We start from the raw sequence: 44,111 nt of genomic DNA, 5'->3' as shown, positions 1-44,111 counted from the left end.
GTAACTAACAATATTACTAAAAGTTTGTCTTTCTTACCTGACATAGCCATACCGTTCCTTCCGTTCCCAAGCTTCAAGCAAGTTCGTCTGGCCTGCTGTAGTGCCACTCGATGTATGTTTCCTCGGCCAAAACCTTCAATACCTCCATGATCCCGCCCCGACTGCAACCGGTTTTCACGCACAGTTCGGAAAGCGACGGCAGCCGTTTTCTCCCGGCCTGAAAGTTGTGGATGATTCGCAAAGTTTTTCGCTCTATATCAGACAGCACGCTGGTTAACCACCGGTTCGATTGGCGAGGATGTTTTCTAATGCGAACACTCGTGGCGCTCTGCGGCGTCATGCAGTATGCTTTCAGATGATGTTTTGTTACTTCTATAGGTCGTAGGATTCGCTTCGATGCATGACCGTTACGATCCATATAAATGATCTTAAATGGAATAAATATACAATAAATCAGGAAAAAAGTCCCTGTACAAATCAAAATCGGTTTCCTATTATTGGTATTTAAAATACCAAATTATGGAGGTATCTACCATGAGAAAAGTTGCAGTCTTGTGCACATCTTTATTTTTGCCATTAAGTTTGACAGCAAGCGTATTTTGCAAAAAGCCCTGATACTGACATTAGCATCAAGAATCTCCGAAATATTGAAATTAGTTCTCTCTCTCTAAAAGATACGAACAAACTTGCAGAGGAAATTCAGTCATTAAGCGATGCCGAATTCAACCAATTTATTGCCGAGTACATCGATAAAACGGCCATCCAATGCTGCTTGATTCAGCAAGCGCCTTAATCAGCCAATCTCGTGCTGAGTCTGAACACTTCGATTATCCATTTGGGATTGGCGGCAGGAGCGGGGGCGGGGGGATTCATGGTGAACACCGCTTCGACGCTCCGCTACCATCCATGGTTGGCCGCCGCCATCCTGACGTTTGGTTTGGCGGCAGGCTTGATCAGTTTTTCGACAGGGAAAAAGCGCTGCAGCAAGGCTGCCAAGCAGGATATATAAGCATTTGACATAAAAAAACGGCATTTCTGCCGCTTTTTTACTTCGCATTATGCCGATGCCGCGTTCATCCCGAACGCTTCCGCGATCAGTTCATAAGAGCGGATGCGCGCTTTTTGGTCGTGTATCGGACTATTGATCAGGATCTCGCTAACGCTGTAGTCCTGCCCCATCTGAAGCAGCTGCTCCTTCACCTGGGCCGGCGCGCCGATGATGCGCCGCTGGCGAAGCTGCTGAATCACGAGCAGGTCCATCTGCGTGTACGGATAATCGATGGCCGTCTGGACGGAAGGCAGGTACGGCATTTCCATGCCGGTCCGGATGCCGAGGAACAACAAGTCGCTGCTCTTCGCCAGCCGGTTCGCTTCTTCTTCCGTCTCCGCACAGATGGCCAGCACGGCAATCATCGAACGCGGATGGTCTTCCAGCAGCTCGTTTCGCTCGAAGTGATCGAGATAGTACCTCGTCGCCTCCTGGCCACCAGGTGTGCCGAAGAACTCTGCGAATGCGTACGAGGTGCCAAGCTGTGCCGCGATTCTCGCGCTCTCGTCGCTGGAGCCGAGCAGCCAGATCTCGGGCGCCGTCGAAATGGCCGGAGCGGCCAGCAGTCTTTCAAACGGGTGGCCTGCCGGCAGCGCGTCGTAAAGGTAGCCGATCAGATCACGCACCTGATCGGGGTACTTGCCCACATCGACGTACTTGTCCTGCTGCAGCGCCCTGGTCGCGAGCGGCATGCCGCCCGGCGCGCGCCCGAGGCCCAGGTCGATGCGTCCGGGGTGGAGCGCTTCAAGCAGGCGAAAATTCTCGGCGACCTTGTACGCGCTGTAATGCGGGAGCATGATGCCGCCCGCACCGACGCGAATGCGGGAAGTGGCTGCTGCCAGGTGCGGAATCAGCACTTCCGGGCTGGAAAAAGCGAGCGCCGGCATGGAATGGTGCTCGGACACCCAGAAACGGGAGTAACCCAGCTCCTCCACCGCTTGGGCGAGACGGGTCGATTCCTGCAGCGCGTCTGTGGCGCTGCGGCCTTCACTGACGTATACCTGATCCAGTACGCCCAGCTTGATACTGGGCCTTTTTTTCTGAACTCAACGCTGTCCCCTCCATCGTTGACCATTTCTCAATTGTAGGTTTGATTAAACTTGCAGAGCAGTTGTCCGAATCTTTGGCATTCCTCGTCAGTCCAGTCCTTCAGCAAATGCTTCATTCGGTTCAAACGCGCCTGCCTGTGCTCCGCCAATTCCTTGGCGCCCAACTCGGTGATTTGAAAAGAAAAAGCCCTGCCATCCTCCGGATCGGGAATTTTAAACACATACCCTTTTTGCTCCAAAGCGGCAGCTTGTCGGCTGACCGTGGAAATATCCAGGCGAAATTCATCCGCCAGCGCTTTTACTCCGGCAGAACCATGGGCGAATAATCGCTGCAGCAGCAAGTATGCCGAACGGTCGAGAGTGCCCACTCTTTTTTCGGACGAGATGGACGTGATATGGCGAATCAGGATCGCCAGTTCAAGCTCGATGTCCTTTAGTGATTGTTCATCCATTACTTTACCACCACACTACTGTCTTTATTTCATTGCAACCATCGTAACATACCGCCGACGCTTTTCAAATCGCCCTGCTCTCGGCAAACTGTCAAATTGACAGCATCCCATATAGTTGTATAATACATGTATATAGTTTCGTCATACAACTTGTTTGCAGAGATGTCAAGACAGAGGTCAGACGTTGCTAGAACAGGCCTATATGCGCCATTATTCCCAAAATACACGCAACACCTCTCTCGGTTGAAACGGGAGTACATAGCACTCCGGAAAATGCCGCCTGCCATCCCCTGCCAAAACAAATTACTTGGAAAAAATTGCAATGAAAAGAGGAGTACACAAGCATGTCATCCATAATGCAAAACCATGCATCACCTGTGTTACAAGCAGATTCATCCCTGGAGGAAAAGGAGAGCTTGCTCAAACAGCCGCGGGGCGTATGGGCTGTCTTCTTTGCCTGCATCATCGCTTTTATGGGGCTGGGGCTCGTCGATCCGATCCTGCCCGCGATCGCCAAGCAGCTGAACGCCTCACAAAGCCAAGTCACCCTGTTGTTCACCAGTTACAATGCCGTCATGGCGGTAGCGATGCTGATCACCGGCGCCATTTCGTCCAGACTCGGGATCAAGCGGACACTGCTCGCCGGGATTGTGATTATTGCCGTCTTTTCCGCTCTTGGCGGGTTTTCCAACGGTATTTGGGAGCTGGTCGGGCTGCGCGGCGGCTGGGGGCTGGGAAACGCGCTGTTCGTCGCCACCGCTCTGACCGCCATCGTAACCCTGTCCACCTCGGGCACGGGCCAGGCCATCATCCTGTATGAAGCGGCGATCGGCCTTGGCATCTCCATCGGGCCGCTGCTCGGCGGCGAACTGGGCGCGATCTCCTGGAGAGGGCCATTCCTGGGGGTTGCGACGCTGATGCTGATCGCTTTCATCTGCCTGATTTGGATGATGCCAAAAGCGAAAACCTCGCACGCAGCCAAAGTAAAAACTTCCCTGCTCGACCCTTTCCGGGCCATGAGATACCGTTCGCTGGTGGTTTTCGGGATGACGGCCTGTCTCTACAATTTCGGCTTCTTCACCCTGCTGGCTTACGCGCCTTTCGTCATGGACCTGGATGAACATGGACTGGGCTACGTCTTTTTGGGCTGGGGCATACTGCTGGCCCTCACCTCTGTCTTCATGGCGCCGAAACTGCAGCAGAAGTTTGGAACCGTCTCATCCATGTGTGCCATGCTGTTCTTGTTTGGCCTCGTCCTGCTGGCCATGGGGATCTGGACTTCGACGCAGTGGGTCGTCATCGCCTCAGTGATTTTTGCCGGAGCCCTGCTGGGGAACAACAACACTTTGATTACCACCGCCGTCATGAACGCCGCCCCCGTCGAGCGCTCGACGGCATCTGCGGCTTACAGCTTCCTGCGTTTTCTCGGCGGGGCGGTCGCTCCGTTTTTTGCGGGGAAATTGGCGGAATGGTTCAACCCGCACGTTCCGTTCATCGTCGGCGCGGGGTTTGTCATCGTGTCGGTGCTGTTCATCTTCCTCAATCGCAAGCACGTGAAGCATGTCGATCACGCCGGAGCCGGCCATTAAACGCAAGACATAAAGAGGGCCTCGCCAACTGATACAGCACGTTGGCGAGGCCTTTTTGTCAGCGCGAACGGATTTCCTGGCGCATGAACAGCACGTAGGACGCGGCAAAGCAGACCATGGTCGCGGCGATCAGGCCCACTACCTGCGGCCAGACGAGCAGCAGACTCTGTCCGAAGGGCAGCGGACTGGGAATGGCGCCGTAGATCTGCTCCATCGTCAGCGGACCGAGGCTGCGAACGGAAGGCGTCAGCATGGTGACCGTCGCCTCGCTGAACAGCTGGCTGGGCGACAGGCGGGACAACGCCTGGACAAACTGCTGGTGGGAGATCACACTCTCTGCCCCCGCCGCTTGCGAGGGAGCCGTTGCCCCGGCGATCAGGTTGACGAGCAGTCCGTAAAACACGCTGAAGAAGATCCAGACGGCGATGCCGGACAGGGCCGATGTAGCAGCTTGCCGGAAGCGGACAGAGCAGAGGATCGACATGTTCAGCCAAAAGGAGATGTACAGCACGCTCAAAATGAGAAAACAGAGCATCCGCCCAAACTCCTCCGGCGTAGGCGGTATGCCGATCGCGATCAGTCCCAGGCCCATTACCAGAAATCCGAGGGCAAACAGCAAGACGCTGATCAACAGCAGCGCAGCGACAAACTTGGCGTTGATCACGTAGTCGCGGTAGATCGGCTGTGCCAGCAGCCGGCTGAGCGTCCCCCGATTCCGCTCCGAGTTGATCGCGTCAAACCCCATGCCGATCCCTACCAGCGGCCCGAGGAAGCTGACAAAGGTGATGAACGGCGGGAGCGGAAGCTTATCGCTGGAGACGGTAAACAGCTTTAAAAACAGAAAGGAATTGACCGAGTCGTCTTTTGGCACCGCTTCGCGAATCGTCATCATCGCCGTGTACAGCGAGCCGATGCAGGTCAGCGCCAGCAGCAGCACCAGGATGATGAACCGCCAGCTGTGGACGTGATCGGCGATCTCCTTTTGCACGATCACCCAGAACGGATGACCCGCCTTCTGGGAGGAGGAGCCTTTAAACCATCTGGTAATCATCTGTATTCCCCCCTGCAAAATAGCGGTGATAAATCTCGTCGAGACCGTACTGCTTCTGCGTCAGGGAGAGCAGAGATTCCCCCTCGGCAACGACGGTTTGCGCGATCGCGGCACTGATGTCTTCGCTGCAGGCAATGTGCAGCCGCGAATCATCCCGGCGGCTGACGCCGATGACCCCGTCCAGTTGGGACAGCTTGTCTACCAAACGGTCGGAGCCGGGTGCGACCACCGCTTCAATCGCGACGGGCTCCTCGCCAAACAACTGCTTGGACAGACTAGGCACGTCGCCTTCCGCCAGCAGCCGGCCGCCGACGAACAAGCCGACGCGATCGCAGATTCTCTGCACCTGATGCAGGTTGTGCGAAGACAGCAGGACGGTGATGTTGTCATCCCTGCTGAGCTCCTGGATGAGCCGCAAAAAATCCCGCACCCCTTCCGGGTCGATGCCCAGAGTGGGTTCGTCGAGGATGATGACCTCCGGCCGCTTGATCAGCACGTCCGCCAGGCCGAGCCTTTGCCGCATGCCGCGCGAGTACGTTCCCGCCTTTTTGGCCGCGGCGTCCGCCAGCCCCACGCGCTCCAGCAGCATCTCTGCACGCCCCTGCGCCGCATCCCGCGGGATCTGGTTGAGCCTTGCCGTATAGAGCAGGTTCTCCAAGCCAGTCAGATCCTCGTAAAAGCCGACGTCGTCGGGAAGGTAGCCGACCCGCCGCTTGACTTCGGTCGACTCGCGGGTCGAATCGAATCCGCAGACGCGCACGCTGCCGGAAGTCGGTTCGGTCAACCCGAGCATCATCAATATCGTCGTCGATTTGCCCGCTCCGTTTGGCCCGAGCAAACCGAATATCTCGCCACTGTGTATCGACAAGGTCAAACCGTCGACAGCGGTATGCTGCCCGTACGATTTGCTCAGTTCCAAAAGTTCGATCACTGGCTGCATCCCTTACCTCCTCCCGTAAGTGCGGAACAGGTAGTAGACGCCGCCGATGACCGCCGCGACGATCAGCACACCCAGCCAGCCCCACAGCAGCGACGTTTTGACCGTGACGCGGAACTGTGCATCGGCCGTCGCCTCCGGAGCTCCGGCGGTCATGCCGACGACGTAGTCACCGGCGATTGCTTTGTCGTCTGCCTTGATCGTGGCCGTCACTTCCTCCGATTGACCCGCGGCCAATTGCGGGATTTTTTTCGGTTCAAACGTCACTTCCCAATTCACCGGCGTATTGGCTGTCAGGTCGAGGTTGCGCAAGTCGGCGGAACCGGTGTTGGTCACCTTGAGCTGCAGCGTCCGTTTGCCGCCGGCCGTGACATCCGTGCTAAGCACGCCCGAGGGAGTGCTGAGTTCAAGCGAGTACGAGCCGGTAATGACCACTTCCAGTCCGGTCTCGGCCGATGACGAATTGGTCGCCGCTTTCAGCGGAATCTTGTATGTGCCTGATTTCACCTTCTCCGGAGGATGCACCTCTACGTCGATGTCCTTGGCAGCACCCGCGTCAACGTTGACGGAGGTGACGCTCTTGCCGTCCGTCTTGAACTGCACATCCCAGCCCTGCGGCGCGCCCGCCGTCAAAGCGTAAAGCTGTTTTTGCGCGGTGCGGTTGCGAAGCGTGACCTGGTAGTTGAAAGTGGAGTTGGCATGTCCTTCCATGTTCGGCTGTTCGCTGGTCAGCTCGGTCTTGTACGTTCCCTGTTCAGAGACATTCACCGTCAGCGGCAGCACTCCTTTTCCCCCGGCGTTCAGTTGAAAATGGTAGGCTCCTTTGTCCACCTGCAGGGGAACGTCCACCTGCAGGGACAAGTTGTAAGAGCTGTTCGGCTTGACGGATACCGAGCTGACGCTCCAGCCGTCTGACGTAAGCTTTGCTTCCCACTTGTCCGGAAGCCCGGTTACCGCGAGTGCGACATTCTGGATTTCACTGGTGTTGTTGATCACGTCAACGGAGTAGTTGATCGATTCGCCTGGCGTCACCGAGATGTTGGTCAGCGGCGTGTACACGGAGATGCCCCCTGCCGCGAAGGCGCCTGTCGCACCGAACGCCGCCAGAATCAAAAGCAAGGTGAGCAGGAAAAATGAAGTTCTTTTGCCCGTACCGGCCATGTGATGATTCCCCCTATCGGTTGTTTGGTGTTTTTTCTATGTACAGTACGAACGAGGCAGCCCGGTTGGATTTACGCCGGGAAAAAAATCTGATAATAGTTAAAGTAACGATATCGATCGGGGGGAAACAGGATGCCGGGTGAACACGACGAGGGCAAACGCCTGCTGCATCAGATGGGCAGCGGTTCCACGGCTGCGTTTGAGCAATTTTACGAGCGGTATATTCCCTTGGTCTTGCAAATTGCGCTGCGGATGCTGGACGATCAGATGGAGGCGGAAGACGTCTGCCACGATGTGTTTCTGGAGGTGTACCGCAAGGCGGAGCAATACGACGGCGGGCGGGGCAGTGTGGAAGCATGGCTGGCCGTGAAGACGAGGTCGCGCTGCCTCGACAGGCTGCGGCGGAAGAAACACGAGTCGGGCAGAGAGCTGGCCGAATCCCGGCTTCAAGCGGCCGCGTCTGTCATCACGGAAGAATCGGTGCTGGCCAAGCTGGAGCGCGAGACCGTCCGGGAAGTGATGAAGAAGATCCCCGAGGCACAGCGGGAAGCGGTCTACGGCATGTACTTTCAATCGTTTTCACACCAGGAATTGGCCAAGCGGATGGAACGCCCGCTGGGAACCGTCAAGTCGCTCATTCGCTACGGGCTGAACAACTTGAAGAAACAGCTCACCCAGATGGGCTGGGCGGAGAGAACAGGCGAGGTGAAAGAACGTGAGTAACAAACACTGCGGTTGGCTGGAAGAGGAAATCGTCGATTTCGTCCTTGGCCGGTTGGCCCCAGGGAAGCAGGAGCACTTGTCCCGGCATCTCCCCGAGTGCGAACGCTGCGGGGCGGTGCATCGCGACTGGACCGGGATGCTGTCCGACCGGAAGGAACAGCCGATGCCCTCGCCTGCGCTGAAACGACGGCTGCGGCGAAGCGTGTACGCGGCAAAGGGAGCGGCCCTGTTTTCACGCTTGCTGCGGATGCGCGTGCTCGTGCCGGCCGCGGGATTGATTGCCCTGACCCTGCTTTCTGCACTCCTGCTGTCGGAAAACGGAAAAGGGCGATACACCCTCCCTGAACTCGACGAAGGCCAGTACGCGCTCCAGGAACGGACGATGATCATGGACCCGCGTACGGTTGTCCACGTCCTGGCTCCCGTGTCGCAGGAAGACGCCAAAGGGTATGTGTGGGTAAACGACAGCTCCAATGAACTCCTCTTTCTCGCCAACGGCTTGGACCGGATGGAAGAGAAAGACTACCAGGTGTGGTTTATCATGGAGAACGGCCGCTCCAATGTCGGGGTGCTGCAGTGGAACGGCGGAATCGCCCGTCTCTACTTTCAGGGCGAAGAGGTTCGACGCGTGCAAAACATCTCTGTCAGCATCGAGCCGAAAGGGGGCAGTTTCGTTCCCACCGGACCGGAGACGATCCATCTCAAGGTAACGCACGCAAAGGAGTGAGCGGCTGAGCGGTGCGGATGTTTCCGCGGCGGCCTTTGACCCAGATGTACTGTACGATATGTTTGCCGGTGTGGACTACAAGATCGACCTGTCCAGGCCGGCAGGCCAGCGAATCGTCGATGTCATGTATAAGTGATCCATCCAAGCAAAATAGGCTCTCTCGAAACGAGAACATCCCGTTTTCACAGGTCTCGTGAGAACGGGATGTTTTTTCCATGGCGGAGTGGCGGGACGAGGCCCTACACCATTAATTTGCAGACGTCATTTGCATACGCCACAGGGTCATTGACAGGCAGCCCTTCGATCAGCAGCGCCTGGTTGTACAGGACGTTCGTATAGACACGCAGTTTTTCCTTGTCGCTTGCAAACGCCGCTTTGAGCGCTTGGAACACCTCGTGATGCGGGTTCATCTCCAACACTTTTTCCGCTTTGATGTTGGGGTTGTTCGGCATGGACTTCAGCACTTTTTCCATTTCGATGGTCACTTCGCCGTCGGTTGAGAGACATACCGGGTGGCTTTTTAGTCTTTTCGACACCCGCACATCCTTTACTTTATCCCCCAATACCTCTTTCATGAAGGCGAACAGATCCTTGTTTTCACTCTCTTGGGACGCGCTGTCCGCCGTCTCTTCCGCTTCGATCCCCAAATCGCCGCTCGATACCGCCTTGAATTCCTTCTCTTTATACGTCATCAGCATTTTGACGGCGAATTCATCGATATCCTCTGTGAAATACAAGATTTCGTACCCCTTGTCTGATACGAGCTCGATCTGCGGCAATTTCTCGATCCGCTCAATCGTCTCCCCGGTGGCGTAGTAGATATACTTTTGCTCCTCCGGCATTCTCGCGACGTATTCAGCCAGGGTGACCAGCTTCTTCTCTTTGGATGAGTAGAACATCAAGAGGTCCTGCAAGGTCTCCTTGTTGCTGCCGAAATCGCTGTACACCCCGTATTTTAGCTGTCTGCCGAAGGTGTTGTAGAACTGCTCGTACTTCTCCCGGTCATCCTTCAACAAGCTTTGCAGTTGGCTGGTTATTTTGCTCTTGATGTTTTTCGCGATCAGCTTTAACTGCTTGTCATGCTGGAGAATCTCTCTGGAGATATTCAGCGACAAATCTTCCGAATCGACCATTCCCTTTACAAAGCTGTAGTAATCAGGCAGCAGGTCCGGACACTTGCTCATGATCAACACGCCATTGGAATACAGCTCCAGCCCTTTCTCGTATTCCTTCGTGTAAAAGTCAAAAGGCATGTGCTCCGGAATAAACAAAATGGCATTGTACCTGACCACACCGTCGGCATGGATGTGGATATGCTTCAGCGGCTTGTCAAAACCGTAGCGTTTTTCCCGATAAAAATTCTCGTAGTCCTCGGGTGCAAGCTCCGATTTATTCTTTCTCCAAATCGGCACCATGCTGTTGATGATCTGCTCTTCGCGGTATTCCTCGAATTCATTTTCGCTGCCTTCCTTGGGTCTTTGTCTGGTGACGTCCATTTTGATCGGGTAGCGGATAAAATCGGAATACTTCTTAATAATCGCTTGCAGCCGATACTCTTCCAAAAACTCGTCAAAGTTTTCGTCTTCTGTATTCTCTTTGATTTTCAGAATAATCTCGGTGCCTACCTCATCCTTCTCGGCCGGGACGATCACGTATCCGTCAGCGCCGGAAGACTCCCACTTGAAGGCCTGCTCGCTGCCCAAAGCTCTGCTGATGACCGTAACCACATCGGCCACCATAAAGGCGGAATAAAAGCCGACACCGAATTGGCCGATGATGTCATGTCCGTCCTTCAATTCATGCTCGCTTTTAAATGCCAACGAACCGCTTTTGGCGATGACGCCAAGGTTGTTCTCCAGCTCCTCCCTGGTCATCCCGATACCGGTATCGAGGATTCTCAAGGTCCTGTTTTCCTTGTCGGGGATGACCTTGATGTAGTAGCTGTCCTGATCAAACCGCAAAGAGTCGTCCGTCAAGGCTTTGTAGTATATCTTGTCGATGGCATCGCTGGCATTGGAAATCAGTTCTCGTAAAAATATTTCCTTTTGCGAATAGATGGAATGAATCATCAACTCCAATAGCCGTTTGGACTCGGCTTGAAACTGCTGCTTTTCCATGAAATACTCCCCCTTCGATATGAAATGGCGCTCAGAAAGCATTTAGCACTCAACCAGAGAGAGTGCTAATCATTTTTTAGATACCATATCGGTTTTTTTGCGTCAATATGCCGTTGGAATTTTTCATGTCATGCCCTGGGTACATTCCCCAAAAACGCGATTGAAAAAAATAAGCTTCCCCATGTATCGGAAGCTTGTATTCTTACCTGGACTCTTGGTTTTGCTGAAGATCAGGATGGATTTGCAGAATCAATCGTCTTTCCCCGCTGTCTTTTTGACCTACGTAGTAGTTCAAGAAGGTTCCTTTATAATGTTCAACGTACCGTTTTTCAAGAAATATTTGATCATAGTTTTTCTGCACATCGTTTACCGTTACTTGAATGGTTTCGCCATCAAATGTTAGCCTTGTTTCAATCGCTCCTCCTTCTTTATCACTGGATAGAACCCTTATTTCATCGTTTGTTTTTTGATTCACGTTCTCCATAAACTGTTCCAACCTCGACAAGTTGCGAACTTCCTTGTGGCTCCAAAAAACATCGTCTTTGTCTGCTGGCAGAGGCTCCGCAAGATCCCCCTCATCTATTTCCACACCTGGCAGAAGCCCTGGTATTTTATCCCGTCCCATTTTAACAAGAAAGTCATTCCATTTTTTTGCATGATCATCAATCGCTTCGTAGGTCTTTCCGTCAACTGTCAAATTGCTGTCCAATCGATATTCTTTATCTCCTGCTTTCCATTCCAGAAAATATAAATATCCGACGCTTTTGCTATTTGTTTCACGAACCCTAATACCCTCTATCTGTGAGACAATGTCTTGAATCGTTTTGGAATCGTTAATGGACATCTTATTTCCATCGCCAAACCGTACTTCGATGCTATCTACATGTGAAAGATCACTTTTCAGCACCTCGGTTAAAGGCATAACCTTCCCCTCTGTTTTTGTACCGTCGCAAGCGGCAGCAAACAAAGCGAGGAGGACAAACAGCAGCAAATACACAGGATTCCTTTTGTTATTCATTCCCTCACCCCCCCTCCTCAGGACGATGCTAATTTTGCCCCTTTTTTATGCTCTCGTCATTTTGACGCGCAAGCCTTGGCCAATGTTTCCATTCCTCATTACCCGTGCTTCCCAGCCCTCAGTCAGCCCAAATATAATCGGGTTACCCCATCATCTGTTTCACCAACGCTCTGGTCCTTTCTTTCAACGCTTCATGATGCGAAGAGACCATGGCCGTTTTTTCAGCTTCGGGTTGAATATACAACTTGGCTTTGTTTACGGCGTTTGCCGCATCCTGGAATGCGCCTGCGATCAAATGCAATTTTCCTTCATGTGAAAGGATGTCCCCGGCAGCGTACAGCCCCTCCACGGAGGATTCACTGTTCGGATTTCCTGCTATGTAACCGCCATCCGCCTTTTCAATCCCCAATTCGCTGTTGTCGAGGAAGGCCGTATCGCGCTCATAACCATGATTGACGATGAGCTCGTCGATGACCAGCTGTGATACCTCCCCTGTTTCGTGATGGGTCAGCTCAACCCGTTCAACAGCTTCATGGTTGTCACCGGCGATCAGCTTTGTGATCGTCGTCTGGAAGAGACAGACAACCGAACTGTTCAGGAGTTGGCTCACCTGCGCTTCGTGTCCGCTTAAAGCTTCTTTTCGACAGCTCAGGTACACTCTTTTGGCGATCGGCTCCAGTTCATTTGCCCAGTCGATTGCCGCATTCCCCCCGCCGGAGATCAATACCGTCTTGTCTTTGAAATACTGCAAAGACTTCACCGCATAGTGTACATTTGCATCTTCAAAACGCTCCGCACCTTCGATCTCCAGCTTCTTGGGCTTGAGTATTCCGCTGCCCGTCGCGACAATGACCGTTTTCGACAAGTGCCTTTGGCCCGAGGCCGCGTGCAGGACAAAGATCCCGTCCGGATTGCGGGAGAGAGAGGCTATTTTTTCGTTTAACACCACAGTCGGGTGAAACGTGAGTCCTTGCTCGATCAGCTGTTCCATCAATTTTGCTCCGGATATGGGGGGTAGCCCTCCGACGTCCCAAATCATTTTCTCCGGATACACATGAAGCTTTCCGCCCAATTGCTGCTGATACTCGATCAGCTTTGTCTTCATTCCGCGAAGGCCGCTGTAAAAGGCGGAATAGAGTCCCGCAGGACCTCCCCCTACAATCGTCACATCAAAGACTTCTTGCTGCTGCACGTTTTATCACTCCACTTTAAACATCATCAATGATTATCATTCTCAACTAATGTACCTCTATTTTGTTCCTTTGGCAACGAAAAAAACGATTGACACCGGAAAAAAATCCCCTTATATTGTGCATTAGCGATATTGATAATCATTATCAAACAAATGCATCCCTGTTTCGGAACGGAGGTTATAAGACGTGGTTCGCCTATCTACTAATGAGTTGTGTATTGGCTATGGCAGCCGCTCCATTGTGAAGATGCTCAGTGTAGAGATTCCTGACAAAAAGATCACGACGATTATCGGTGCCAATGGCTGCGGAAAATCGACCCTGTTAAAAGCGATGACCCGCATCATCCCGCATCAATCCGGGGCAGTCATACTGGACGGAAAAAATATTTTGACAGAAAACACCAAGACACTGGCAAAGAAAATGGCCATCCTGCCGCAAACACCGGAGGCCGTGAGCGGGCTTACCGTCGGGGAGCTCGTCTCTTATGGCCGGCATCCCTATCAGCGGGGCTTCGGACGTTTGACGAAAAAAGATTATGAGGTCATTGACTGGGCGCTGGAAGTCACCGGAACGGCCGAGTTTAAATGCCGTCCCGTAGACGCCTTGTCGGGAGGTCAGCGGCAGCGGGTCTGGATCGCGATGGCGCTGGCCCAGGAAACAGAGCTGATCTTTCTGGACGAACCGACGACTTACTTGGATCTGGCCCATCAGCTTGAGGTTTTGGAGCTTCTGCAAAAGCTGAATGTCGAACAAAGCCGCACGATTATCATGGTTCTGCATGATATAAACCAGGCTGCCCGTTTTGCTGACTATATCATCGCTTTAAAAGATGGACAAATCGTCAAAGCAGGCAATTGTGAAGAAGTGATTCACCCTGAAGTGTTGAAGCAGGTTTTCCAGATTGACGCCGAAATCGGACGGGATCCCCGGACCAACAAACCGATGTGCATCACCTATAATCTGTTAAAGGGAGAGGCAAACCGTGAAAAAAAGATGGATTCTCCTCGCACTTATGCTCTTGCTTACCACTAGCGCTTGCAGCGGCATGCCAGAAAAGGCAAACAACTTCCCAGGCGATACAGACAACGGCACCACAGCAACGATAACGTATCAGTCGGAAAATGGGCCGATCGAAGTTCCCGCCAACCCGCAGCGTGTCGTCGTGTTATCTACCTTCGCCGGCAATGTCATGGCTTTGCATGTAAATCTGGTCGGCGTTGACAGCTGGTCAAAGATGAATCCCCGTTTTCAAAGCGGGCTAAAAGACGCGGAAGAAATCTCTGACGAGAGCCTGGAAAAAATCATCGAATTGGAGCCGGATTTGATCATCGGCCTGTCAACGTCCAAAAATATCGACAAGCTGAAAGAAATCGCCCCTACGGTCACCTATACATACGGCAAAGTGGATTACCTGACGCAGCACCTGGAGATCGGCAAGCTGCTCAATAAGGAAAAGGAAGCGCAAGCCTGGATCGATGACTTTAAGCAGCGCGCACAGAAGGCCGGCGAAGACATCCGGGCCAGGATCGGACCAGACGCCACGGTGTCTGTCATCGAAAATTTCAATAAACAGCTTTATGTTTACGGGGATAACTGGGGCCGCGGCACCGAAGTGATGTACCAGGCGATGAAGCTGAACATGCCTGAAAAGGTGCGTGAAACGGCTCAAAAAAACGGTTATTACGCCTTGTCCATCGAGCTACTTCCCGACTTCGCCCTAGACTATCTGATCGTGAGCAAAAACCCGGATGCTGACAATTCCTTTCTGGAAACCAATACGTACAAGAACATTCCAGCGGTCAGAAACGGTCGGGTATTCGAAGCCAATGCCAAGGAATTCTACTTCAACGATCCGCTGACACTGGATTACCAGCTCGACTTCTTCGTGAAGCACTTCCTTGGCGGCTAGTTTCTCCGCGTATACCGCAAAAGGGAGGATCTGTGCAGATGACCCAGGAAAATCGCCATACAACCCCATTTGTCTATAAGCTTGCAGCCGGTATCCTCCTGCTGATCGGCACATGTATCGCTGCCCTGATCTTGGGAGCGGCCGATACTTCGTTTCTGGATGTATGGCTGGCCTTCACATCCGAGGCTTCGGGCAGTGCCAGCGAAATGATCCGGGAAATACGCCTGCCGCGGGAGATGGCGGCCATCGTTGTCGGCGCCGCCCTTTCCGTTTCCGGAGCGATCATGCAGGGAATCACGAGAAACCCGCTCGCCGACCCCGGATTGCTCGGGCTGACTGCGGGAGCCAAGGCAGCTTTGGCCGTCGCGACTGTATGGATTCCCTCGGTTGGCTACTTCGGCACGACGGTTGCCTGTTTTGCCGGGGCAGCAGCCGGAGCCCTGTTGGTTTTCGGCATCGGCGCCCTGAGAAAGGGAGGATTCGCTCCTTTCCGCATCGTATTGGCGGGTGCTTCGGTTTCTGCCCTGCTGCTCGCTTTTGCAGAGGGAATCGGCATCTACTATAAAATCTCGAAGGAAATCTCCATGTGGACTGCCGGGGGGCTGATCGGGACCACTTGGAGTCAGCTTCAAGTCATCGTCCCTTTTATCACGGCGGGAATCCTGGTCTCCCTCCTGCTGTCCAGACAGCTGACCATTCTTAGTCTAAGCGAAGAAGTGGCCGTTGGGCTGGGACAGAAGATCGTTCCAATCAAGATGATTTTATTTGCGGTCATCATCGTCCTCGCCGGAGCGGCAGTCGCGATCGTCGGCAACCTGGCGTTTATCGGGCTGTTGGTTCCCCATGTCGCCCGGGGCATCGTCGGAGAGGATTACCGCTTGATCATTCCGATGTCTGCCGTATCGGGGGCCGTATTGATGCTGGCTGCAGATACACTGGGCCGCACCTTGCATGCACCGTATGAAACCCCCGTTGCGGCGATTGTGGCGATCATGGGGCTGCCATTTTTCCTTTGGATCGTCAGGAAGGGAGGCTCGGCCGTCTCATGATTCATCCCGCTTTGCGCCAAAGACAGCGATGGGTCGTCTGCTCCCTGCTGGCCCTCATCGCAGTGACAGCCGTGATCGGGATGGGCTGGGGCTATTCCTCCCTGTCCTATGGCCGGCTTCTCCCCACCCTGCTCGGTCACGGCACGTTTAAAGAAGAGTTTGTGCTGTATTCCATTCGCTTGCCGCGAATGCTCATTACTTTGCTCGCCGGGATGGCGCTTGCCCTGTCAGGGGCGATTCTGCAGAGAACGACGCGAAATGATTTGGCGGATCCCGGCATCATCGGCATTCACTCAGGGGCTGGCGTCGGCGTTGCCATTTTCTTTTTGACGATGCCGCTCAAGCCGGATTCATCGGTTTACCTGCTTCCGCTTGCCGCCTTCCTCGGCGCTTTATCGACTGCCTGCGTCATCTATGTCCTTGCGTATAAGAAAAACGAAGGCCTGCAGCCGATTCGCTTCGTGCTGACAGGGGTCGGCTTCTCCATGGCGCTTTCCGGCATCACGGTGGTGCTGATTTCATCCGCCGAACGTGAAAAAGTGGATTTTATCGCAAAATGGCTGGTCGGCAATGTATGGGGAACCGACTGGGTGTTTATTGGGACCCTGCTGCCCTGGTTAGTGGTCTTGATCCCCTACGCTTTCTATAAGGCATCCCAGTTGAATATCCTCGGATTAAGCGAGCCCGCAGCCATTGGCGTTGGCCTTTCGATCCAAACCGAGCGGATCTCTCTGATGATCACGGCTGTTGCCCTGGCGGCTTCCGCAGTGTCCGCCACAGGCGGCATTTCCTTTATCGGCCTGATGGCGCCGCACATCGCTAGAGCTTTGGTCGGACCCAGAAATCAATTGTCACTTCCCGTTGCGCTTCTGATGGGCGGGTGGCTGCTCCTGGTCTCGGATACGATCGGGAGGAATCTGGTCGACCCCTACGGAATCCCGGCTGGAATCATGGTTGCCTTTATCGGCGCGCCTTATTTTCTGTATCTGTTGTTGAAAAAATAAGAATCCTGGCAATCTCCCGGGCTGAGCTACATTTTTATTATTACCTGTTGACTTTAAGTGGTTTAATATGTTAGTATTAGTTTTGTTGACGGGCCCTTAGCTCAGCTGGGAGAGCGCTACACTGGCAGTGTAGAGGTCGTCGGTTCGATCCCGATAGGGTCCACCATAATTTTTACGCTTACATAGCCTTCCATTTCAGGAAGGCTGTTTTTGTTGCACCGCTTCCCGGCCAAGCGGTTGTTTTTTGTTCCCGCCAGCATTTCCTTCCCTTTAAAAGCAAGTGCCGACAACGCCTTTCGTCGCTGCGTTGCTGGCAGGCTCGTCAGTCTACATTCATCGTCTAATACGGATTGTCACACAAAGCGCTGTCATTGTTCTGCTGCCCCAAAAACGTATCTGCTGGTTCCAGGCAGAAATCCAAGGGGGTTTAGAAACCGTGTTGCTGTCTGTATCCTCTTGCATAGCCATTGGCGGGATGCGGCGGCGGTTAGTGCTGAATCACCTGCCCCTGATGCCAGTACGCCTGACTCGGATAAGCTGCAGGTGAAATCGCTCTGCCTTGTCCCCGATTATACCGGCAGTCGTTTGGCGGACCGATGACGACCGTTTTTGTAATGGGTGCCAGCGTCTCCTTCACTTTTGCCTCATCGAGGCAATACGTATGAGCAAGCACGCTCGCCGGGGTTAATCGCAAGAGGTCGGAACCACCGATGAATTCAGGAATCGGCGCATCGAATATGGCCAGCAAATGCGTGTTGTCAACCGTAGCAATTTCGTAATGCCACCAGGCCTGAGGCACATTCGCCACTTGCCCCGGCTGGATGGGAAAATTGCGAAGCTCTTTCGTAAACGGGTTAACCAAGGAGACGACAGCCGCGCCCGAAATACAGTACACCAATTGGGAAGCATTTGGATGGTAGTGGGGCTCGATTACATTTCCGGTACTGAGGTAAATATCCAGCATGGATATATTCCCCAGTGTGTTTACTTGATTGATGGAAAGGCCATTGATGTAATTCCGTTCATCCTTTTTGAAAAATGGGTTGTTGCCCAAATCGTACGTAAACTGTACATTTGGCGCAGAATAGTCCATATAGGATACCGCCACTTCATTCCCTCCCGTTCATTGGGTAATAGGCAATTGTTCTGTGGGATACCGTATGCTTATTCCCCAGGGAGAGTACGCCCATTTCCCCGCGTTTTCACGGCAGGAGAGACTCGCTGTCCGGGTTCTAACCTGCCGTCTTTTGCATGACAGGGCTGATCTTACGATTTTTCATCCGCTTCCATGACAATCCACTGGCGGGACCAGTTTTCCATTTCGCGAATCACCGGCTCCAGGGCAAGGCCTTTATTCGTCAAGGAATACAGAATTCGCACCGGCGTCTCCGGATAGACGTCACGCTTCACGATCCCCTCATGCTCCAATTCCTTCAGCCTTTCCGACAAGAGTCTCCCGCTGATCGGGATGGCCGCCTCGATCGTGCAAAACCGCTTGGGCCCCGAAAACAACTGGTAAATGACGAGTACCGTCCAACGCTTGCTCAGCAATTGAATTCCCTTTTCCACTACGGGGCATAAGGATGACTGATTCATCGCAAACCACCTCTCTATTCCCTTCTTGACACTACTATATTATTATTTTAAACTTAATTACAAAAAATAAGTAACATACAAAAGTGATGCGATGTCTATTTAACTTATGACGGACTTCCAAGCTCCTGATGCGCAAACTCTGGCATCTATTTATTCTGTAGAAAAAATGGGAGAGGTTTATTTTATGACAAGAAATGTGGAGATCGGCTTGCTGATTGCACGCATCGTGCTTGGTATTACTTTTTTCCTTCATGGACTTGTAAAATTCCAGGGCGGGATTGAAAACACAGCCGGTTGGTTTGACAGTATCGGCTTGCCCGTCTTTGCAGCCTATGCCGTGGCAACGATTGAACTTGTCGGCGGCCTGGCGATGATCGTTGGATTGGGGATACGAGTGGTTGCGCTCTTGTTTGCCCTGATCATGATTGGCGCCATCGTAAAAGTGAAAGCAGCCGTCGGATTTTTGGGGGACGGGCAGATGGCCGGCTACGAATTGGATCTGGCTCTGTTGGCCATCTCCGTGCTGCTCGGGCTCTCCGGCAGCCGGCTGCTCTCATTGGATCGGCTCTTATTCGATTCCCGCACTGATACACTCTAACGATGAAGGGCAGCACGCGGGACAAAAAGCAAAAAGTCACCGCATGAGGGTGGCTTTTTTGCTGTCGGCATTCCTTTTCTTTTTCATCCAAACTGCCAGCACATGTAGCTAAGCGAACCGTACACGTAGCTGCGGTGCAGCATGCGGGCGGTACGGCTGTCGTCGGCTGCGCCCATGGCGATCAGGAGCGGAATGAAGTGTTCATTGCGAGGCACCGCTTCCTTTGCGTAAGGGGCTTGTTCCTCGTAATCGAACAAGGCTTCGGTGTCCCAAGCGAGCAGGCGCTGCGAAAGCCAATCGTCAAAGGCCGCAGCCCAGGCTGCCGGTTGGGTGCTGCCCCACTCGATGCGGCGCAGGTTGTGAACGGTGCCGCCGCTGCCGATGAGCAGTACACTCCGCTCCCTCAGACCGGCAAGGGCTTTGCCGATGGCGTACTGGTCGCGGGGAGCAAGGCCTGGATTGACGGACATCGCGATCACAGGTATGTCTGCGGCCGGGTACAGCATGCGCAGAACCACCCATGCGCCGTGGTCGAGACCGCGCACCGGATCAAGCTCGCTTGGAATTCCATGGGCTTGCAAAAGCGATTGTACCTCTTCCGCCAACTTTACGTCCCCGCTGGCCGGGTAGTTGATGCGGTACAGTTCTTCAGGGAAGCCATAGAAGTCGTAAATCATCTCGTACTGCTCCGCTCCGCCTACCTGCTGCACGGGATGCTCCCAATGTGCCGAGAAGATCACGATCGCCTGCGGGCGCGGCAGCTCTTTGGCCATCCCTTCCAGAAATCGGGTGTATTCGTTGTCCTCGAGGGCGAGCAGCGGCGCGCCATGCGCGATAAAAAGGGACGGTACCATTCCGATGCCTCCTTTACTGACATGATTATGATTGATTGCAGAAATTTCTCACGTTCAGGACGATTGGAAAACTTGGCTCCGCCAAGCTTTTGGGCGGAGCCTTCGTTGCGACGCACAGGATGTGCTGGTGCCGGCGGTGCCCCGGGATGGGGCGCTGTTAGCCGGCCGCTTATGTCGATAGGGCAAAAATTTATCCATTCCTCTCGACCAAAGAAACCGTGGATGAGAGATCCACGGTTTTCAGGCAATGACTATGCGCGAACCGGCTCCTTGGCAAACCGCGCTGCTGCTTCGCGGGCCTGCTGGATCGCCTTTTCTTTGATGGCTTCCGCTTCTTGCGGCATTTGGTTCATCCCTTCCACATAGACCGATTCGACATCGGTGATTCCGACGAAGCCAAGCGCAGTGCGCAGGAAACGGTCGCCGAACTCGATCTCCCGGGCCGGACCTTCCGAGTAAATGCCGCCGCGTGCTTGAATGTGGACAGCTTTGCGGTTGGTCAACAGGCCGATTGGACCGTTTTCGGTGTATCGGAACGTTTTGCCGGCGACGCAGAGTGTATCGATGTACGCTTTCACCACGGCAGGGAAGCCGAAGTTCCACATCGGAGTGACAAACACGTATTTGTCAGCGGACATGAACTGCTCCAGCAGTTCGTTCATGCGGCCAACTTTAGCCTGTTCAACAGGGGTCAGCTCATCCCACGACTTTCCTTGCTGCAGTTTCCCCCACGCGCTGAGGACGTCGGCGTCAATCTGCGGCACTTCGGCTTTGAACAGATCCAGTTCTGTGATCTCGTCACTTGGATTCAGCCGGCGGTATTCCTCCAGAAAAGCTTGTCCCACCGTCAGACCGTAGGACTGCTCCGTCGGTTTCGGATTTGCGGTAATGTACAGTACTTTTGCCATTTTTTTCTCCCTCTCCTGGTGTAATTTGTAAAAGTATATTTACTTACTTTTAGTTAGTATATTACCCAGTTCACCGCTGTTTGTCAAGGAATTTAATCATGAACGGCATACAAAGGAAATTGGCTGTTTTGGGAGCTTTCCGTTACAATCAGAAAAGGGAGATTTTACACAAACCGGAGGGAATTTGCATGTATCTGCTTCGCTGGAAGACGTTTTTCTGGGGCGTCGGAGTCGTCATCGCCGCTTTTGCGATTTGGGCCGGGTACGTCCTGCACCTCATCGCTGCGATCGAGGCGACAGCTGTTGCCAGGCGCGCTGACGTGGCGATCGTCCTGGGCGCCGCAATCTGGGGCGACAAGCCCAGTCCCGCACTGCGCGAGCGGCTGGATCAGGCCTGCCTGCTGTATGAACAAGGGTACGTTCCCTACCTGCTGGTCAGCGGCGGGACGGGATCGGATACCCAACTTGCGGAAGCCGCAGTGATGAAGGAGTACTTGCTGGCAAAAGGGATACCTGAACAGCGGATCATCACCGAAAACAAGGCGACCAGCACCTTTGAGAATTTGGCCTACAGCAAAGAGCTGATGGAGCAGCACCATTTTCACACGGCTTTGGTCGTCAGTCACGGTTTTCATTTGGCACGAGCCGAGGCAATGGCCAGGGTGCTCCAGATGGACACCTATCCTGTAGCGTCTTCTACACAATCACTGTTTATCCCGTATCACAAGGCGAGAGAAGTGTTTGCCTACACCAAATGGAAAGTGAGCGAATGGCTGTCCTGATGGCAGGAAACTTTTTCTGTCATTACAAACCCTTCCGCCGGTTTTCCCCTTCGATGACATAGGCGTTCGTGTAGTGGCGAATGCGTTCCATGATTCGCTTCGCCTTGGTGTTTTCGATCCGGTTGCCGTTGCTGATGGACAAATGCTCCTCTAACTCGTCAAAGGAGTAGTTGGAGGTGTACAGCGTGGGCAGATGGCCGTTGACGCGTTGGTGCAGGATCACGCCCAGCACCTCATCGCGGATCCACGGCGTAACGCTTTCCGCCCCGATGTCGTCGAGGATCAGCACAGGGACTTCCTTTAACAGCTCCAGCTTGCCGACGTAGGAGTTGTCTGCGATCGACTCCTTGATCTCCCGGACAAAATCCGGCACATATACCATCAACGATGCGATGCCGCGGCGGGACAATTCCCGCGCGATGGCTCCCATCAAAAAGCTTTTGCCCACGCCAAACGGTCCGTGAAAATACAGGCCCTTTCCCTGCTTTTCGCCAGGCGCAAGCTCGCGGCAAAACCGCATTGCGGCTGCCACCGCCAATTGATTGGATTCATCTACTTCCAGCGTCTCGAAGGAGGCGGACAGTGTCTCATCGGACACGTAGTAGCTGCGCACCAGCCGGCGGGTGCGCTCCTCCTCTTCATGGGCCCGCTGTTTGTCGCAGGCGACCATCGCGCTGACCACCTGTCCATGCTGCACGTCCAGCTCTGCATAGTGGCCGCGGACCAGATTGGGACACTTGGACAATCCCGGGCAGTTGCCGCACCAGTAATGCTCCTTCACCGCCGTGTAGACGGCAGAAAGCGAGCGGAGCAAGTCGTCCCGCTCCACCTGGGGATGTTTTTGCCGAAACGCTTTTAAATAGTCTGACGAGCGAAGCATTTTGTCCAACTGCTGCTCAGGGGACAGGAGGTTGCGCGGGCTTCGTTTGTTTAGTTCTTCCATAAATTGGTTAATCGGTTCCATCTATCATTCTCCTCCCCTGTCTGGCTCGCGCAGAGATTCAAACAATGCCTTCAATTCCGGATCGTCCATCACTGTTCGCTTTGATTTTGGCTTGTCCGACGGAACTTTTTCCTGTGCTTGTTCCCGCTCCAGCTGCCGCTGCACGGAGGCCGGGAGCTTGTCCTGCAGAATGGCTTTGCTTGCCTTGCGCCGCGGCGAATGGGCCGCTGCCTGTCTCTCCGACTTTGCCTGGTCCGCCGCTGCCGCCGCTTGCTGCCTCGCTTCCGTGCGAGCGAGGATGACGCGGACGGCCTCTTCCACTGTGCTGACCTGTTTGGCCTTCCAACTGTCCCGGATCGTTTCGATAAAGGCTTGCGGCAGTTCCATATTCGTCTCACGGAGCGTGTACAGCAGCAGCGCGTTGGCTACTTCGGCGGGCAGTCCGTCTTGGAAGATGAGCGTTTCCGCGCGCTCCAGGTAGACCTTGCTCACCCGGCCGCCGACCGCCTGTTCCAGTACGATCAAAGGCGAAAACTGGCGGCAGACGCGAAAAAAGGAGACGCTGCCCGTCTCCGGCACAGTGCCGGGGGACAGATCTTCCGCGAGCGGCAGTGATACTGTATCCCGCTGCAGGACGCCATCGACGTATTTTTCCCGGCAGCGCTTTCGCAGCGCCTGCCGATCCAGCTGTCCCGCCGCGTCAAACAGTTTCCAATCCCGCAGCTCTTGGCCCATCTGCCAACTGCTCATCTGGTAAAAATGCAGGATTTTATAGATAAACTCGATATTTTCTGCCCCAAGCACCTCCGCCGCATTCGCATTGGACGGCAGATGCATCCTGATAAAGGACAGGTCCAGAGCCGGGCCGGCCTCTGCTTGGTATTCGGTCTGCATCGGTGCCGGCGGGTAGCGGGTCTGCATCTGGGAAAGAAATCTCTCCGTCTCCGAACCGGGGCGAATATCCAATTCGGACGCGGAGAGAGTGTGGTATACCTCGTAAAACCGCTTGGTGACATTTTCTTCGTACGGGTACTGTTCGTCCAAGTCTGCCCCTTGCCGGTCCGCGTATCTGCTGCGCAGCTGTTCGTATCTGGGTCGCTCCACCTTGTTGAGCAGCATGACCGACCAGACCTCTTCCTGAAAAAACTGTGCGGGGGACAAAGGGGGCTTGAGCAGATATTCGTAAAAGTAGTCGCCATCCCGGTTCTCCCGCCGCCGCACCTCCAGGAGTCCCATCGCCTCCAAGCGTTCCCTGGCGCTGAGCAAGCGGTCCAACGGCAGAGAGGTGATCAGCATCAGGCTGCGGTGAGTCCCCTCCGCCGATGCCCCGCTCCGCTCCTCCACCTCGTGGACGAGCAATTGGTAAAGGGCATGCGAATCCGGTCCGATCAACGGCAAATAGAGATGGGTTACGTACCCCATCTCGGCAAAGCTAAGCGGCCGAATCATCCTCACCAGATAGCGGTCTTTGGGCGTCAGTTCGTTCCACACTACACGCATGATCGAAAATCCTTCCTGCCTGTTCTCATCGTTCTATTATAGCATCCTGCAAGCAGGGTTTGGTAGAGGAGGGCGGGGAGGATCGGGCCGGGTCAGTCCAGCCGCCATTTGTGAACCGTCCGAAACGGCTGCGTCCCCCACTGTTCGTCCGGCAGGTGCAGACGACTGGAAACGAAATACGGCTGCTTGACTTCCACCAGGGGAACAATCGGGAGATCCGCGGCGAACAAGCGCTGCCACTGGGCGAACAGCTCCTTCCGCTCCGATAGCGGCAGGATCAACCGGCCTTTTTCCAGCAGTTTATCCGCGCGGCTGTTGGCGTATCGGGACGCATTCAGCCCAAGTTCTCCCACCTTTTCCCCGCTGTGCCAGAGCTTGGACAGCTCTCCCGGATCCGCTGGATAGCGCCAGCCATAAAGGTAAAGATCAAACGGATTTCCGCCGAAAATATAAGAGACGAACTCTTTTGGAGGCAGCGGTTTTGTTACGATGCGTACCGGAAGATCAGCCCATGAGCGGATCAGGCTGTGAAGCAGCCGTTCGCGCACCCTGTTCTCAGCCGGATACACCAGCGTCAGCGTGAGCGGATTTTTGGCGGAAAATCCTTTGGCCGAGAGGGTCTTGGCCGCACCGGCGCGGTCGCGACGGGGAAGCCCTCCCGGGGCATAGGCAAACGAAGAGGGGGATACAGGGCCAAGAGCCGGTTCGGCATAACCGTAACATACGTCCTTGGCGATCTGGCCTGCGGAAATCGCCTGGGCTAAAGCCCGCCGGACGCCAATGTCGGCAAGCGGACCGCTCTCCAGGTTAAACCCGAGAAACTGATACCCGTTGCCTCTGCCAGCCTTTACCTCTGCGGCGCCGGCCAGCCGACTCGCCATATCCGGCGGCACAGGAGACCAGTCGACGGTCCCGGCAGCCAATTCGTCGGCCATCCCGACCGGCTCCACGGGGCGAACCCGAATGGCGTCAAGGACAGGTTTTCCTTCGCAATACGAAGGATTGGCGGCAAAGCGCCACTCCCGCGGTGAGAGCTGCACAGGCTGAAAAGGTCCAGCTCCAAGCAGCCTGCCCGCTTGCGACAGCTCGTCGATTTCCTTGACCGTTTTTCCGGCCAGCTGGTTCCTGGAAAGAAGCGGCGCGGTCAGTGTGCGAAAAAAACGCATATCATCCCGATCCAGGGCGATCCGCACTGCTTTTCGCGCGGTATCAACGGTGATGCCCGAGATGTGCTCCGCCTGGCCGGACCGATACGCCGAGACACCTTTTACCTGTCCCATCGCCTGACGCCAGACGCCGTAGTATTCAGGGCGTGCGTAGGTCTCCAGGGTGAACAAAACGTCGTCCGCCGTGATCGGACTGCCATCCGGCCAAGTCCCGGATTCCCGCAGCTTCACGACGATACTCGGTTTGCCGTCCTCGCGCTCCACTGTGTAGCCGGCAGCAAGCGCAGCGGTGTACCCCTCCTCCTCTGACGCGGCCAAGAGTCCGCGGTAAGCCAGGAATTCGAGCGGGGTGAGCCGCGCCTCCTGCTTGGTCTGGCCAAAAGGGTCAAAAGCAGGCAGTGAACCGGGGGAGCCTATTACCAACTCTTTTCCATCATGCGACGCTGCAGCGGCCTGGTGATTTTTTGTCGCTGACGCTGCCGCAGGTGTCTGATCGTAAACCTGATTCTGTCCAGGCGCACAGCCGCACATCGCCGTCGCCACGGCTAAAAGCGCCCACAGCAATCGCTTGGAAAAGCCGGCTTTGGTCATTCAGAGGTATTTCCTCCTCCCTCGTCTGAGTTTTTTTTGCTGTGTGTCCGAGCGTGGGCCAGCAGTTCTTCCAACTCGCACATGAAGACATTGATATCCTTGAACTGGCGGTATACGGAGGCAAATCGGACATACGCTACTTCATCTACGTAGTATAACCGTTCCATTACCATTTCTCCCACATCTTTGCTGGGAATTTCCGCCTGAGCCTGGCTGCGCAGCTCTTTTTCGATTTCGTTTACGACGTTTTCCAGCACTTCCAGCGAAACGGGCCGCTTTTCACAGGCGCGAATCAGACCGCGCAGGATCTTCTCGCGGCTGAATTCTTCCCTGGTTCCGTCTTTCTTGATGATGAGGAGGGGCGTTTCTTCTACTGTCTCAAACGTGGTAAACCGCCTGTTGCAGGCTTCGCACTCTCGGCGGCGGCGAATGGATTTATTGTTATTAAACGGCCGGGAATCCAACACTCTCGTCCCGTTATTTTCACAAAAAGGACAACGCATAATACGATCATCTCCAGAACTTTCAATACTTTTTTCAGTGTCCCTCAACTTTTTTCTTGCGTCAAGCGAAAATCTTTTATTCCTATTTTAATCAACTGAATTTAGAATAGGAGTATACGTGATGAGGAGGGGAACATATGCGCCTGGTCTCTTTAAAAAAAGCGACACCGGGAATGAAGCTGGGCCGGACCGTGTTTACCGAGGACGGGAAGGTCCTGCTCGGTACAGGAATGGTCCTAAACGAGCGGCTGATCCAAGGCTTGGAAAAAGCCGGCGTCGATTCCATATACATAGATGATCCCCGTACTGCCGATATCGAAATAGAAGATGTCATCCGTCCGGAAACCCGGCAAGCTGCCGTTGAAGTGGTGCAAAAAACGATCAAGCAAATTCAGAACACCAACCGTCTGGCAAGGCGAATCTCTGTCAAAGATATGGGGATGCATTTTCAGCAAGTGTTTCACGCGATTCTTGACGATTTGATGGGCAGCGAAGAGATCGTCGTCCATTTGGCCAACATCTCCTCCCGCTCCAGCGCGATGTACCACCATGCCGTGAACGTCTCGGTTTTGGCAACGGCTGTCGGCATGTCGCTCGGGTACAACCGGAAGCAGTTGACGGAGCTCGGGATCGGCGCCATGCTGCACGACATCGGAAAAATCGACCTGCCTAAGGAACTTCTGGACAAGCGGGAGCGCTGGACGCCTGAAGAATTCGAAATAAGCAAACAGCACACCCGCTACGGATTCGACATCCTGCGCAAGCAGCATGATCTCTCCCTGCTGTCCGCCCATGTCGCCCTGTCGCATCACGAGCGGCTTGACGGCAGCGGCTACCCGCAGGGATTAAAAGGGGATCAAATCCACGAATACGCGCAGATTACAGCCATCTGTGACGTCTACGATTCGCTGACCACGCCCAGGCCGTGGCGCCGGCGGTACATGCCGCAGGATGCGCTTGAATACCTGCAGGGATCGGGCGGGCACCTGTTCGAGCACCATCTGGTCAGCGCATTCTGCCGGCACATCGCGATCTTCCCGCTGGGCAGCAGCATCGTCCTCAATACGGGCGAAGCGGGTGTCGTCTGCAGGGTGGATCCGAATTACAGCCACCGTCCGGTTATCCGCGTCCTGAAAGACGGCCGGGGAAACGACATCTCCATGCCGTATGAGATCGATTTGAAGAGCGAATTGAAGTACTTCATCGTCGGTTTTGAGGATGAAAGCCTGTTCGTCGTCCCCGAGACGAAAGAAGTCCAGTAGAAAAGCCTCTTTTCCAGGAATTTATAACAGATTAACTTTATCGTTATCCATAGACGAAAGCAACCCGCTTTGTTGTTTCTCACGACAGCAAAGCGGGTTTGCGTTTTTCACTTGTGAGCATCCTTGGCGTTTAGCTGCGCTCCTCGGCAAGCTTCTGCGCTTTTTGGACGAGCAGCGCCACATCGGCACGGCTTAACGCTGCATTAGGCTGGAATGTCGTTTTTCCGTTGGTGTCCCACAGCCCGAGGCCGTCGCTTATCACTGCTGCTGGCAGTTTCTGACTGGGCACGTCGCTGAACTTCGCGGTAAACAGCTCCGGCTTGTCCAGCAGCCGTCCGTAGCCAAATAAGCGAAGCAGCATTTCGGAGGCCTCGATCCGCGTAATGGAAACGTCGGGTGCAAAGGTTTGTCCTTTGTCCGAGATGAAGCCCCTGTTCACTCCCTGCTGAATCGCCGCATAGTTGGGGTGATTCACATCTACATCCTGAAACGGCAGCGGCTTTGCTTTTTCATCTAAATGGCGCCGGGAAACTTCTACCGTGCTGGAAAGGCGCAGAAGGATCGAGACGTATTCGCCGCGGGTAACTTCCTTGTCAGGCTCCGCTTTTCCGTCCTGAACCGTAAAGTAGCCTTCCTTAATCGCTTTTTGCAGCGCTGCTTCCGCAGGGTGCCCTTCCAGATCCTGCGGCTGGCGCTGCTTGCGCAGTTGGTCAAGGCTGATCCACTCTCCGCTGACGGCGTCGACAAACCCCTGCTCCCCGAGATAGCGATAGACGAGCTTGGGTGTGGGCTGCTTGTCTTGGGCATTCGCAAACTGGTACAGCGGTGAGATAAAATAACTGAGCACGGGTTCTCTATGCTCCGCCTCCACCTCTATCGCTTTCTTGGCATCGATTGTTGCCGTCAGCGCCGGGACATCTGCCAATTGGCTTGTATTGCCGGACCACAAGCGCACTGCCTTGCCCGTTTCAGCATCCACATCGACATAGACCTGGGCGCTTTCCACCGGAACGCCCGCTTTCAACCAGCCGAATGTAACGGTGTAGCTGCCGTTGTATTTCAGTGATGAAGTCTGGAGGTTTTTCGTCGCTTCAGTATTGATCAGGTAGATTTCACCCAAGCGATCCGGGTAGACCGTTTTTACCAGGTTTACAGCGCTCTCTTTCGCTTCCTCCCAAGATACAGGAGAGTCTACTTTCTTTTCTTCACCGCGCCTAAAAGCTTCGTCAGTGGAAAACCCTGTTAACTCGCCGCGGTCGTTGATCTCCAGCCTGATCTCCTCCGTGTCGCCCTCTGCCTTTGCAGGTACGTAGGAAAAGCTCCAGTGACGCTCGACGATTCCATCCGCTCCCACGCTGGAACCGCTGCCGCTGCTGGTTCCCTTCTGGTATTCTTCTCCGAGAAATTTTTTGATCCACTGGTTGGCGATATTCTCCGCTTCCTGCTCGTCGATCAGCTTCTTGGGGGAGTCGCCTTGCCGAATCTTGGTGCCCAGAGGGGTCATTTCCTTCTGTTCTCCGGCAGGATTCCCGGTAGGCGTCAACACCTCCCCTGTTACCGCATCCAGCATGGCAGGGTCGCTTTCCGAGTATTGATACACCAACCGATAGGAGGGTTTGGCCCCCCAGTCACCGACACGTGCTGACAGGCTGACGAACTGCAGCGAGGGTTTGATGCTTTCCTTTAATTTGTCGGTCAGATCTTTCACCGTCTCCTGGGGAATGCTGCCTTCATACCAATTCCGATTGTAGTTCGTGATTTGTCCCTGCTTGTTTACCACAATCTGAATCCCGTTTTCCGGAAACGGTATCCCGTTTTCTACTCTCGTATAGACGAACAAATACTCGTCTGCACCGGTGTAGTAGTTGGTTACCCCAGTGTATTCATTCGCTTTGGACAATTTCGACACTTCTTCGCCTGCTGCTTTTTTGAGTAAATCTGCGGCGATTTTCTCCGCTTCCTCCTCGCTGAGCGACTTTTCGCTTTCGCTGCCCCACTGATCCACCTCGTACCTGAACATATTCAGCAGTTTGCCGGTGACAGCATCGACGGTCACGGAGATCATCCGGTCATTTCCTTTTTCCTGCCAGTGCAATGCCCAGACCGGTGTAGAACTGAGGGGATATCTGTCTTCCGACAACAATTGGGCTGATTCATTGACAAAGCCATCCGTAATGTCGATCAGCGATTTCGCGATCTGAATCGCCTGCTCCTTGCTGATAGCCGCATCCTTTTCGGCTGCATAGGCCAAGCTCGCCCCGGCAATGGCATCCGGCGCCGACACCGGGGGCATGGCTGCCAATACCGCTGCACAGACCGCCAGTCCGGCCATTCGCGACTTGCGTGAAATGCCTGTCCGTTTCAACATGATCTTCCTCCTTCACAAGTGGGTTTCTTTCCTTATCCCCCCTATCTTACCAAATATTTTTAAAAAAGGCTCTTCTTGAAGAGCAGTTTTTGATTTTCTCTATTCCCGAAACATGACTTCAATCAACAATGACCTCCAACCGTTTCCCCTGTCGTATTTGATAAGAGCTTGTTCTTTCCACTACCATAAAGGACAACTTATGAAGAACCATCATGATCAGACCACCCAATTTCTGATCATAAACGGGTGTTAAATAATGAACTTGCAACAAATCCTCGAGATCGATCGGGTGCGGATAGCATAGTCCAAACATGTTCATTTGCGTTTGCACATGAACAAATACATCATATTTTACAAAAGAAGATAGAAGAAGCAAACACGCCGGCATGAGCACCAAAGTGTTTGCCCGAGCGAATTTTTTCCTTTGTTTGTCCTGCAATCGGTTTTTCATGATCGGATTGACAACGGGCCACCATAACCAGACAGATGAGACCAAGAGTAGGCCATAAAATCCAGTATGTAACATCCGGTTCGTCATGATTTCATCCATCACCACTGGTATGTGGTAAAGAATAAAAAGCCCATTGAACATTATGAGGGCTATTACGGAGCGCGTCAAAAACCGCCAAACTTTTTGAAAAAAAATGAACTTTCGAAAAGGCTGCAGAATTCCTGCGGGAATCCCCAAAATCAGCAGCGGAGTGGCAAAAAAGTAAAGGATACTCATCTGCAGCATGTGTATGCTGAAGATCACATGGCTTAACAGATACAGCGGACTTGCCCAACAAATCAAGAACAGCAGCAAACCGATCGCAAAGCATGCCTTTTGCTTCGAGGAGACTTTGGTTTCCCCAGGAACTAAGCGTCCAAGCCAATCTCCTGTTAGCAACACATATCCTATGAACAGGAATGAAATTAGAAATATCAAATCCACGTTCCATGCCGAGTCGGATTGTAGGATGAATGGGAAGAACGACATGACTCATCCCTCCGATTTATGAAAAAAGATTCAGCCTAACAGCCTCAATCCATGATTCCAGATCATGGACATCGACAAATCGATCAACATAAGGAAGAGCTGTGCTCATTCCTGTTGCCACAGGTTCATATCCTTCTTCCCCAAGTAACGGATTGACCCATACAATATTGCCTACCTGCCCGGAAAGCGATTCCATCGCTCGTTTTAAAATTTGTGGATTTCCCGTATCATATCCATCCGAAACAATCATGAGGCATGTCTTTCTCCGTAACAAACTTCCATATCGATTGGCAAGACGTGACAGACAAAATCCAATACGTGTACCTCCTTTTAGCTCAATCAATTGTTCAAAGGGAATGCCTTGGACGATTTTACGTGATAAGAGCGGTGTGATACGCTTTATATCTGTACTAAACACAAATGATTCCACACGTGCCTTGGAGTGCATAAATGCCCAGGCAATAGTGGTAAAAAAATTGGCATATTCTTTCATCGACCCTGAAATATCTGTCACAATAACAATTCTCGGGCGAGCCCTTCGATATTTGCGATGATAAATAACAAAAGGATCTCCCCCATTTTTCATGGCTTTGCGCAATGTTCGCCGAAAATCGATCTGAACCCGTCGGCCCGCTTGTAAACGTCGGCTACGCGGGCTTTCAAATTGAAGGGCAGCTTTCTTTGTCCAAAACAAGATTTGACTTAACTGACCCTCTTTTATTAGTTGAAGGGCGTAACGCTGACCATGGTCGGGATTGTATGCTCTTAGCATGGCTCCTTCAATCTGAAGTGATGAAGAGGTCTCAACCGAGAAATTCCCCAATTGTTGTAGTCCAGTATCATCTTCCATAACGGTTGTTTGTTTCAATTGGTGCTGTAAAATCCCGAAATGACGTTTGAACAGGCTCGGAAATATCCCCCATTCTGCCGGATTTTTCACATAGATGGAGCGCATTGTATTCATAACTTGTTCCATCGACTCGATCTCAATTGCCGATAACGCGGCGATTGCCGTCAGGCTTTCAGGAGTTCCTACCCGAAATCCGTATTGTCTTAGAAATGGTGCAAAACTTTGTACCTGTTCTATGATCCTTCCAGACAAAAGGCCAACCTGTCTTGGCAGAACATCTAGGACTTCCATAGAAGTGTCAAACCTTTCTGATAGACAAACTCCATATCTTCTTGCGTCTTTAGAACACACCCCAATGTATGGGATATGATTTCTTCATCAAGTTTACCTGTATCCAACTCCTCTAATGCCTGTGCCCAATCAATTGATTCGGCCATTCCAGGCGGTTTTAACAAAGACCACTGCCTCATTTGGCGCACGGCCCGAACAATTTGACGGATCAACTCTTCAGCTAATCCTGGCACACGCAATTTTATAATTTCTACTTCGCGTTCCAGGCTCGGATAGTCAAGCCAAAAGTATAGACAACGCCTTCTTAGAGCATCTGAAAGATCCCGGGTACGATTGGAAGTCAGAATCACCATAGGTGGATTTTGAGCACGGAACGAACCAATTTCCGGAATCGTAATTTGAAATTCCGCCAAAAATTCCAATAGCAACGCTTCAAACTCCTCGTCCGCCCGATCCACCTCATCAATCAGTAAAACGGGCGAGGGTTCTCTGCGCAATGTTTTAAGAAGAGGACGCTCTATCAAATACTCCTCCGTATAGATATCTGTTGAGATCTTTCCTTGATCCTGTCCTTCTATGACAGTACGTGCCGTTAACAACTGTTTTGGATAATCCCAATCATATAAAGCATGGGCAGCATCCAATCCTTCATAACACTGCAATCGAATGAGTTCAACTCCGCGAATTTCCGCCATCACTTTCGCCAATTCCGTTTTTCCAACGCCGGCAGGCCCTTCCATAAGAATGGAGCGCCCTAGACGCTCCGCCAAATACAGTACTGTTGTCAGTGCCTGATCCGCTACATAACGTGCTCGGCGCATTTCTTCTTGTAAAATCTTAATTTCTTCGTTCATTCTGTTTCCTCTTTTGTTACCGCAACTTCGCTTTTCAAGGAGACCAACGCATTTTGAATGTTCTCAAACACCTGTTGCGTAATCTTGCGAGCTTGCCCGTCAATCAAACGTCCTCCAATAGTGGCGATCGGACCGCTGACCACAACATCACAAGTCCATTTCAATAAAGTACCCTGCTGATCTTCCAGATCTTCCAAAAATAATTTTGCGCTCATATTGATCCCGCTTCCCATGCCTCCACCCTTAACCGACATGGAAGCCGACTTTTCCGGTTCCTCTACCGTTAAAACGGTGTCCAAATCAAATGACCCACGAACTGGACCTAGACCAACACGCACTTTTGCGCGAAAATTGAAGTTGTCAGATACGTCCATCTTTAACAAATCTGGCAAACATGGCCCCACCTTGTGCGGATCCATAATAAAATTCCATACCATTTCGCGGGACACCGGAATTGTAAAATCACCACTGTAATTCTTCAATGATAATTCCTCCTTGTATAATAAGAGCAGCTACCAATTTGGTTCAGACAATTCCAGGGTGAAGTTGCTCTTTTGGATTTTTGTTTTGAAAATGTTTGACGTATTCCAACCGAAGCAATGTTACACTTCTACCGTGTATGCATATTTTTCTGGTTTATTCAAAAATTCCTGGCGACAACGCGGACAACAAAAACCATATTCCTTGCCTTGGTATTCCGCTTTATGGAGAGTCGTATTCAAATCCACCACCATATGACAAATCGGATCGATCACTTCCCGCCGCGTCTTGTTCTCTATTACATGTGACGTAAAGGGAGCAAAAGTACGTCTCTTCCTTCTGTATTCGATTATTTCCGCCAATATCGTAATCGCAATTTCGGCAGGGTCAACAGCACCCAAATCTAATCCTACCGGAGCAGAAATAAAGGAACAAAACTCTTCCGAAACTCCCTGGTTCTTCAAATCGTTCAATACTGCTTCTCGTCTTTTGGGACTTGTAACCAAACCCACATAAGAAAGCGCAAAGCCTTGTAACGCCCGAATGCTTTCAACATCATAAAGACCCATTGATGCGACAACTACAAATGCTCCCGGTGACAGATTCGCTTGAATGGTTTCCGTGAATCCGGAAAGGCTGGATGTGCCTTCAGAATGTACATTTTCCAATCCCACGGTTCTAATTTGAAAATCCAGGTAAGCCGCTGTTTTTTTCAAATAGTCAGCAATTGGAGAATGACCGATAATCAGTAAAACGGGCGCCGGAATCTTTGGCTCAATAAACAATTCAACTGTCCCCTCCGAGTGGCAGGTCATCGGCAAAACGATTATATCGTCCGTACGGGTCTGCGGTGTATCAGACGTGATCAGCACAATCTGACTGATCCCTTTTTCGATACATTTCAATGCTTGTGAAATTACGAGGGATTGTGTACATTGACCGCCAACAAAACCTATCATCTCTCCCGATGATTTAATCAACGCTTTTGCACCGACAACAGCTGAAGTGGGTTTTACGCTTCGAATAACGGTAACAACAGCAAACGGTTCCCGTGTTTCTTCTAATCGAGCTGCTTCTTTCCAGATATTAACCATATAGAGTGTCTGACGGGGAGTCCCCCGTCAGACCATCCTCCTCTCATACACAGAACTTCCTTACTTTTAAATTATTCAGCTACCCCGTTCTGACGCAAAATCTCCCAAACTTTCCAAGGAAAAATCGGCATGTCGATATGTTCGACACCAAACGGTTCAAGAGCATCCACAACAGCATTGACGAAGGCTGCCGGGGAACCGACATTGGGTGATTCTCCCACTCCTTTTGCACCGATTGGATGATGTGGCGATGGGGTAATCGTTCGGTCTGTTTCCCAATTCGGCGTATCAAGGGAAGTCGGAACAAGATAATCCATCCAGTTAGGAGCCAAGCAGTTTCCGTCCTCGTCAAAAGGAATGTCTTGCATAAACGCAATTGCAAAACCTTCCGTCAAACCACCATGAATCTGTCCTTCCACGATCATAGGGTTAATCACGTTTCCACAGTCATCGACTGCCAGGAAACGGCGTACTTTAACAACTCCGGTACCTTTATCAATATCCACAACCGCAATGTAGGCCCCATGTGGGAATGTCAGATTGGGGGGATCGTAATAATAAGTAGCTTCCAGACCAGGCTCCATGCCTTCCGGCACATTCGTATAGGCAGCCAACGCGACTTCGCCCATCGTAACCTTTCGGGACGGGGTCCCCTTAACTTCGAATGACTCTCCATTCCACGAAATATCCTCGTCACCCACTTCCAGCAGGTGAGCAGCAATTTTCCTTGCCTTGTCCCGGATGCGCCGCGCACATAGTGCTGCAGCTCCTCCTGCTGTTGGTGTACTGCGGCTTGCATATGTCCCCAAGCCGTAGGGAGCAGTATCTGTATCACCTTCTTCAATCAACACGTCATCTGCGGTTAATCCCAGTTCTTCTCCGATGATTTGCGCGAAAGTCGTTTCATGGCCTTGTCCCTGATGTCGCACTCCCAATCGGGCAATCACTTTTCCGGTCGGATGCACACGAATTTCAGCACTGTCAAACATTTTGATCCCCATGATATCGAATGAATGGGAAGGACCAGCACCAACAATTTCCGTGAATGTAGAGATACCGATTCCCATTAATTCGCCGCGGGCGCGTTTCTCCGCCTGTTCTTTTCGCAATTCGTGATAACCGATTTTTTCCAGGGCCAGCCTAAATGTCTTCTCATAATCTCCGCTGTCATATGTCCATCCTGTCGGAGACTGATAGGGAAACTGATCTTTCCTGATAAAATTGAGCAATCTCAGTTCGGCAGGATCCATGCCTAATTTTCGTGCTAATATATCCATCGTTCGTTCGATTAAATAAGCTGCTTCCGTGACACGAAACGAACAACGATAGGCGACTCCACCCGGTGCCTTATTGGTATAAACGCCGTCCACCTCAACAAACGCTTGCTTAAAATCATAGGAACCGGTTACGATGCTGAACAATCCGGCAGGAAACTTGGTAGGATCCGCCGCAGCGTCAAACGCGCCGTGGTCTGCAATCGTTTTCACTCGTAATGCTAATACCTTTCCGTTTTCATCAGCAGCGATCTCAGACGTCATATGATAATCACGTGCGAAACCAGTGCTTGCAATGTTTTCCGTGCGGGTTTCAACCCATTTGACCGGAATTCCCAATTGTATGGAAGCAACGAGGGCACATACATATCCCGGATAGACAGGAACTTTGTTTCCGAAACCTCCTCCAACGTCTGGAGAAATGACTTGAATCTTATGTTCAGGCAGACCACTTATCATAGCCAATATTGTTCGATGCGCATGTGGTGCCTGTGAAGTGACATACCATGTCAATCTGCCTGTTCCCTTTTTGTAATCAGCGATACATCCACATGGTTCCAACGGAGACGGGTGAACTCGTTGAAAACGCACGTCTTGACTGACTACCACAGGAGCATTTTTGAAAATTTCTTCTGTGCTTTCTTGATCTCCCGCTTCCCAGTGCCAGATATGATTGCTTTTCTTTTCACGATCATCCCGCAATACAGGAGCATCCGGCTGTAACGCGCGGAACGGGTCAACTATGACAGGCAGCGCCTCATATTCAACCTCAACCAATTGAGCTGCATCCACCGCTGCGCCACGGGTCTCAGCGACTACTGCCACCACTTCTTGATACTGGAAAAGCACCTTATTGGTAGCCAGTACCATTTGTACATCCCCGTTCATAGTTGGCATCCAAGCAAGATTCATCTTTGCCAAATCTTCACCGGTGATGATTAATTTCACTCCGGGAACCTGTTTAGCGGCTTCGGTATTTATGCTTTTAATCTTTGCATGAGCATAGGGACTGCGTACGATACTCATATACAACATGTTTGGCAATACAATGTCGTCTAGATATTTACCTTGACCTCTAATAAACCGGGGGTCTTCTTTCCGATGAATCGATTTCCCCATCGGCCGAAGTTCAGTTTGATTAATTGCCACTGGGAACCACCTCCGATTGATTCTTAGGTTCCTTATCTTGCTGTGCGATCATATGTCCTGCTGACTGGATTGCTTTTATGATGTTCACATAACCTGTGCATCGACATACATTTCCAGAGATACCTTTGCGAACTTCCTCCTCTGTAGGAAAAGGATTTCGTTCTAACAGTTCACATGCTGTCATGATCATTCCCGGTGTGCAATATCCGCATTGGAGACCATGCTCTTCCCAAAATGCTTTTTGCAAAGGATGCAGTTCACCATCACGTTCGAGTCCTTCTACAGTCATGATTTCTTGTCCGTTAGCTTGTACTGCCAACACGGTACAAGATTTGACAGCCTTTCCGTTTAGTAATACAGTGCACGCTCCGCAACTTGTCGTATCACATCCGACATGCGCACCCGTCAGTCTCAGGTGTTCCCTGATGTAATAGATAAGCAACGTGCGGGGCTCGACATCCGATTCATAAACACGTCCGTTTACAGTTACACTTATCTGCATAAAATCATTGTCCCTCCCTGTTTCATGTATCGGTAACAAACAACCATGCTAGCGGAGTTCATCAGCAATTTCTTCAAGCCCTCGCTTTACAAAGACCCTGACCAAATCTCGCTTGTACTCTGCACTGCCGCGCAAATCCGTAGCCGGATTCGCGTCTTCTTGGGCCAGAAGCGAAGCCTGTTTAATCGTTTCCTTATCTAAGGGGCGTCCAATTAGCCATTCCTCAGCCTTTTTCGCCCGAACAGGAACATCCCCACATGCGCACAAACCAATGCCACTATCAAGAACGGTTCCATCATTTGCTTTGATAACATGTAACGCGACTCCAACAATCGCAAAATCTCCTGCTTTACGTTCTAATTTCATGTAGCGCGCTCCAACACGGCCAATCGGGGAGGGGATCAAAACGGCCGATGCAATCTCATCCATCTCAAGCGACGCGGTGAATGTATCGACAAAAAAATCATCGATAAAAACACGCCGTATACCTGATGGACCGATTACCTCAACATCCGCATGCAGGGCAATCATTGCCGCTCCCCAGTCAGAACTCGGATCTGCATGGACGAGAGAGCCGCAAATGGTACCCCGATTTCGAACAGGTACGTCCGCAATCCATTCCGCCGTTTTCGATAAAAGCGGGTAGCTCTCCTTCAAATGTTGTTCATTTTCGAGATCGACATGTCTTGTCAACGCCCCTATTCGCAAATAGCCATTCTCTTCACGCCAGCCATGCAAATCGTCAATATGATTGATATCAACCAAAACTGACGGCATCGCAACGCGCAACTTCATCATGGGAAGCAAACTCTGGCCGCCCGCCAAAATCTTCGCTTCGTAACCGTATTTTTGCAGCAATCCAATCGTTTCTTCCACTGTCGTCGGTGAGTAGTAATCAAATGCATTCGGAATCATAAAATTGAAATCCCCCTCCCTGTTTTAACCATCTCGTATTCTAATAATTTTGATAGTTATGAATCATCAAATTAAATATATCACAAAGCAAAAATAATTTAAATATTTCTTCAGATCCTCTGGAGTGTCGATGTCTATCCCCCACAAGGGATTTTCAACCGGAATTCGTTTTCATTTCTCTGCGTGGCGCTCAATAATGAATCGCCCCCTTCAAATCCAGGAATAATTTTGGTTCCCCCATTCGCCGGGACATTCCTGCAGCCAAGATGACCGCACCGAACTTACGCATGGATTTTTGCTTTTCCGGAAAGAGGCTTGCCACTGCTGCCGCTCCTCACCATCATCAATTCAGCTATAATGCTTACAGCTACTTCTTCAATTGTCTCCGCTCCCAAGTCCAATCCGATTGGTGCGTGCAGAGGACCGCTCGTAGGGCTGGCTCCGATGTTTGCCAGCATTTCTTGTGTACGGGAGAGGGGGCCTAACACACCAATAAAGCGCGGGTTGCTTTTTAATGCAAGCGCTATCGAAGCTTCATCTCGACTTTGCTGATGATTCATGATGACCCACCAGCTGTCGTTTAAAGCAACAGGGTCTGCTTTGTCAGGTTCAACCACCAGATGGGATACGGACGGAAAACGAAAAGCGGTATTAAAGTCTTTGCGAGGATCTAAAACGGTTACAGAAAATCCAACACTTGCAGCGACAGAAACAAGGGGTACTGCATCATGACCGGCACCCGCTACAATCAAATGTTCACTGGGCCTCATGGTATCAATAACAAACCGGCGATTTCCGAGAGAAATAACTTCTGCACGCGTTCGGTGGAAGGTCCGATCCAATGCTTGTTTCCGAACCTCATCCGGGATCTGATCCAGATCTCCCCAGCCGTTTCCATTCTGATCCAGCAGGACTCGAACGCCTGTCGGAATTTCCAGGATCAGAGAAACGGGACGATCTTCTTGTATGAGTGTGATGGCTCTTTGCCAGAAGCTATCGTTAGAATCGACAGGAATAATCGAGATATCCAATGTTCCTTTGCAGCCGATTCCTAAAGACCATAGATCATTTTCACTAAGATCATATTGTTTTGTGAGAGGGGTGTTTTGACTAATTGCTTCTTGTGACCATTCAAACAAATCGTTCTCCAAACAACCGCCACTTAGTGTGCCAAACATTTCTCCATCCGCTGCCATCATCATCTTGGCCCCAGGTTGGCGGTAAGACGACCCACGCACCTCAGTAATCATTAATAAGGATGTTTTTTGATTGCGTTCCCAGGCCTGTTTCATTTTTTGCATGACATCTCGTGCTTCTTGAATGCGCGACAAGATTACTCCCTCCTAAACTCATGAAATAGGTCTCGGCAATAGCCGAAAATTGAAACTTCAAGGTTTTGTGCCATGAGGTTTTTTGTGTCCCTCCATCCATTTGATAAAGAGGCTCGTCAAACGTCCCTTAAAATACCCGTACGTCAACAATAGCTGCCGATTGACCATAATTAGAATTAAAATAATATTAAGTAAATTCTTTTAATAGTAATCATTATAACATATTCAAAATATAAAGGAACTGTGACCCTCAAACAGCTTATTTAAGTACTGGTAATCCTGATAGCGTGACATACTTATCGTACCAATTGAAAACGTACCAGGCATGAAGCAGTTTTAACTTAAAAACCCGCCGTTCCGACGAGTTAACTTGTATTGAAGAGGATAATCTGGACAACTAGTCTTTATTCCATGGCCATGTGACTCCGCCCTTTGCCCAGTCTTTCTTCTTAATTTCTTTTATGATAATGTCTACTTCCTCTTTCTCAATATTGAGAGAGCGAGCCATCGCATCGGTTACCTCGCGGATCATAGAAAGCTTCATCTCTTCACTTCTACCTTCGAGCATCTCAATTCTTAATACAGGCATGTCTGTTTCCCCCTCAAAATACATTTTTATTTCGATTAACTTCATTTGTCATGATTTCCACTGTATATTTTAAGCCTTCACGGCCTTCTCCACTTTCTTTGACGCCCTCAGACGGAATAATACTGTTGCACCCCGTTGTTCAGCCTACTCCTAATACATTTTCAATGGAAGCAATTTGAATCCCATTTTCTTTTAACGCTTCAACAATCGCTTTCGCCAGTTGCGGCGCTCCGGGAGTATCCCCATGGATACATACCGTTTCCGCTTGGATCGATATTTCTTCGCCAGTATGGGCAACCACTCTCCCTTCCTTCACCATACGAACCACCCGATTCGCCATTTGACGGTAATCCTGGATGGAAGGGCCTTTCCTCGTAAGAACGATTGAACCAGTTGTTGTATGCTCTCTGTCCGAATACACTTCTTTAGCCACGCGAATCCCCATTTTTTGGCCTGTTTCTACAACGGCCGAATGGTTCATCGCATACACAATGGTAGTAGAATCAACTTCGGCAATTGCCTCCAGGATCGCCCTAGCCAATTTTTCATCCTCCATCGCCATCATATAAAGGGCGCCATGAGGCTTGCAATGCTGAAGTTTCATGCCGAAAGCGGAAGCAAATTCCCGCAGTGCGCCCATTTGGTACGTCACATAATCTTTAATCTCGGAAGGCGTACAATTCATGTATCTGCGTCCAAACCCGATCAGATCAGGAAAACCAGGATGAGCCCCGATGGCTACCCCATAATTCTTGGCCAATTCCACCGTTTTCCGCATAACGTGAGGATCGCCACCGTGGTAACCGCAGGCAATATTGGCCGATGTGATATATTGCATCATTTCTTCGTCATTTCCCAATTGGTATAAGCCAAAGCTTTCTCCCATATCGCAACTCAGATCGACTTTCAACATCTTTATCACCTTCCTCCCTATTTAGATGTAACAAGCAAATGATCCAGAAAACGAGTTGTTTACCTTTCACTTCTGAAGGGTCACTAACCCTACTTTCTTCGCCGTATCCAATGAACTCCCCTTCGGATGAAATGAATGCCTATGCCATTCCATTATTTACTGATTTTTCAAAGTTGTCAATGACAATTGCAGAATATTCTGAAGAGATAACATAACCAGCGCTTTGACGAATGTACAGATCTTTTGTCGATCCCTGCATGCAGAGCAGGGAAGATGGATTTAATGCATAACTTGGAAGATGAAGCGGTGCTCGATCGCTTTATGGCTTTCTTGAGCGAAATCGGGGTTAATCTTTTTCCATGCTCCAGGCCAGCCAACTATATAAAACGACGATAAGAATAAAAGACGAATCACCTACTGGCGATTCGTCCCTGTTACCTGTTATTGCGCGGCACCTGCAGCCGCTACCTCTCTCACTTCATTGTACATCCGGGAGACGTGCCGCACCAGGTCGACGACGCGGCAGGAGTAGCCCCACTCGTTGTCGTACCAGGCGATTACCTTCACCTGCCGTCCGCCCATGACCATCGTTGACAATCCGTCAACAATCGAAGAATGGTCGTTGCCGATGAAATCGACGGAGACGAGCGGTTCTTCGCAGAATTCGATGTAACCCTTCATCGCTCCCTGGCTCGCTTCCTTCAGAACGCTGTTCACCTCGCCTGCCGTCACGTCCCGGCTGACGTTTGCGACCAGGTCAACGATGGAGACGTCAGGAGTGGGCACCCGCAGGGAAAAACCGTTCAGGCGGCCGTTCAACTCTGGCAGCACTTTGCCAACCGCGCGGGCAGCACCCGTACTTGTCGGAATGATCGACTGTCCGCAAGCCCGGGCCCGGCGCAGGTCTTTATGGGGATTATCCAGGTTTACCTGGTCGTTGGTGTAGGAGTGTATCGTCGTCATCAGTCCGCTCTCAATGCCGAACGCTTCGTGCAGCACTTTTGCTACCGGCGCCAGACAGTTGGTCGTACAGGAAGCGTTGGAGACGATGTGATGCTCATTGTGCCGGTAGACATGCTCATTTACGCCCATGACGATCGTGGCGTCTTCGTTTTTGCCAGGGGCGGTGATCACCACTTTTTTCGCTCCGCTTTGCAGGTGTTTGCCTGCGCCCTCGCGATCTTTAAACTTGCCTGTCGCTTCCACGACAATCTCCACGCCGAGCTCGCCCCATGGCAGGTTGAGCGGATCGCGGTCTGACAGAACAAGGGTCGGTTTTCCGTCCACAATGATTTGATGATTCTTAACCTCAATTTTATTGTCAATTCGTCCGTGAATCGAATCGTATTTTAACAGATGTGCCAGCGTTTCCGGGGGATAGCTTGCGTTAATCGCAACTACTTCCATTTCAGGATTCTGGATGGCACGGCGGAACACCATGCGTCCAATGCGACCGAATCCGTTAATACCAATTTTAATCGTCATATTGGGACTCCCCTCCACCTTATGAGTTACACTTTTTCTGCTATCTTTATTATAATCAGTATGTCACATTTATCAATGTGTTTTACTAAAAAAATAAAATTTGTACATTTGGCCCCAAAAAAAGAAGCCTGTCCCTCTGGGTTCCATCAGAGGTCGGGCTTCTTTCGGCCTATTTGAAATCATTCTGGTATATTTTTTGATACTTTTCCTGGTAGTACAGCACTTTCTGTACATAATGCCGCGTCTCGCCGTAGGGAATGTCCTCGACACGTTCCCTGGAACCGTCCCAAATCTCTTGCTCAAGCCATTTGTTCACACTGCCCGGCCCGGCATTATACGCGGCAAGCGCCAGCACTTTGTCCCCATTGAACTGCTTTAACAGATAGGACAGGTACCAGGTTCCGATATCGATGTTTACTTTTGGGTCGTCGAGGTACTCCATCGCAAGACCCTGAAACTTCGCCTGCTTGATGATCCAATTCGCCGTCTCCGGCATCAACTGCATCAGTCCGACTGCTCCTTTTTTGGAGACTCGCCGCGGTTCGAAGGCGCTTTCTGTCCTGATCACGGCGAGAACGAGCATTGGGTCAACGTTAAAGCGCTCCGCTGCCAGCTTGATTTCCGGTTGATACTTGACCGGATACATCCACTTCCAGATAAACGGCGTGTTGATTAACAAAAAGACCCCCATCAACAAAAGAAGGAGTACGGCAGCCGTCCTCTTTCTTCTCATGGACTCGACTCCGCAGCAAGTGTGGCAAGCAGTTTTTCAACCTGGCGCTCTGTCTCTTCTCGCGTCCCCTGGTTGTCGATCACAAAATCTGCCTGCTCCTTCTTTTGTTCGATCGGAAGCTGCGCCTGAAGCCGCTTCAACGCCTGCTCCTCGCCAATGTCATCCCGCTGCATCAGACGCGACAACTGCAGCGAGGCCGGTACGTACACTACCACGATCTTATCCACCGTATGCTGCAAGCGGCTTTCAAACAGCAGGGGAATGTCCAGAAAGACGATTTTTTCCCCTCTCTTGAGTGCAGCTTCCGTCTGTTGGCGCATCTCCCTGCGAACTTCGGGATGTACGATTCCGTTCAAGATTTGCCGCTGCTCTTCATTGGAAAAGACGATCTCGCCCAAAGCCTTCCGGTTCAATTGCCCGTCGGGGAACAGCACGCCTTGTCCAAAGTGGCTGACGATTGCCTGGTAGGCCGGCAATCCAGGCTCTACCACCTGCCGGGCGATCAGGTCTGCATCCACTACGGGAATCCCCCGCTGCCGCAGCATCGCTGCCACCGTGCTCTTCCCGCTGGCAA

The 44,111-nt window shown here is 51.8% G+C and carries 44 protein-coding genes and 1 tRNA gene (1 of these 45 running past the window's edge); 12 read left to right on the top strand and 33 right to left on the bottom strand.

Translation table 11 applies throughout. The features are described from left to right. Positions 1-73: 73 nt before the first annotated feature. Positions 74-268, bottom strand: coding sequence for a LexA family transcriptional regulator (locus HGBM_RS27625; protein ID WP_019122006.1), 195 nt, complete (start codon positions 266-268; stop codon positions 74-76). Positions 269-874: 606 nt separating this feature from the next. On the opposite strand from HGBM_RS27625, the gene HGBM_RS32115 reads away from it, so the two are divergent. Next, on the top strand, positions 875-1,009 hold the full coding sequence (locus HGBM_RS32115; protein ID WP_280990813.1) for a hypothetical protein: 135 nt from the start codon (positions 875-877) through the stop codon (positions 1,007-1,009). 47 nt (positions 1,010-1,056) lie between these two features. Here HGBM_RS32115 and HGBM_RS15505 read toward each other — a convergent pair whose 3' ends face one another. Beyond that, a complete protein-coding gene (locus tag HGBM_RS15505; RefSeq protein ID WP_026074456.1) occupies positions 1,057-2,073 on the bottom strand; it encodes an LLM class flavin-dependent oxidoreductase in 1,017 nt (338 codons plus the stop codon). Positions 2,074-2,126: 53 nt separating this feature from the next. Continuing rightward, entirely contained in the window at positions 2,127-2,549 is a 423-nt protein-coding gene (locus HGBM_RS15500; RefSeq protein ID WP_019122003.1) for a MarR family winged helix-turn-helix transcriptional regulator, read from the bottom strand. A 344-nt stretch (positions 2,550-2,893) separates the two neighbouring features. Between HGBM_RS15500 and HGBM_RS15495 the strand changes: the two genes are divergently transcribed. Next, positions 2,894-4,138 carry an MFS transporter gene (locus HGBM_RS15495; protein WP_019122002.1) on the top strand — a complete coding sequence of 415 codons (1,245 nt, stop codon included), beginning with the start codon at positions 2,894-2,896 and terminating at the stop codon, positions 4,136-4,138. 58 nt (positions 4,139-4,196) lie between these two features. On the opposite strand, the gene HGBM_RS15490 is transcribed toward HGBM_RS15495, so the two are convergent. The 3 genes from HGBM_RS15490 to HGBM_RS15480 are packed head-to-tail and all read right to left on the bottom strand — an operon-like array spanning position 4,197 to position 7,287. Further along, positions 4,197-5,189 (bottom strand): ABC transporter permease, encoded by a 993-nt coding sequence (locus HGBM_RS15490; RefSeq protein WP_019122001.1) that lies wholly within the window; start codon positions 5,187-5,189, stop codon positions 4,197-4,199. Further along, complete coding sequence (locus HGBM_RS15485) at positions 5,170-6,129, bottom strand: ABC transporter ATP-binding protein (RefSeq protein ID WP_019122000.1); 960 nt, start codon at positions 6,127-6,129, stop codon at positions 5,170-5,172. Before HGBM_RS15485 ends, HGBM_RS15490 begins: the two co-directional genes overlap by 20 nt. Before the next feature lie 3 nt (positions 6,130-6,132). Beyond that, positions 6,133-7,287 (bottom strand): COG1470 family protein, encoded by a 1,155-nt coding sequence (locus tag HGBM_RS15480; protein WP_019121999.1) that lies wholly within the window; start codon positions 7,285-7,287, stop codon positions 6,133-6,135. 132 nt (positions 7,288-7,419) lie between these two features. Between HGBM_RS15480 and HGBM_RS15475 the strand changes: the two genes are divergently transcribed. Together HGBM_RS15475 and HGBM_RS15470 are read left to right on the top strand one after the other, a co-directional pair. Beyond that, positions 7,420-8,010, top strand: a complete 591-nt coding sequence (locus HGBM_RS15475) for an RNA polymerase sigma factor (RefSeq protein WP_019121998.1) — start codon at positions 7,420-7,422, stop codon at positions 8,008-8,010. Next, positions 8,003-8,737, top strand: a complete 735-nt coding sequence (locus HGBM_RS15470; RefSeq protein ID WP_019121997.1) for an anti-sigma factor domain-containing protein — start codon at positions 8,003-8,005, stop codon at positions 8,735-8,737. The genes HGBM_RS15475 and HGBM_RS15470 overlap by 8 nt, the downstream gene beginning before the upstream one ends. Before the next feature lie 239 nt (positions 8,738-8,976). Here HGBM_RS15470 and htpG read toward each other — a convergent pair whose 3' ends face one another. The 3 genes from htpG to HGBM_RS15455 all read right to left on the bottom strand — a co-directional run bounded on the left by htpG (position 8,977) and on the right by HGBM_RS15455 (position 13,064). Then, positions 8,977-10,854: a molecular chaperone HtpG gene (gene htpG, locus HGBM_RS15465; protein ID WP_019121996.1), complete on the bottom strand. Its 1,878-nt coding sequence runs from the start codon at positions 10,852-10,854 to the stop codon at positions 8,977-8,979. Between the two features lie 202 nt (positions 10,855-11,056). After that, positions 11,057-11,872 (bottom strand): DUF4362 domain-containing protein, encoded by an 816-nt coding sequence (locus HGBM_RS15460; RefSeq protein ID WP_019121995.1) that lies wholly within the window; start codon positions 11,870-11,872, stop codon positions 11,057-11,059. A gap of 142 nt (positions 11,873-12,014) precedes the next feature. Then, entirely contained in the window at positions 12,015-13,064 is a 1,050-nt protein-coding gene (locus HGBM_RS15455; RefSeq protein ID WP_019121994.1) for an NAD(P)/FAD-dependent oxidoreductase, read from the bottom strand. Between the two features lie 187 nt (positions 13,065-13,251). Here HGBM_RS15455 and HGBM_RS15450 point away from each other — a divergent pair, with 187 nt between their 5' ends. The 5 genes from HGBM_RS15450 (at position 13,252) to HGBM_RS15430 (ending at position 17,193) form a co-directional block, all read left to right on the top strand. Next, positions 13,252-14,097, top strand: a complete 846-nt coding sequence (locus HGBM_RS15450) for an ABC transporter ATP-binding protein (RefSeq protein WP_026074454.1) — start codon at positions 13,252-13,254, stop codon at positions 14,095-14,097. After that, positions 14,078-14,974 (top strand): iron-hydroxamate ABC transporter substrate-binding protein, encoded by an 897-nt coding sequence (locus HGBM_RS15445; RefSeq protein WP_019121992.1) that lies wholly within the window; start codon positions 14,078-14,080, stop codon positions 14,972-14,974. Before HGBM_RS15450 ends, HGBM_RS15445 begins: the two co-directional genes overlap by 20 nt. Positions 14,975-15,012: 38 nt before the next feature. Beyond that, positions 15,013-16,023, top strand: coding sequence for a FecCD family ABC transporter permease (locus HGBM_RS15440; protein ID WP_019121991.1), 1,011 nt, complete (start codon positions 15,013-15,015; stop codon positions 16,021-16,023). Beyond that, complete coding sequence (locus HGBM_RS15435) at positions 16,020-17,027, top strand: FecCD family ABC transporter permease (protein WP_019121990.1); 1,008 nt, start codon at positions 16,020-16,022, stop codon at positions 17,025-17,027. Before HGBM_RS15440 ends, HGBM_RS15435 begins: the two co-directional genes overlap by 4 nt. 90 nt (positions 17,028-17,117) lie before the next feature. Continuing rightward, positions 17,118-17,193 (top strand) — tRNA-Ala (locus tag HGBM_RS15430). A 321-nt stretch (positions 17,194-17,514) separates the two neighbouring features. On the opposite strand, the gene HGBM_RS27620 is transcribed toward HGBM_RS15430, so the two are convergent. After that, positions 17,515-18,135, bottom strand: coding sequence for a cupin domain-containing protein (locus HGBM_RS27620; protein WP_019121989.1), 621 nt, complete (start codon positions 18,133-18,135; stop codon positions 17,515-17,517). 158 nt (positions 18,136-18,293) lie between these two features. Next, entirely contained in the window at positions 18,294-18,623 is a 330-nt protein-coding gene (locus HGBM_RS15420) for a winged helix-turn-helix transcriptional regulator (RefSeq protein ID WP_019121988.1), read from the bottom strand. 184 nt (positions 18,624-18,807) lie between these two features. On the opposite strand from HGBM_RS15420, the gene HGBM_RS15415 reads away from it, so the two are divergent. Further along, a complete protein-coding gene (locus tag HGBM_RS15415) occupies positions 18,808-19,221 on the top strand; it encodes a DoxX family protein (RefSeq protein WP_019121987.1) in 414 nt (137 codons plus the stop codon). 83 nt (positions 19,222-19,304) lie between these two features. Here the strand turns inward: HGBM_RS15415 and HGBM_RS15410 are convergent, their stop codons facing one another. Next, positions 19,305-20,075: a dioxygenase family protein gene (locus HGBM_RS15410; RefSeq protein ID WP_019121986.1), complete on the bottom strand. Its 771-nt coding sequence runs from the start codon at positions 20,073-20,075 to the stop codon at positions 19,305-19,307. 251 nt (positions 20,076-20,326) lie between these two features. Then, a complete protein-coding gene (locus tag HGBM_RS15405) occupies positions 20,327-20,983 on the bottom strand; it encodes an FMN-dependent NADH-azoreductase (RefSeq protein ID WP_019121985.1) in 657 nt (218 codons plus the stop codon). Positions 20,984-21,171: 188 nt separating this feature from the next. On the opposite strand from HGBM_RS15405, the gene HGBM_RS15400 reads away from it, so the two are divergent. Continuing rightward, positions 21,172-21,765 (top strand): YdcF family protein, encoded by a 594-nt coding sequence (locus HGBM_RS15400; protein WP_147512895.1) that lies wholly within the window; start codon positions 21,172-21,174, stop codon positions 21,763-21,765. Between the two features lie 22 nt (positions 21,766-21,787). Here HGBM_RS15400 and dnaI read toward each other — a convergent pair whose 3' ends face one another. The 4 genes from dnaI to nrdR form a co-directional block, all read right to left on the bottom strand. Next, positions 21,788-22,729, bottom strand: a complete 942-nt coding sequence (gene dnaI, locus HGBM_RS15395) for a primosomal protein DnaI (protein WP_019121983.1) — start codon at positions 22,727-22,729, stop codon at positions 21,788-21,790. Positions 22,730-22,732: 3 nt separating this feature from the next. Next, on the bottom strand, positions 22,733-24,208 hold the full coding sequence (locus HGBM_RS15390) for a replication initiation and membrane attachment family protein (RefSeq protein WP_019121982.1): 1,476 nt from the start codon (positions 24,206-24,208) through the stop codon (positions 22,733-22,735). Positions 24,209-24,300: 92 nt separating this feature from the next. Beyond that, complete coding sequence (locus tag HGBM_RS15385; protein ID WP_019121981.1) at positions 24,301-25,965, bottom strand: ABC transporter substrate-binding protein; 1,665 nt, start codon at positions 25,963-25,965, stop codon at positions 24,301-24,303. Continuing rightward, entirely contained in the window at positions 25,962-26,468 is a 507-nt protein-coding gene (nrdR, locus tag HGBM_RS15380) for a transcriptional regulator NrdR (RefSeq protein ID WP_019121980.1), read from the bottom strand. The genes HGBM_RS15385 and nrdR overlap by 4 nt, the downstream gene beginning before the upstream one ends. Positions 26,469-26,605: 137 nt before the next feature. On the opposite strand from nrdR, the gene HGBM_RS15375 reads away from it, so the two are divergent. After that, positions 26,606-27,730, top strand: coding sequence for an HD-GYP domain-containing protein (locus HGBM_RS15375; protein ID WP_019121979.1), 1,125 nt, complete (start codon positions 26,606-26,608; stop codon positions 27,728-27,730). 130 nt (positions 27,731-27,860) lie between these two features. On the opposite strand, the gene HGBM_RS15370 is transcribed toward HGBM_RS15375, so the two are convergent. The 16 genes from HGBM_RS15370 to coaE all read right to left on the bottom strand — a co-directional run. Beyond that, positions 27,861-30,098: an S-layer homology domain-containing protein gene (locus tag HGBM_RS15370; RefSeq protein WP_019121978.1), complete on the bottom strand. Its 2,238-nt coding sequence runs from the start codon at positions 30,096-30,098 to the stop codon at positions 27,861-27,863. Positions 30,099-30,216: 118 nt separating this feature from the next. Further along, positions 30,217-31,077: a cytochrome c oxidase assembly protein gene (locus HGBM_RS15365; protein WP_019121977.1), complete on the bottom strand. Its 861-nt coding sequence runs from the start codon at positions 31,075-31,077 to the stop codon at positions 30,217-30,219. Between the two features lie 16 nt (positions 31,078-31,093). After that, positions 31,094-32,218: a vWA domain-containing protein gene (locus HGBM_RS15360; RefSeq protein ID WP_019121976.1), complete on the bottom strand. Its 1,125-nt coding sequence runs from the start codon at positions 32,216-32,218 to the stop codon at positions 31,094-31,096. Then, positions 32,206-33,072, bottom strand: a complete 867-nt coding sequence (locus tag HGBM_RS15355; protein WP_019121975.1) for an AAA family ATPase — start codon at positions 33,070-33,072, stop codon at positions 32,206-32,208. Before HGBM_RS15355 ends, HGBM_RS15360 begins: the two co-directional genes overlap by 13 nt. Next, positions 33,069-33,554, bottom strand: coding sequence for an SRPBCC family protein (locus tag HGBM_RS27615; protein WP_019121974.1), 486 nt, complete (start codon positions 33,552-33,554; stop codon positions 33,069-33,071). Before HGBM_RS27615 ends, HGBM_RS15355 begins: the two co-directional genes overlap by 4 nt. A 120-nt stretch (positions 33,555-33,674) precedes the next feature. Next, positions 33,675-34,646 carry an XdhC family protein gene (locus HGBM_RS15345; protein WP_019121973.1) on the bottom strand — a complete coding sequence of 324 codons (972 nt, stop codon included), beginning with the start codon at positions 34,644-34,646 and terminating at the stop codon, positions 33,675-33,677. A 71-nt stretch (positions 34,647-34,717) separates the two neighbouring features. Beyond that, positions 34,718-37,069, bottom strand: a complete 2,352-nt coding sequence (locus tag HGBM_RS15340) for an aerobic carbon-monoxide dehydrogenase large subunit (RefSeq protein WP_019121972.1) — start codon at positions 37,067-37,069, stop codon at positions 34,718-34,720. Next, on the bottom strand, positions 37,059-37,571 hold the full coding sequence (locus tag HGBM_RS15335) for a (2Fe-2S)-binding protein (RefSeq protein ID WP_019121971.1): 513 nt from the start codon (positions 37,569-37,571) through the stop codon (positions 37,059-37,061). Before HGBM_RS15335 ends, HGBM_RS15340 begins: the two co-directional genes overlap by 11 nt. Before the next feature lie 48 nt (positions 37,572-37,619). Further along, positions 37,620-38,486, bottom strand: coding sequence for an FAD binding domain-containing protein (locus HGBM_RS15330; RefSeq protein WP_019121970.1), 867 nt, complete (start codon positions 38,484-38,486; stop codon positions 37,620-37,622). A gap of 190 nt (positions 38,487-38,676) precedes the next feature. Beyond that, positions 38,677-38,775, bottom strand: coding sequence for an NTP transferase domain-containing protein (locus HGBM_RS32110; RefSeq protein WP_147512894.1), 99 nt, complete (start codon positions 38,773-38,775; stop codon positions 38,677-38,679). Next, entirely contained in the window at positions 38,768-39,817 is a 1,050-nt protein-coding gene (locus HGBM_RS15325) for an XdhC family protein (protein WP_019121969.1), read from the bottom strand. The genes HGBM_RS32110 and HGBM_RS15325 overlap by 8 nt, the downstream gene beginning before the upstream one ends. A 397-nt stretch (positions 39,818-40,214) precedes the next feature. After that, positions 40,215-40,451, bottom strand: a complete 237-nt coding sequence (locus HGBM_RS15320) for a tautomerase family protein (protein WP_019121968.1) — start codon at positions 40,449-40,451, stop codon at positions 40,215-40,217. A 94-nt stretch (positions 40,452-40,545) separates the two neighbouring features. Continuing rightward, positions 40,546-41,319, bottom strand: coding sequence for a LamB/YcsF family protein (locus tag HGBM_RS15315; protein WP_019121967.1), 774 nt, complete (start codon positions 41,317-41,319; stop codon positions 40,546-40,548). 441 nt (positions 41,320-41,760) lie between these two features. Further along, positions 41,761-42,804, bottom strand: coding sequence for a glyceraldehyde-3-phosphate dehydrogenase (locus HGBM_RS15310; RefSeq protein ID WP_019121966.1), 1,044 nt, complete (start codon positions 42,802-42,804; stop codon positions 41,761-41,763). A gap of 169 nt (positions 42,805-42,973) precedes the next feature. Beyond that, on the bottom strand, positions 42,974-43,537 hold the full coding sequence (locus tag HGBM_RS15305) for a lytic transglycosylase domain-containing protein (protein WP_019121965.1): 564 nt from the start codon (positions 43,535-43,537) through the stop codon (positions 42,974-42,976). Further along, positions 43,534-44,111, bottom strand: the 3' portion of a protein-coding gene (gene coaE / locus HGBM_RS15300) for a dephospho-CoA kinase (RefSeq protein WP_019121964.1). 25 nt of this gene lie beyond the right edge of the window; 578 of the gene's 603 nt are visible here — the last part of the coding sequence; its start codon lies off the right edge, out of view — the gene reads right to left on this strand; it ends in the stop codon at positions 43,534-43,536. Before coaE ends, HGBM_RS15305 begins: the two co-directional genes overlap by 4 nt.

Source organism: Brevibacillus massiliensis (assembly GCF_000311785.1).
Classification (GTDB): Bacteria; Bacillota; Bacilli; order Brevibacillales; family Brevibacillaceae; genus Brevibacillus_C; species Brevibacillus_C massiliensis.
Note: the sequence above shows the minus strand (reverse complement) of the source record. Positions and strands in the feature narration are given on the sequence as shown.

What these genes read in the sequence shown, in the direction of transcription:
- HGBM_RS15480 (WP_019121999.1), bottom strand. Translation starts at nt 7,287, where the DNA reads ATGGCCGGTACGGGCAAAAGAACTTCATTTTTCCTGCTCACCTTGCTT.
- dnaI (WP_019121983.1), bottom strand. Translation starts at nt 22,729, where the DNA reads ATGGAACCGATTAACCAATTTATGGAAGAACTAAACAAACGAAGCCCG.
- HGBM_RS15435 (WP_019121990.1), top strand. Translation starts at nt 16,020, where the DNA reads ATGATTCATCCCGCTTTGCGCCAAAGACAGCGATGGGTCGTCTGCTCC.
- HGBM_RS15315 (WP_019121967.1), bottom strand. Translation starts at nt 41,319, where the DNA reads ATGTTGAAAGTCGATCTGAGTTGCGATATGGGAGAAAGCTTTGGCTTA.
- HGBM_RS15305 (WP_019121965.1), bottom strand. Translation starts at nt 43,537, where the DNA reads ATGAGAAGAAAGAGGACGGCTGCCGTACTCCTTCTTTTGTTGATGGGG.
- HGBM_RS15415 (WP_019121987.1), top strand. Translation starts at nt 18,808, where the DNA reads ATGACAAGAAATGTGGAGATCGGCTTGCTGATTGCACGCATCGTGCTT.
- HGBM_RS15400 (WP_147512895.1), top strand. Translation starts at nt 21,172, where the DNA reads ATGTATCTGCTTCGCTGGAAGACGTTTTTCTGGGGCGTCGGAGTCGTC.
- HGBM_RS15375 (WP_019121979.1), top strand. Translation starts at nt 26,606, where the DNA reads ATGCGCCTGGTCTCTTTAAAAAAAGCGACACCGGGAATGAAGCTGGGC.
- HGBM_RS15405 (WP_019121985.1), bottom strand. Translation starts at nt 20,983, where the DNA reads ATGGCAAAAGTACTGTACATTACCGCAAATCCGAAACCGACGGAGCAG.
- HGBM_RS15355 (WP_019121975.1), bottom strand. Translation starts at nt 33,072, where the DNA reads ATGAACGAAGAAATTAAGATTTTACAAGAAGAAATGCGCCGAGCACGT.
- HGBM_RS15310 (WP_019121966.1), bottom strand. Translation starts at nt 42,804, where the DNA reads ATGACGATTAAAATTGGTATTAACGGATTCGGTCGCATTGGACGCATG.
- HGBM_RS15410 (WP_019121986.1), bottom strand. Translation starts at nt 20,075, where the DNA reads ATGGTACCGTCCCTTTTTATCGCGCATGGCGCGCCGCTGCTCGCCCTC.
- HGBM_RS15360 (WP_019121976.1), bottom strand. Translation starts at nt 32,218, where the DNA reads ATGGAAGTCCTAGATGTTCTGCCAAGACAGGTTGGCCTTTTGTCTGGA.
- HGBM_RS15500 (WP_019122003.1), bottom strand. Translation starts at nt 2,549, where the DNA reads ATGGATGAACAATCACTAAAGGACATCGAGCTTGAACTGGCGATCCTG.
- htpG (WP_019121996.1), bottom strand. Translation starts at nt 10,854, where the DNA reads ATGGAAAAGCAGCAGTTTCAAGCCGAGTCCAAACGGCTATTGGAGTTG.
- HGBM_RS15385 (WP_019121981.1), bottom strand. Translation starts at nt 25,965, where the DNA reads ATGACCAAAGCCGGCTTTTCCAAGCGATTGCTGTGGGCGCTTTTAGCC.
- HGBM_RS15330 (WP_019121970.1), bottom strand. Translation starts at nt 38,486, where the DNA reads ATGATTCCGAATGCATTTGATTACTACTCACCGACGACAGTGGAAGAA.
- nrdR (WP_019121980.1), bottom strand. Translation starts at nt 26,468, where the DNA reads ATGCGTTGTCCTTTTTGTGAAAATAACGGGACGAGAGTGTTGGATTCC.
- HGBM_RS15420 (WP_019121988.1), bottom strand. Translation starts at nt 18,623, where the DNA reads ATGAATCAGTCATCCTTATGCCCCGTAGTGGAAAAGGGAATTCAATTG.
- HGBM_RS15440 (WP_019121991.1), top strand. Translation starts at nt 15,013, where the DNA reads ATGACCCAGGAAAATCGCCATACAACCCCATTTGTCTATAAGCTTGCA.
- HGBM_RS15460 (WP_019121995.1), bottom strand. Translation starts at nt 11,872, where the DNA reads ATGAATAACAAAAGGAATCCTGTGTATTTGCTGCTGTTTGTCCTCCTC.
- HGBM_RS32110 (WP_147512894.1), bottom strand. Translation starts at nt 38,775, where the DNA reads ATGCGTAAGTTCGGTGCGGTCATCTTGGCTGCAGGAATGTCCCGGCGA.
- HGBM_RS15445 (WP_019121992.1), top strand. Translation starts at nt 14,078, where the DNA reads ATGCTCTTGCTTACCACTAGCGCTTGCAGCGGCATGCCAGAAAAGGCA.
- HGBM_RS15345 (WP_019121973.1), bottom strand. Translation starts at nt 34,646, where the DNA reads ATGGTTAATATCTGGAAAGAAGCAGCTCGATTAGAAGAAACACGGGAA.
- HGBM_RS15490 (WP_019122001.1), bottom strand. Translation starts at nt 5,189, where the DNA reads ATGATTACCAGATGGTTTAAAGGCTCCTCCTCCCAGAAGGCGGGTCAT.
- HGBM_RS15485 (WP_019122000.1), bottom strand. Translation starts at nt 6,129, where the DNA reads ATGCAGCCAGTGATCGAACTTTTGGAACTGAGCAAATCGTACGGGCAG.
- HGBM_RS15370 (WP_019121978.1), bottom strand. Translation starts at nt 30,098, where the DNA reads ATGTTGAAACGGACAGGCATTTCACGCAAGTCGCGAATGGCCGGACTG.
- HGBM_RS15475 (WP_019121998.1), top strand. Translation starts at nt 7,420, where the DNA reads ATGCCGGGTGAACACGACGAGGGCAAACGCCTGCTGCATCAGATGGGC.
- HGBM_RS15365 (WP_019121977.1), bottom strand. Translation starts at nt 31,077, where the DNA reads ATGTCGTTCTTCCCATTCATCCTACAATCCGACTCGGCATGGAACGTG.
- HGBM_RS15320 (WP_019121968.1), bottom strand. Translation starts at nt 40,451, where the DNA reads ATGAAGTTAATCGAAATAAAAATGTATTTTGAGGGGGAAACAGACATG.
- HGBM_RS15495 (WP_019122002.1), top strand. Translation starts at nt 2,894, where the DNA reads ATGTCATCCATAATGCAAAACCATGCATCACCTGTGTTACAAGCAGAT.
- HGBM_RS15335 (WP_019121971.1), bottom strand. Translation starts at nt 37,571, where the DNA reads ATGCAGATAAGTGTAACTGTAAACGGACGTGTTTATGAATCGGATGTC.
- HGBM_RS15390 (WP_019121982.1), bottom strand. Translation starts at nt 24,208, where the DNA reads ATGCGTGTAGTGTGGAACGAACTGACGCCCAAAGACCGCTATCTGGTG.